Annotated in this window: 44 protein-coding genes and 1 pseudogene; 16 read left to right on the plus strand and 29 right to left on the minus strand. The window is 63.5% G+C overall.

What is annotated here, in order from left to right; all coding sequences use genetic code 11:
- Window positions 1-1225: DEAD/DEAH box helicase (locus tag ACCD03_RS20840; RefSeq protein WP_413412749.1), on the minus strand; the 1225-nt coding region annotated here is incomplete at its 3' end.
- Window positions 1226-1356: 131 nt separating this feature from the next.
- On the opposite strand from ACCD03_RS20840, the gene queA reads away from it, so the two are divergent.
- The 5 genes from queA (at window position 1357) to secF (ending at window position 7061) form a co-directional block, all read left to right on the plus strand.
- Window positions 1357-2418 carry a tRNA preQ1(34) S-adenosylmethionine ribosyltransferase-isomerase QueA gene (queA, locus tag ACCD03_RS20845; protein WP_413412750.1) on the plus strand — a complete coding sequence of 354 codons (1062 nt, stop codon included), beginning with the start codon at window positions 1357-1359 and terminating at the stop codon, window positions 2416-2418.
- A gap of 2 nt (window positions 2419-2420) precedes the next feature.
- Window positions 2421-3572 carry a tRNA guanosine(34) transglycosylase Tgt gene (gene tgt / locus ACCD03_RS20850; protein ID WP_024979061.1) on the plus strand — a complete coding sequence of 384 codons (1152 nt, stop codon included), beginning with the start codon at window positions 2421-2423 and terminating at the stop codon, window positions 3570-3572.
- A gap of 106 nt (window positions 3573-3678) precedes the next feature.
- A complete protein-coding gene (gene yajC, locus ACCD03_RS20855; protein ID WP_024979062.1) occupies window positions 3679-4011 on the plus strand; it encodes a preprotein translocase subunit YajC in 333 nt (110 codons plus the stop codon).
- Between the two features lie 111 nt (window positions 4012-4122).
- On the plus strand, window positions 4123-6012 hold the full coding sequence (gene secD / locus ACCD03_RS20860; RefSeq protein WP_413412751.1) for a protein translocase subunit SecD: 1890 nt from the start codon (window positions 4123-4125) through the stop codon (window positions 6010-6012).
- Between the two features lie 77 nt (window positions 6013-6089).
- Window positions 6090-7061 carry a protein translocase subunit SecF gene (gene secF, locus ACCD03_RS20865; RefSeq protein WP_045202609.1) on the plus strand — a complete coding sequence of 324 codons (972 nt, stop codon included), beginning with the start codon at window positions 6090-6092 and terminating at the stop codon, window positions 7059-7061.
- A gap of 96 nt (window positions 7062-7157) precedes the next feature.
- On the opposite strand, the gene ACCD03_RS20870 is transcribed toward secF, so the two are convergent.
- The 4 genes from ACCD03_RS20870 to purB all read right to left on the minus strand — a co-directional run bounded on the left by ACCD03_RS20870 (window position 7158) and on the right by purB (window position 10708).
- Window positions 7158-7754 (minus strand): YceI family protein, encoded by a 597-nt coding sequence (locus ACCD03_RS20870; RefSeq protein ID WP_253538994.1) that lies wholly within the window; start codon window positions 7752-7754, stop codon window positions 7158-7160.
- Window positions 7755-7818: 64 nt separating this feature from the next.
- Complete coding sequence (locus tag ACCD03_RS20875) at window positions 7819-8391, minus strand: YceI family protein (protein WP_413412771.1); 573 nt, start codon at window positions 8389-8391, stop codon at window positions 7819-7821.
- A 98-nt stretch (window positions 8392-8489) separates the two neighbouring features.
- Window positions 8490-9071, minus strand: a complete 582-nt coding sequence (locus ACCD03_RS20880) for a cytochrome b (RefSeq protein WP_316671527.1) — start codon at window positions 9069-9071, stop codon at window positions 8490-8492.
- Between the two features lie 263 nt (window positions 9072-9334).
- Window positions 9335-10708, minus strand: a complete 1374-nt coding sequence (gene purB, locus ACCD03_RS20885) for an adenylosuccinate lyase (RefSeq protein WP_413412752.1) — start codon at window positions 10706-10708, stop codon at window positions 9335-9337.
- A gap of 239 nt (window positions 10709-10947) precedes the next feature.
- Between purB and ACCD03_RS20890 the strand changes: the two genes are divergently transcribed.
- On the plus strand, window positions 10948-11556 hold the full coding sequence (locus tag ACCD03_RS20890) for a glutathione S-transferase (RefSeq protein ID WP_045202604.1): 609 nt from the start codon (window positions 10948-10950) through the stop codon (window positions 11554-11556).
- Between the two features lie 19 nt (window positions 11557-11575).
- On the opposite strand, the gene ACCD03_RS20895 is transcribed toward ACCD03_RS20890, so the two are convergent.
- The 3 genes from ACCD03_RS20895 to ACCD03_RS20905 all read right to left on the minus strand — a co-directional run bounded on the left by ACCD03_RS20895 (window position 11576) and on the right by ACCD03_RS20905 (window position 14869).
- Entirely contained in the window at window positions 11576-13174 is a 1599-nt protein-coding gene (locus tag ACCD03_RS20895) for an FMN-binding glutamate synthase family protein (protein WP_413412753.1), read from the minus strand.
- Between the two features lie 91 nt (window positions 13175-13265).
- Window positions 13266-14378: a tRNA 2-thiouridine(34) synthase MnmA gene (gene mnmA, locus ACCD03_RS20900; RefSeq protein WP_413412754.1), complete on the minus strand. Its 1113-nt coding sequence runs from the start codon at window positions 14376-14378 to the stop codon at window positions 13266-13268.
- Window positions 14375-14869 (minus strand): NUDIX hydrolase, encoded by a 495-nt coding sequence (locus ACCD03_RS20905; RefSeq protein WP_413412755.1) that lies wholly within the window; start codon window positions 14867-14869, stop codon window positions 14375-14377. The genes mnmA and ACCD03_RS20905 overlap by 4 nt, the downstream gene beginning before the upstream one ends.
- Before the next feature lie 287 nt (window positions 14870-15156).
- On the opposite strand from ACCD03_RS20905, the gene ACCD03_RS20910 reads away from it, so the two are divergent.
- From ACCD03_RS20910 to ACCD03_RS20950, 9 genes are all read left to right on the plus strand, one after another.
- A complete protein-coding gene (locus ACCD03_RS20910; RefSeq protein ID WP_413412756.1) occupies window positions 15157-16296 on the plus strand; it encodes a Re/Si-specific NAD(P)(+) transhydrogenase subunit alpha in 1140 nt (379 codons plus the stop codon).
- An 82-nt stretch (window positions 16297-16378) separates the two neighbouring features.
- Entirely contained in the window at window positions 16379-16741 is a 363-nt protein-coding gene (gene panD / locus ACCD03_RS20915; protein WP_009241493.1) for an aspartate 1-decarboxylase, read from the plus strand.
- 71 nt (window positions 16742-16812) lie between these two features.
- A complete protein-coding gene (locus tag ACCD03_RS20920) occupies window positions 16813-17142 on the plus strand; it encodes an NAD(P) transhydrogenase subunit alpha (RefSeq protein ID WP_045202598.1) in 330 nt (109 codons plus the stop codon).
- Window positions 17139-18599, plus strand: a complete 1461-nt coding sequence (locus ACCD03_RS20925; protein WP_413412757.1) for an NAD(P)(+) transhydrogenase (Re/Si-specific) subunit beta — start codon at window positions 17139-17141, stop codon at window positions 18597-18599. The genes ACCD03_RS20920 and ACCD03_RS20925 overlap by 4 nt, the downstream gene beginning before the upstream one ends.
- Before the next feature lie 150 nt (window positions 18600-18749).
- Window positions 18750-19787 carry a two-component system response regulator gene (locus ACCD03_RS20930; RefSeq protein ID WP_413412758.1) on the plus strand — a complete coding sequence of 346 codons (1038 nt, stop codon included), beginning with the start codon at window positions 18750-18752 and terminating at the stop codon, window positions 19785-19787.
- Between the two features lie 656 nt (window positions 19788-20443).
- On the plus strand, window positions 20444-21856 hold the full coding sequence (gene phcB, locus ACCD03_RS20935) for a class I SAM-dependent methyltransferase PhcB (protein ID WP_045202595.1): 1413 nt from the start codon (window positions 20444-20446) through the stop codon (window positions 21854-21856).
- Between the two features lie 20 nt (window positions 21857-21876).
- Complete coding sequence (gene phcS / locus ACCD03_RS20940; RefSeq protein WP_045202594.1) at window positions 21877-23205, plus strand: two-component system sensor histidine kinase PhcS; 1329 nt, start codon at window positions 21877-21879, stop codon at window positions 23203-23205.
- Window positions 23206-23212: 7 nt separating this feature from the next.
- Window positions 23213-24319, plus strand: coding sequence for a two-component system hybrid sensor histidine kinase/response regulator PhcR (gene phcR / locus ACCD03_RS20945; RefSeq protein WP_045202593.1), 1107 nt, complete (start codon window positions 23213-23215; stop codon window positions 24317-24319).
- 82 nt (window positions 24320-24401) lie between these two features.
- Complete coding sequence (locus ACCD03_RS20950) at window positions 24402-25409, plus strand: response regulator (RefSeq protein WP_045202592.1); 1008 nt, start codon at window positions 24402-24404, stop codon at window positions 25407-25409.
- A 32-nt stretch (window positions 25410-25441) separates the two neighbouring features.
- Here the strand turns inward: ACCD03_RS20950 and ACCD03_RS20955 are convergent, their stop codons facing one another.
- From ACCD03_RS20955 to ACCD03_RS20990, 8 genes are all read right to left on the minus strand, one after another.
- Window positions 25442-26851 (minus strand): THUMP domain-containing class I SAM-dependent RNA methyltransferase, encoded by a 1410-nt coding sequence (locus ACCD03_RS20955; protein ID WP_413412759.1) that lies wholly within the window; start codon window positions 26849-26851, stop codon window positions 25442-25444.
- Between the two features lie 129 nt (window positions 26852-26980).
- The gene (locus tag ACCD03_RS20960; protein WP_024979083.1) at window positions 26981-27403 is read right to left on the minus strand and encodes a CopD family protein; all 423 of its coding nucleotides are present in this window, start codon (window positions 27401-27403) and stop codon (window positions 26981-26983) included.
- 85 nt (window positions 27404-27488) lie between these two features.
- Complete coding sequence (locus tag ACCD03_RS20965; RefSeq protein WP_325650088.1) at window positions 27489-28769, minus strand: glutamate-5-semialdehyde dehydrogenase; 1281 nt, start codon at window positions 28767-28769, stop codon at window positions 27489-27491.
- 73 nt (window positions 28770-28842) lie between these two features.
- Window positions 28843-29919, minus strand: coding sequence for a DNA polymerase III subunit delta (holA, locus tag ACCD03_RS20970; RefSeq protein WP_325650090.1), 1077 nt, complete (start codon window positions 29917-29919; stop codon window positions 28843-28845).
- 14 nt (window positions 29920-29933) lie between these two features.
- Window positions 29934-30458 (minus strand): LPS assembly lipoprotein LptE, encoded by a 525-nt coding sequence (gene lptE, locus ACCD03_RS20975; RefSeq protein WP_037027129.1) that lies wholly within the window; start codon window positions 30456-30458, stop codon window positions 29934-29936.
- 30 nt (window positions 30459-30488) lie between these two features.
- On the minus strand, window positions 30489-33122 hold the full coding sequence (gene leuS / locus ACCD03_RS20980) for a leucine--tRNA ligase (RefSeq protein ID WP_413412760.1): 2634 nt from the start codon (window positions 33120-33122) through the stop codon (window positions 30489-30491).
- Between the two features lie 178 nt (window positions 33123-33300).
- On the minus strand, window positions 33301-34092 hold the full coding sequence (dapB, locus tag ACCD03_RS20985; RefSeq protein WP_413412761.1) for a 4-hydroxy-tetrahydrodipicolinate reductase: 792 nt from the start codon (window positions 34090-34092) through the stop codon (window positions 33301-33303).
- Window positions 34093-34215: 123 nt separating this feature from the next.
- The gene (locus tag ACCD03_RS20990; protein WP_413412762.1) at window positions 34216-34872 is read right to left on the minus strand and encodes an outer membrane protein assembly factor BamE; all 657 of its coding nucleotides are present in this window, start codon (window positions 34870-34872) and stop codon (window positions 34216-34218) included.
- 149 nt (window positions 34873-35021) lie between these two features.
- On the opposite strand from ACCD03_RS20990, the gene fur reads away from it, so the two are divergent.
- Entirely contained in the window at window positions 35022-35453 is a 432-nt protein-coding gene (gene fur, locus ACCD03_RS20995) for a ferric iron uptake transcriptional regulator (protein WP_045202583.1), read from the plus strand.
- 70 nt (window positions 35454-35523) lie between these two features.
- Here fur and ACCD03_RS21000 read toward each other — a convergent pair whose 3' ends face one another.
- The 13 genes and pseudogenes from ACCD03_RS21000 to ACCD03_RS21060 form a co-directional block, all read right to left on the minus strand.
- Window positions 35524-36567: a LysR family transcriptional regulator gene (locus tag ACCD03_RS21000; RefSeq protein WP_316671568.1), complete on the minus strand. Its 1044-nt coding sequence runs from the start codon at window positions 36565-36567 to the stop codon at window positions 35524-35526.
- 312 nt (window positions 36568-36879) lie between these two features.
- Window positions 36880-37878 (minus strand): type I glyceraldehyde-3-phosphate dehydrogenase, encoded by a 999-nt coding sequence (gap, locus tag ACCD03_RS21005; protein ID WP_045202581.1) that lies wholly within the window; start codon window positions 37876-37878, stop codon window positions 36880-36882.
- A gap of 86 nt (window positions 37879-37964) precedes the next feature.
- Window positions 37965-39980 carry a transketolase gene (gene tkt, locus ACCD03_RS21010; protein ID WP_413412763.1) on the minus strand — a complete coding sequence of 672 codons (2016 nt, stop codon included), beginning with the start codon at window positions 39978-39980 and terminating at the stop codon, window positions 37965-37967.
- A 115-nt stretch (window positions 39981-40095) separates the two neighbouring features.
- Window positions 40096-41244, minus strand: coding sequence for a galactonate dehydratase (dgoD, locus tag ACCD03_RS21015; RefSeq protein WP_413412764.1), 1149 nt, complete (start codon window positions 41242-41244; stop codon window positions 40096-40098).
- Between the two features lie 15 nt (window positions 41245-41259).
- Entirely contained in the window at window positions 41260-41886 is a 627-nt protein-coding gene (locus tag ACCD03_RS21020) for a 2-dehydro-3-deoxy-6-phosphogalactonate aldolase (protein ID WP_413412765.1), read from the minus strand.
- Window positions 41883-42680: an SDR family oxidoreductase gene (locus tag ACCD03_RS21025; RefSeq protein WP_325650103.1), complete on the minus strand. Its 798-nt coding sequence runs from the start codon at window positions 42678-42680 to the stop codon at window positions 41883-41885. Before ACCD03_RS21025 ends, ACCD03_RS21020 begins: the two co-directional genes overlap by 4 nt.
- Entirely contained in the window at window positions 42677-43561 is an 885-nt protein-coding gene (locus tag ACCD03_RS21030) for an aldose 1-epimerase (protein ID WP_413412766.1), read from the minus strand. Before ACCD03_RS21030 ends, ACCD03_RS21025 begins: the two co-directional genes overlap by 4 nt.
- A complete protein-coding gene (locus ACCD03_RS21035; protein WP_413412767.1) occupies window positions 43542-44456 on the minus strand; it encodes an SMP-30/gluconolactonase/LRE family protein in 915 nt (304 codons plus the stop codon). Before ACCD03_RS21035 ends, ACCD03_RS21030 begins: the two co-directional genes overlap by 20 nt.
- 10 nt (window positions 44457-44466) lie before the next feature.
- Entirely contained in the window at window positions 44467-45414 is a 948-nt protein-coding gene (gene araH / locus ACCD03_RS21040) for an L-arabinose ABC transporter permease AraH (RefSeq protein ID WP_413412772.1), read from the minus strand.
- Window positions 45415-45491: 77 nt separating this feature from the next.
- Window positions 45492-47027, minus strand: a complete 1536-nt coding sequence (araG, locus tag ACCD03_RS21045) for an L-arabinose ABC transporter ATP-binding protein AraG (protein ID WP_413412768.1) — start codon at window positions 47025-47027, stop codon at window positions 45492-45494.
- Between the two features lie 33 nt (window positions 47028-47060).
- Window positions 47061-48065 carry an arabinose ABC transporter substrate-binding protein gene (locus tag ACCD03_RS21050; RefSeq protein ID WP_413412769.1) on the minus strand — a complete coding sequence of 335 codons (1005 nt, stop codon included), beginning with the start codon at window positions 48063-48065 and terminating at the stop codon, window positions 47061-47063.
- A 76-nt stretch (window positions 48066-48141) separates the two neighbouring features.
- Window positions 48142-49155, minus strand: coding sequence for a 2-dehydro-3-deoxygalactonokinase (locus tag ACCD03_RS21055; RefSeq protein ID WP_413412770.1), 1014 nt, complete (start codon window positions 49153-49155; stop codon window positions 48142-48144).
- A gap of 175 nt (window positions 49156-49330) precedes the next feature.
- A pseudogene (locus ACCD03_RS21060) lies at window positions 49331-49443 on the minus strand (porin); the annotation flags it as partial.

The following is a 49443-nucleotide window of genomic DNA, read 5'->3' on the forward strand; positions in this document are numbered from 1 at the left end:
CCACGCCAAAGCGATGCTGCTCATCCACCACGGCCAGGCCAAGCCGCGCGAACGTGACCGCATCCTGGATCAGCGCGCGCGTGGCCGCCTCGTCCTTCTGCTTGCGCTTGAGGCTGCCCGCCAGCCAGACGATGTCCACGCCCAGCGGCTCCAGCCAGCCAGAAAGCTTGCGGTAATGCTGCTCGGCCAGCAGTTCGGTTGGCGCCATCAGTGCAGCCTGCCAACCCGCATCGATGGCCTGGCAGGCCGCCAGCGCGGCAATGACGGTCTTGCCGCTGCCCACGTCGCCCTGCAGCAATCGCTGCATCGGGTACGGGTGCGCAAGGTCGGCGCGGATCTCTTCCCATACGCGCGCCTGCGCGCCGGTCAGCTTGAACGGCAGCGCATTCATGAAGCGCGCGAGCAGCCCATCCTTGCCGCTGTCGCGCAGGATGGGCGCATTACGCATGCGGCGCGCGGCCTGCGCACGCTTGAGCGACAGCTGCTGCGACAGCAGTTCATCAAACTTGATGCGCAGCCATGCCGGGTGCGTGCGCTCGACGAGGCTATGCTCGTCGACATCGGGCGTCGGTTGATGCAGCAGGCGCACGGCGTCGGCCGGCGTCATCAGCTTGAGCGGCGCTAGCGGGCCAGTGATGAGGCTGTGCGGCAACGTTTCCGGCAGCGGCGTGCGTGTGAGCGCGTTCAGGATCGCCTTGCGCAGATAGGCCTGCGCCACACCGGCCGTGCTCGGATACACCGGTGTCAGGCGGTCGGGCAGCGGCTCATCCTCCGCCACGGCGCGCACGGTCGGGTGCACCATCTCGGCCCCGAAGAAGCCACCGCGCACTTCGCCGCGCACACGCAGGCGCACGCCTTCGGCCATCTGCTTGACTTGGCTGCCGTAGAAATTGAGAAAACGCAGAACCAGCTCGCCCGAGTCATCGGCGATATGCACGACGAGTTGCCGGCGCGGCCGGAATGCCACTTCATTGCGCGTCACCGTGCCTTCCACCTGCGCGGCCCAGCCGGTATTGGCGCGCGCCGTGGCTTCGGCAATGGTCAGGAGCGTGGTTTCGTCCTCGTAGCGCATCGGCAGATGCAGAACGAGATCGACATCGCGGTGCAGGCCAAGTTTGGCGAGTTTGTCGGCCGGGCGGGCGGTCTGGGCTGCTGCCTTGGCTGGCTTGTCTGCCGAGGCTGCACGTTTTGGCTTCGGCGCCGGCGCGGTATCCGCGTCAGGCATAGGAGCAGCATCAGTGGCGGAACGGGCGCGAGGCGGCACAGGGCGTTTACAATGGCGAACTTTGCGAGTCGCCCGATTGTACCGGCGCCCGCCACCATCACTTGGCGCAATCCACGTCTGCGCCACTTTTCATGCTGACGCTGTCCGATTTCGACTTCGATCTGCCGCCCGAGCTGATCGCACAAACCGCCCTGCCCGACCGCACCGCGAGCCGCCTGCTGGCCGTGTGCCGTGCGGAAGATGCCGTGCATTTTGAAGACCGCCAGTTTTCCGATCTGGTCGACTACCTGCGCCCCGGCGACCTGCTCGTCTTCAACGACACGCGGGTCATCAAGGCACGCTTTTTCGGCCACAAGGCCAGTGGCGGCAAGGTCGAGGTGCTCGTTGAGCGCTTGCTGGACGAGCACACCGTGTTGGCACAAATCCGCTCCAGTAAGTCGCCGGTCGAGGGCACCACGCTGCGCCTGGCCGACGCCTTTGACGTGACGGTCGGCCCCCGCGCCGAGCCGTTCTTTACGTTGCGTTTCCCACAGCCGGCGCTGGATCTGATCGAGCAGTACGGCCGCCTGCCGCTGCCGCCCTACATCGAGCACGACCCCGACAGCTTTGACGAGACGCGCTACCAGACCGTGTATGCACGCAACCCGGGCGCTGTCGCGGCGCCCACGGCGGGCCTGCATTTCGACGATGCGCTGTTCGCCAAGCTGGACGCCATGGGCATCCAGCGCGGCTTTCTCACGCTGCACGTGGGTGCGGGCACGTTCCAGCCAGTGCGCGTGGAAAACATCGCCGAGCACCGGATGCACAGCGAGTGGTACCAAATCACGCCGGAACTGGCCGAAGCCATCCGCGGCACGCGCGCGGCCGGCGGCCGGGTGATCGCTGTGGGCACCACGTCGATGCGCGCGCTGGAATCGGCCGCGCAGCCGGACGGCACGCTCAATGCCTGCAGCGGCGAGACCGACATCTTCATCACCCCCGGCTACCGCTTCCGCGCTGTCGACCTGCTGGTGACCAACTTCCACCTGCCTAAATCGACGTTGCTGATGCTGGTATCGGCATTTGCCGGCATGAGCGCCATCCGAGGCGCCTACCAGCACGCCATCGCCCAGCGCTACCGCTTCTTCAGTTACGGCGACGCCATGCTGCTGACGCGCGCTCCCTCCGAACCCGGCGAACCCCAATCGCTCTGACCATGCTCAAGTACGAACTGCTCACCACTGATGGCCTCGCCCGACGCGGCCGCATGACCCTGAACCACGGCGTGGTGGAAACGCCAATCTTCATGCCGGTGGGCACCTATGGCGCGGTCAAGGCAATGTCGCCGGCGGAGCTGAAGGACATCGGCGCGCAGATCATCCTGGGCAACACGTTCCACCTGTGGCTGCGCCCGGGGCTGGAGGTGATGGACGCGCACAAGGGCCTGCACGGCTTCAATGGCTGGGACAAGCCCATCCTGACCGATTCCGGCGGTTTTCAGGTGTTTTCGCTGGGCGATCTACGCAAGATCACTGAAGAAGGCGTGACGTTTGCATCGCCCATCAATGGCGACAAGCTGTTCCTGTCGCCGGAGATCTCGATGCAGATCCAGCGCCGGCTGAACTCGGACATCGTCATGCAGTTCGACGAATGCACGCCGTACAAGATTGGCGATCGCCCCGCAACCGAGGCTGAAGCCGCCGCTTCGATGCGTATGAGCCTGCGCTGGGCCCAACGCTCGCGCAACGAATTCGAGCGCGAGAAGAATCCGAACGCGCTGTTCGCCATCGTCCAGGGCGGCATGTTCGAGAACCTACGTGATGAATCGCTCGCCGGTTTGCAAGCGATTGACGCCGATGCAGGCGGCGAAGGTTTCGGCGGCTACGCCATCGGCGGCCTGTCGGTCGGGGAGCCCAAGGAAGACATGATGCGCGTGCTGCAGCACGTGGCGCCGCGTCTGCCTGCCAACAAGCCGCATTACCTGATGGGCGTCGGCACACCGGAAGATCTGGTGGCGGGCGTTGCCAGCGGCATCGACATGTTCGACTGCGTGATGCCGACCCGCAACGCGCGCAACGGCTGGCTCTTCACCCGCTTTGGCGACATCAAGATCAAGAACGCGGTGCACCGCAACGATCCGCGTCCGCTGGACGAGACCTGCGGCTGCTACACCTGCAGCAACTTCTCGCGCGCCTACCTGCACCACCTGCAGCGCGTCGGCGAAATCCTGGGGGCCCGCCTGAACACCATCCACAACCTGTATTACTACCTGGAATTGATGGCCGAGATGCGCACCGCCATCGAGTCGCACGGCTTTGCCGCATTCCAGGCGCGCTTTGCCGCAGACCGCGCGCGCGGGGCGCTGTAAAGGCGCCTCATCAGGGCGCTGGACGCGCCCATTTGCCGCAGCATCGCAATGGTAGAATGTCGGGTCCGATTTTTGACCGATTGACGAACCATTACGGAGTTCTGACGTGTTCCTGATTTCCGACGCTTACGCGCAAACTGCACCGGCTGTTGGTGGTGCCGCGGGTGGCCTGATGAGCTTCCTGCCCATCATCCTGATGTTCGTGGTGCTGTGGTTCATCATGATCCGCCCGCAAATGAAGCGCCAGAAAGAAACCAAGGCGATGCTCGAAGCCTTGGCCAAGGGCGACGAAGTCGTCACCGCCGGTGGCATTCTGGGCAAGGTTAGCAAGGTGGCTGAGCAGTATGTCACCGTGGAAATCGCTGCCAACACCGAAATCACCGTTCAGAAGAGCGCCGTGACGACCGTGCTGCCCAAGGGCACGCTCAAGGCACTGTAAATCGGCCCATCCCGGCGCCGCGCACGATTGCGCTGGCGCCGGAACCCCAGGCAGCGCCTATTCTAAGAATCCGCGCCCGCGCCCCTCGGCGTCGCCTCTCTGCATTCCAAGATGAATCGCTATCCGCTCTGGAAATACATTGTGATCCTGGTGGCGCTTGCCATTGGGTTCCTCTATACGCTGCCGAACTTCTTCGGTGAGGCACCTGCTGTGCAGGTGTCTTCGGGCAAGGCCACCGTCAAGGTCGACCTGAACGTGCAAAAGCAGGTCGAAAGCCTGCTGGCCGCGGCCAGCATTCAGCCTGACGGCGTGTTCTTCGACAACAACGGCACTTCCGCCAGCGTGCGCGTGCGCTTTGCCGACACCGACACGCAGCTCAAGGCCAAGGACGTCCTGGCCCGCGGCCTGAACACCGATCAAACCGATCCGACCTACATCGTTGCGCTGAACCTGCTGCCAGGCTCGCCGCGCTGGTTGAGTGGCGCGCCATTGTTTGCCAAGCCGATGTTCCTGGGCCTCGATTTGCGCGGTGGCGTGCACTTCCTGCTGCAGGTCGACATGAACGGCGCCGTGACGAAGAAGCTCGACTCGCTGGCTGGCGACATCCGCACGCAGTTGCGTGACAAGGGCATCCGCCACAGCGGCATCGACCGCAACAACAACACGATCACGATCAAGTTCAGCACCCCGGACGAGGCCGACCGCGCCCGTGCGCTGCTGGCCGATTCGACCCGCGAACTGGCCTACACCGTGGACAAGAGCGCCGACGGCGCCACGCTCACCGGTACCTTCACCGCCGCTGCGATGAAGGAAGTGCAGGACAACGCGGTCAAGCAGAACATCGTCACGCTGCATAACCGGGTGAATGAACTGGGCGTGGCTGAACCGGTGATCCAGCAGCAGGGTCCGGACCGCATCGTCGTGCAACTGCCGGGCGTGCAGGACACGGCCAAGGCCAAGGACATCATTGGCCGCACCGCCACACTGGAAGCGCGCCTGGCCGATCCAAGCGCGCCGCTCGTGCCGCGTGCCGGCGATCCGGTGCCGCTGGGCGACGAACTGTTCACGCAAGGCCGCAGTGCCCCGGTGCTGCTGCAAAAGCAGGTGATCTTCACCGGTGACCGCATCACCAGTGCTTCGGCCGGCTTTGACCAGAACCACAACTCGTCGGTCGACATCACGCTCGACGGCCAGGGCGGCCGCATGCTGCGCGATGTCTCGCGTGACAACATCGGCAAGCGCATGGGCATCGTGCTCTTTGAAAAGGGCAAGGGCGAAGTGCTGACGGTGGCGACCATCCAGTCAGAACTGGGCTCGCGCTTCCAGATCACTGGCATGGGCTCGACCGAGGCAGCCTCGGATCTGGCACTGCTGCTGCGCGCAGGCTCGCTGGCGGCACCGATGGAGATCATCGAAGAGCGCACCATCGGCCCGTCGCTGGGCGCCGACAACATCAAGAAGGGCTTCGATTCGGCGCTGTACGGCTTCCTCGCCATCTCGGTGTTCATGGTGCTGTACTACATGCTGTTCGGTGCGTTCTCGGTGGCAGCCCTGGGCGTCAACGTGTTCCTGCTGATCGCCCTGCTCTCCATGCTGCAGGCCACGCTCACGCTGCCGGGTATCGCGGCTATCGCACTGGCGCTCGGTATGGCCATTGACGCCAACGTGCTCATCAACGAACGCGTGCGTGAAGAGCTGCGCAGCGGCGCATCGGCTCAGATGGCCATCGCCGCCGGTTTTGACCGCGCCTGGGCAACCATCCTCGATTCGAACGTGACCACGCTCATCGCCGGTCTGGCCCTGATTGCCTTTGGTTCGGGCCCGGTACGCGGCTTCGCGATCGTGCACTGCCTGGGGATCGGCACGTCCATGTTCTCGGCGGTGTTCTTCAACCGTGGTCTCGTGAATCTCTGGTACGGCCGCAAGAAGAAGCTGCAGAGCGTCGCGATCGGGCAGGTGTGGAAGCCGGGCAATACGAACACGCAATCGCCCGCCAAGTAATCACGCCACCCACAACGAATCTCGCATAACCGGCACCGCCCCAGCACAACAGGGGCGGTTGCCACAAAGGGCAGACCATGGAGTTTTTCCGCATCCGCCGCGACATTCCGTTCATGAAGCACGCGTTGATTCTCAACGCGCTGTCGTTCCTGACGTTTATCGCCGCTGTCTTCTTCCTGTTCCACAAGGGGCTGCACCTGTCGGTGGAGTTCACTGGCGGTACGGTGATGGAAGTCGCTTACACCCAGGCCGCCGATCTGCCGAAGATCCGCGGTGACGTTGAGAAGCTCGGCTATGCCGACGCCCAGGTGCAGAACTTCGGCACCTCGCGCGACGTGATGATCCGCCTGCCGCTCAAGAACGGTCCGGACGGCAAGCCCATCGCCTCGGCCGTGCAAAGCCAGCAGGTGATGACGGCCCTGAACGCCGTCAACCCTGACGCCAAGCTGCAGCGCGTTGAGTTCGTCGGCCCGCAGGTCGGCAAGGAACTCGCCACCGACGGCCTGCTGGCGCTGCTGTTCGTGGTGATCGGCATCGTGATCTACCTGTCGATCCGCTTCGAATGGAAGTTTGCCGTGGCGGGTGTGATCGCCAACCTGCACGACGTCGTGATCATCCTGGGCTTCTTCGCCTTCTTCCAGTGGGAATTTTCGCTGTCGGTGCTGGCGGGGGTGCTGGCGGTGCTCGGCTATTCGGTCAACGAATCCGTGGTGATTTTCGACCGGATCCGCGAAGCGTTCCGCAAGTACCGCAAGATGAACACGCACGAGGTGATCGATCACGCGATTACCAGCACCATCTCGCGCACGATCATCACCCACGGTTCGACCGAAATGATGGTGGTGTCGATGCTGGTGTTCGGCGGCCCGACGCTGCACTACTTCGCTCTTGCCCTGACAATCGGTATTCTGTTCGGCATCTACTCTTCGGTGTTTGTGGCAGCCGCGCTGTGCATGTGGCTGGGCGTCAAGCGTGAAGACTTGGTCAAGTCTGAAAAGAAGGCCGGCGGCCCGAAAGAAGACGATCCTAACTTCGGCGCGCAGGTCTGAAGAGACCGCTCCACCTTGCCCGGAGGACTTATTCTTCGGGCAACAAAAAAGCCCCGCAACTGCGGGGCTTTTTTTTGGCTGTGGCGTTTGCCAGGCTTATTGCTGCGCCACGCTGGCGTCTTGCTTGATGCCTTCCACCTGGATCTTCAGCTTGGTTTCCATGTTGAAACCGTAAGCCTTGCCGTAGTCGACGCCGAAGTCGTCGCGCTTGAACTTCATCTCGGCATCGGCGCCGCAGACTTCACGCTTGAGCATCGGATGCTGCATGCACTTGAACGCGTCGATTTCCAGCTTGGCCGGCTTGGTCACGCCGTGCAGCGTCAACTGGCCGTCGGCTTCGGTCGGCACGTCGCCCTTGAACTTCGTGAAGTTGCCCTTGAACGTGGCGGTCGGGTACTTGGCCACGTCGAAAATCTCGGCGCTCTTGGCGTGCTCGTTCATCTTGGCGAGACCGAAGTCGATGCTGTCGGTTTGCACGGTCACGTCGATGCTGCCGGTCTTGGCGGCGCGATCCAGCGTCACGGTGCCGCTGGACTTCTCGAACTTGCCGCGCCACTTCGACAGACCGCCCATGTGGTCAGCTTCGAAGCTCGGGTAGGTGTGGCTCGGATCCAGTTGGTACGTGGCCGGTGCAGCAAAGGCGGCGGTGGCAGCAACAGCGGACAGGGCAGCAACGAGGGTACGCAATTTCATGAAAACTCCTGCGGAATAAAAGCGGCACACGAGGGCCGAAAAAACGTTGGGTTGGGGCTTCTGATTACTTCTTGGCGATGACAACGCGGAACTTGATCGTCACGTCGTCCGAGACGACCGACGTGTCCTTCCACTCACCGTCACCCACCTTGAATACGTTGCGCTTGACCGGCAGCGCGCCTTCGAAGATCTGATTGGCGCCTTCCTGCTTGAACGTCACGGGTGCCGTCACGTCCTGCGTGACGCCCTTGATGGTCAGCTTGCCGACCACATCCACCTTGCCACCCGCGCCGGGCTTGAAAGCGGACGACACGAACGTTGCCTTCGGATACTTGGCGGTGTCGAACCAGTCCTTCTTCTTCAGTTCGTCGTTGTATTCCTTGCTGCCGACGTCAACGCTCGTCACGTCGATGTCGACCTTCGCCGTCGAGGCAGCCACATTGGCCGGGTTGTAATTGACGGCGGCGTCGAACTTGCCGAACTTGATATCCATCGGCACACCGAGCTGCTTGCCGGTGGCGGTGACGCTGCTCTTGGCGGCATCCACCTGGGCGATGGCCGATACCGATACGGCAGCGATCGACAGCGCGCCGGTAGCAACCAGGGCAATGGCGCGGGGGCGCACAAAACGTTTCATCATCAGACTCCTTCAGTCAGGCCGGGCCATGCCCGCAGTCTTGGTCAGGATGGAAAGGCAGAGCGCCGGCACACATCGTGCACCGGCGTGTTTGGAAATCAGCGGAGGAAAGGCGCCATGCGGCGCAGCGTGCCGTCACGATCGACGACGTGGTGCTTGAGCGCAGCCAGGATGTGCAGCACGACGATGGCCGCCATGGTCCAGTTCAGCCATTCGTGCGCCATGCTGAAGATGTCTTTCAGCGCATCGCTCTTGTCGAACGGCATCGGCAGTTCCCACAGGCCGAGATAGACGACCTTGACGCCGGCCGCTACGCTCAGCAGATAACCCGTCAACGGCACAGCAAGAATCAGCAGATACAGCCCGACGTGCGCGGCTTCCGCGGCGGCGTGCTGCCACTTTGGCATGCCCGGCACGGGCCCCGGGGCGGGGTGCGTCAGGCGCCACAGCACACGGAGCACCGCAAAGATCAGCACCGTGATGCCGATCCATTTGTGATACGAAAACAGCTTCAGCTTGGTTGGCGTAAAGCCCGGGATATCGGTCATGTACAGACCGAGCCCAAAGGCCGCGAAGATCAGCAGCGCGACGATCCAGTGCATCGCAATCGCGGGTTTGGCATAGGCGCCGTGGTCAGCGGCGCCGCGCATGGCGAGATTCGAGTGGGCGGCTTGTGACATCGGTTCCCTCGGTATTTTGGAGCGCTCAGTAGGCGGCGCCTGTGGGTATGACCACGACGCCAAACGATTGTGCATTATTTGCGCGATCCGACCGGCCAAGGCAGCCTTAAGTTCATCGAGAAATTCAAATTTTTTGATTGACTAGGCACGTCAATGGGAGCGGCCGGGCAAAAGCTTCTTCGGAAGCTACCAAGCAAAACGGCCCGCCCCCGAATTCGAGAGCGGGCCGTTCTTCACACGGCACCACCAAATTTTTGAAACAATCAGGCTATACGGCGTGCCAGTTCTTCCGCCTTGCCAATGTAGCTGCCAGGGGTCATGTCGAGCAGCAGCTTGCGGGCGTCTTCGGGAATCGCAAGCGTACCGATGAATTCACGCAGCGCCTCGCGCGAGATGCCTTTGCCGCGCGTCAGTTCCTTCAACTGCTCGTACGGGTTGGCGATGCCGTAGCGGCGCATCACGGTCTGCACCGGCTCGGCCAGCACTTCCCAGCAGGCGTCCAGGTCTTCAGCCAAGCGTGCCGGGTTGGTTTCCAGCTTGCCCAGGCCGCGCAGGCAGGCGTCGTACGCGAGCAGGCTGTAGCCGAACGCCACGCCGATGTTGCGCAGCACGGTCGAATCCGTGAGGTCGCGCTGCCAGCGCGACACGGGCAGCTTTTCCGACAGATGACGCAGCACCGCGTTGGCCAGGCCAACGTTACCTTCAGAATTTTCGAAATCAATCGGGTTGACCTTGTGTGGCATGGTCGACGAGCCAATCTCGCCGGCCTTGGTCTTCTGCTTGAAGTAGCCCTGCGAGATGTAGCCCCAAACGTCGCGGTCCAGATCCAGGATGATCGTGTTGGCGCGCGCCACGGCGTCGAACAGCTCGGCCATGTAGTCGTGCGGTTCGATCTGGATGGTGTACGGGTTGAACGCCAGGCCCAGGCGGGTCTCGATCACGTTCTTCGAGAAGGCTTCCCAGTCCAGCGACGGATATGCCGACAGGTGCGCGTTGTAGTTGCCCACGGCACCGTTCATCTTGCCCAGCAGTTCAACGGCTTCGATGCGGCGGATGGCGCGGTCCAGGCGGGCGGCCACGTTGGCCATTTCCTTGCCCAGCGTGGTCGGGCTTGCCGGCTGGCCGTGCGTGCGCGACAGCATTGGCACGTCGGCGTTGGCGTGGGCAAGTTCCACCAGGCGAGCCTGCACGCGGCGCAGCGTCGGCACGATCACGGTGTCGCGCGCGCCCTTGAGCATCATGCCGTGCGATGTGTTGTTGATATCTTCCGACGTGCAGGCGAAGTGGATGAACTCGCTGGCAGCTTGCAGCTCGGCGTTGCCCTTCACGCGCTCCTTCATCCAGTATTCGACGGCCTTCACGTCGTGGTTGGTGACGGCTTCGATCTCTTTGATGCGGGCGGCGTCTGCCTCGGCAAAGTTCTCGACCAGGGCCAGCAGTGCACCCTCTGCAGCCGCCGAGAAACGCGGAATCTCGGCCAGGCCGGCCTGCGACAGGGCGATCAGCCAGTGCACCTCCACCTTCACACGGTTGCGCATGAAAGCGGCTTCCGACAGCCACTCGCGCAGCGGATCGGCCTTGGCAGCGTAGCGGCCATCGATGGGAGACAGAGCGGTCAGGGCAGAAAGCGACGACATGGCAGGCGGGGAAAAATGTGAAGGGAATCTCAATCCGGACAACCCGGACGGGGCGTTGCGCGTTGAACCAAGGTGCATACGCGCACCCAAGCGAGCCCGCGATTTTACCACCCGGCACCTGTCTTTCATGGCCAATCAGGCCTAAAGCAAGCCTCCGTTTGGTTGAGTTGGGTTCAGGCGCCGCGCAGCGCACTCGGGAAAGTGCGCAGCTATACTTCCGCCTCCAACATGACATGCCTATGAAACTGATCGGATCGCACGCCAGCCCGTACACCCGCAAGGTGCGCGTCGTCCTGGCTGAAAAGAAAATCGACTACCAGTTCGTGCTGGAAGACGTGTGGAGCGCAAGTACGCAAATCCACCAGTTCAACCCGCTGGGCAAGGTGCCCTGCCTGGTGATGGACGACGGCGGCGCCCTGTTCGACTCGCGCGTGATTGCGGAATATGCCGACACGCTGTCGCCGGTGGCGCGCCTCATTCCGCCTTCGAGCCGTGAACGCGTGGAAGTGCGCTGCTGGGAGGCGCTGGCCGACGGCCTGCTCGACGCCGCGCTCATGCTGCGCATCGAACATACGCAGCGCACGCCGGAACAGCGCAGCGAAACGTGGCTCGCGCGCCAGACCCACAAGATCGATCAGGCGCTGCAAGCCATGTCGCAAGGCCTGGCTGACAAGACTTGGTGCAACGGCAATCACCTGACGCTGGCCGACATCGCCGTCGGCTGCGCGCTTGCCTACCTGGATTTCCGCCAGCCGCAGATCGATTGGCGCGAACGTCACGCCAATCTCGCTTCGTTCTACACGCGCATCGAGAAGCGGCCGAGTTTCATGGAAACCCAGCCGCAGTAACAACTGAAACTCACGAGCGTTACACGGCCACCGGATCAAACCGTTCGGCCTGGGCCATCGGCCAGTAGCGCTCATAGAGTTGATAGCGGTACCGCCCGGCCAGCAGGTCGCCGGGTTCCAGGTACTTGAGCAGCGCGGAGAGCAACTGCACCTCGTTGCCCGACACGCGCCGCACGATGTGGTGCGCGCGAAAATCCGCCGGATGCTGCAAGCCAGCCGCCTGCGTCAGTTCCAGCAGCGCATGCAAGGTGTGCGCGTGATATTGATGCACGCGCTCCGCCTTGTCGGGCACGACGAGCGCCTTCTGCCGAGATGGGTCTTGTGTTGCTACGCCGGTCGGGCAGCGGTCGGTGTGGCACTTCTGCGCCTGGATGCAGCCCAGCGCAAACATGAAGCCGCGCGCAGCGTTGCACCAATCGGCACCCATTGCCAGCGTGCGCGCCACGTCAAATGCCGTGACGATCTTGCCCGACGCGCCGATCTTGATCTTGTCGCGCAGGTTGGCGCCCACCAGCGTGTTGTGCACCAGCAGCAGCCCTTCCTGCAGCGGCGTGCCGACGTGGTCCGTAAATTCAAGCGGAGCCGCGCCCGTGCCGCCCTCCGCGCCGTCGACAACGATGAAGTCCGGCAGGATGCCCGACTCCAGCATCGCCTTGACGATGCCGAAGAACTCCCACGGATGCCCGATGCACAGCTTGAAGCCGGTCGGCTTGCCGCCCGACAGCGTACGCAGGCGATCCACAAACTGCAGCAAACCCAGCGGCGAGTTGAACTCCGAATGCGCGGCCGGCGAGATGCAATCCTTGCCGATCTGGATGCCGCGCGTGGCGGCAATCTCGGGCGTCACCTTGGCCGCAGGCAAGACGCCACCGTGACCCGGCTTGGCACCCTGCGACAGCTTCACCTCGATCATCTTCACCTGCGGGCTGCGCGCCTGTTCGGCAAAGCGGTCCGGATCGAAGCGGCCGTTCGCGTCGCGACAGCCGAAGTAGCCTGACGCCACTTCCCAGATCAGGTCACCGCCTTCTTCGCGGTGGTACGGCGAAATCGATCCTTCGCCCGTGTCATGGATGAAGTTGCCGAGCTTCGCACCGCGGTTGAGCGCGCGAATGGCATTGCCCGACAGCGCTCCGAAGCTCATCGCCGAGATGTTGAACACCGACATCGAATACGGCTTGGCGCGGCCCTCGCCCACCATCACGCGAAAATCTGACGAGGCAATGCGCGTGGGCGCCAGCGAGTGGCCGATCCACTCGTGCCCCGCCACCTTCACATCGACTTCGGTGCCGAACGGGCGGCTATCGACTTCGCCCTTGGCGCGCTGATAAACGATGCTGCGCTGGGCGCGCGAGAACGGCTTTTCGTCGGTGTCGTCTTCAACGAAATACTGGCGGATTTCCGGACGAATGAACTCGAACAGGAAGCGGAAATGGCCCCAGAGCGGGTAGTTGCGCAACACCGAGTGGCGCGTCTGCGTGATGTCGTGCACGCCCAGAATGACGAACATGCCCGGAATGACCGCGCACACCCAATGCAGGCGCCCCGCTACCGCAAACCCGGCGGTGACGGCAAACAACAGCACAACGCCCGCGAAGGCCCAGTAGCGACGTGGCAGCATGACCAACCCTGTGTGGAGACAAATCAGGGCGCAAGCTTAAACGAGTGCTGCAACAGCCGCAGCCGGCACAACGCAGTGTTGCAAAAACCGATCAGGCGATCGCTTTTTCCACGACAGCCGGTTCAGCGGCCGAAATAATGCCGCCACCCAGGCAGATTTCACCGTCATACAGCACGGCCGATTGGCCTGGCGTAACGGCCCACTGCGCTTCGGGGAAGGTCAGCGTGAGCGCGCCATCGGCCGCGCGTGCGACCGTGCAAGGTGCATCCGCCTGGCGGTAACGCGTCTTGGCGCCAAGGTGGGTGCCTTCGGTGGGCGCGTGGCCGGCCACCCAGCTCAGATCATCGGCGTGCACGGTGTGCGCCAGCAGCCACGGGTGGTCGTGACCCTGCACCACATACAACGTGTTGGCCGCCATGTCCTTGCGCGCCACGTACCAGGCATCACCGTTGCCGTCGCGGCTGCCGCCGATGCCGATGCCCTTGCGCTGCCCCAGCGTGTAGAACGCCAAGCCGATGTGCTCGCCGATGGTCTTGCCGTCGGGCGTCTTGATCGGGCCAGGCTTGGTCGGCAGGTAGCGGTTGAGAAAATCGCGGAACGGCCGCTCGCCAATGAAGCAGATGCCGGTGGAATCCTTCTTCTTGGCGTTCGGCAGGCCAATTTCGGCGGCAATCTCACGCACCTTCGTCTTGGGCATCTCACCCAGCGGGAAGAGCGTGCGCGAGAGCTGTGCTTGGTTCAGCCGGTGCAGGAAGTAGCTTTGATCTTTCGTGTGATCGAACGCCTTGAGCAGCTCGAAGCGGCCATCGACCTCGCGCACGCGGGCGTAGTGCCCGGTCGCGATCGTGTCGGCGCCCAGGGCCATCGCGTGATCGAGGAAGGCCTTGAACTTGATCTCAGCGTTGCACAACACGTCGGGATTGGGCGTGCGACCGGCCGAATATTCGCGCAGGAAGTCCGCAAAGACGCGGTCCTTGTACTCGGCTGCAAAGTTGACGGCTTCCACGTCCACGCCAATCAGATCCGCCACCGATACCACGTCGATCCAGTCCTGCCGGGTCGAGCAGTATTCGCTATCGTCATCGTCTTCCCAGTTCTTCATGAACAGGCCGACGACGTCGTAACCCTGCTGTTTGAGCAGCCACGCGGTGACGGACGAATCCACCCCGCCGGACATCCCGACAACGATGCGCTTCTTGCTCATGACTGCGCTCCCAGCCCGTACACGCTGGCGTGCGTGTGGATAACGTCTAGCGGATAGCGCTTGCCGGCCAGGTAATCTTCGACGCAGGCGAGCAGCAACGGGCTGCGATGGCGCTCGCGGCTGGCGCGGATTTCATCCGGTGTCATCCACACGGTGCCGACGATGCCGTCGTCCAGGGCACGGCGCGGGTCTTGGGGGCCGAGCTCGCCGGTAAATGCCATCCGCACATAGGTGATCGGATCCCCTTGCGGCGGTTGGAACTGCGCCATGTAGCAGCCCAGGAAGGCGGTCGGCACAAAGCTGTACGCGGTTTCTTCCATCGCCTCACGCGCGACGGCGTCGACCAGGCTTTCGTCTGGGTCGAGATGGCCGGCGGGCTGGTTCAGGCGCAAGCCGACATCGGTGTGCTCCTCAACCAGCAGAAAGCGCCCATCTTGTTCAATGACGGCGGCAACGGTAACGCTGGGTTTCCAGCGGACAGCTTGGTTCATGGCAAAAAGGCAACAAAAACAAGGCGTTATTGTAGCTGGAGGCTGTGCTCCACGCTTGCCCAGCGCGTTGGAGCAGACGCATATCGCCGCGCGCCGCTGTTGTGAGCAATTGAGCACACGTTTGCGCAGGATCGGCCCGCATTCCTTGTTGGTTCGGATATTCGACATGCCATTCGACGAGCGTCCGTGCGCCAAAAAGTTCGGGTAAGCTGCACGTCGATCCTGATCCAGCGCGCCTTCGTTCACTTCGCGCGCATCCTAAACATAATCAGCGAGGAGAGAACACGATGCACATCGGCATCCCGCAGGAGACGCGGGCGGACGAGACGCGCGTTGCCGCGACCCCGGAAACGGTGAAAAAGTACGTGGCGCTTGGCCATCAGGTGACGGTGCAATCGGGTGCCGGCGTAGCCGCCGCCCAGCCCGACGACACTTACGTCGCTGCCGGCGCCAAGATCGGCACCGCGGCCGAGGCGCTTGGCGCGCAGATCGTGCTGAAGGTGCGCTCACCGGAAGCGGCGGAACTGGCGCAGATGCAGCCGGGCGCGGTACTTGTCGGCATGCTCAACCCCTTTGATGACGAAAATACGGCTCGCCTCGCCGCCGCCAACGTCACCGCGTTTGCGCTGGAAGCCGCGCCGCGCACCACGCGTGCGCAGAGCATGGACGTGCTCTCCTCGCAGGCCAACATCGCCGGCTACAAGGCCGTGATGGTGGCGGCCAACCATTACCAGCGCTTCATGCCGATGCTGATGACGGCCGCCGGCACCGTAAAAGCCGCGCGCGTCCTGATCCTTGGCGCCGGTGTGGCCGGTCTGCAGGCCATCGCCACGGCCAAGCGCCTCGGTGCTGTCATTGAGGCGTCCGACGTGCGGCCGGCGGTGAAAGAGCAGATCGAATCACTGGGTGCGAAGTTTCTCGACGTGCCGTTCCTGACGGACGAAGAGCGCGAGATCGCGCAGGGTGTGGGCGGCTATGCCCGCCCCATGCCGCCCGACTGGATGCGCCGCCAGGCTGAACTCGTACACACGCGCGCAAGCCAGGCCGACATCGTCATCACCACGGCGCTGATCCCGGGCCGCCGCGCGCCGACGCTGCTGTCCGAAGCCACCGTGCAGGCAATGAAGCCCGGCTCGGTCGTTGTCGACCTGGCAGCGGCGCAAGGCGGCAACTGCCCGCTGACCGAAGCCGACCGCGTCGTCGTCAAGCACGGCGTCACTCTGGTGGGCTACACCAACCTCGCGTCGATGGTGGCGGCTGACGCCTCTGCCCTCTACGCCCGCAATGTGCTCGATTTCCTCAAGCTGATCATCGACAAGGATGGCGGCCTGAACATCAACCGCGAAGACGACATCGTGGCCGCCTGCCTGCTCAGTCAGGCCGGCCAGGTGGTGCGCGCTCCCGCAGCCACGAGCGCCGCCAAATAAGAACGGAGACGGCGGCCCGGCGGGTATCACGACCCGGTCTGGCCGCCAGTGGCGATTTCATATTTGTTTCAAGGAAAGCTTCATGCAACGCAACATGCTTCGCGCCAAGCTGCACCGCGCGACGGTCACCCAGGCCGATCTTGACTACGAAGGCTCCTGCGGCATCGACGAGGACCTCCTCGACGCCGCCGACATGCGCGAATACGAAAAGATCGAGCTGTACAACGTCAACAACGGCGAGCGCTTTTCGACCTACATCATCAAGGGCAAGCGCGGTTCGGGCGAAATCTCGCTCAACGGCGCTGCTGCACGCCGCGCCCACGTGGGCGACCTGCTGATCATCTGCACCTACGCGCCGATGAACGAAGAGGAAGTCGCCAGCTACAAGCCCAAGGTCGTGCTGCTGGGCGAGGGCAACAAGATCAAGGCCATCAAGGAAACCTGACGCGCCGGGCGGCCCATGTCTGCATGACAGGGCCGCTTCGCACATCGACCAAGAAGCGAGGAGGAGCACTCATGGAGCTGGTCAATCACACGGTGATCAACATGATCATCTTCGTGCTGGCGATCTACGTCGGCTACCACGTGGTTTGGACGGTCACGCCGGCGCTGCATACGCCGTTGATGGCCGTGACGAATGCCATCTCGGCCATCATCATTGTCGGCGCCATGCTGGCAGCCGGCCTGACACAGACGGGCCTGGGCCGCACGATGGGCGTGGTGGCGGTGGCGCTGGCAGCGGTCAACGTGTTTGGCGGCTTCCTGGTCACCCAGCGCATGCTGGAGATGTTCAAGAAGAAAGAGCCGAAGGCCAAGGGCGGACAGTCTGAGGGAGCCAAGCAATGAGCATGAACCTCGTCACCCTGCTGTACCTGCTGGCGTCGGTGTGCTTTATCCAAGCGCTCAAGGGGCTTTCGCACCCGACCACGGCGCGGCGCGGCAATGCGTTCGGCATGACCGGCATGGCGATCGCCGCTGTCACGACCATCGCGCTTATCTACAAGCTCAAGGCCGAGATGTTTGCCGGCACCGAGAGCGGCACGTCCACCGGTTTCATCCTGATCTTCGCGGGCCTGGTGGTTGGCGGCGGGATCGGCGCCTATGTGGCACGCACGGTCGAAATGACCAAGATGCCCGAGCTGGTGGCCGCCATGCACTCGCTGATCGGTCTGGCGGCGGTGTGCATTGCCGTGGCCGCCGTGGCCGAGCCGTCGGCGTTCGGCATCACGATGGCTGGTGACAACGTGCTGCCCCTGGGCAACCGCGTGGAACTGTTCATCGGTACGTTTGTGGGCGCCATCACGTTCTCCGGATCGGTGATCGCGTTCGGCAAGCTGTCGGGCAAGTACAAGTTCCGCCTGTTCCAGGGGGCGCCGGTGCAGTTTGCCGGCCAGCACATGCTGAACCTGCTGCTGGCGGTGGCCATGCTCGGCTTCGGCATCCTGTTCTTCCTGAGCCAGAACTGGCTGCCGTTCATCATCATGACGGTCATCGCCTTTGTGCTGGGCGTGCTGATCATCATCCCCATCGGCGGCGCCGACATGCCGGTCGTGGTGTCGATGCTGAACTCGTATTCGGGCTGGGCGGCGGCGGGCATCGGCTTCTCGCTCAACAACCCGATGCTGATCATTGCCGGCTCGCTGGTCGGTTCGTCCGGTGCAATTCTGTCTTACATCATGTGCAAGGCGATGAACCGGTCGTTCTTCAACGTGATCCTGGGCGGCTTCGGTTCGGAGGCTTCCGCCGGGGCAGCGGCAGGTGGCGCGGGGCAGCAGCGCCCGGTCAAATCGGGCTCGCCGGACGATGCAGCCTTCCTTATGGGCAACGCCGAGACGGTCATCATCGTCCCCGGCTACGGCCTGGCGGTGGCGCGTGCGCAGCATGCCCTGAAGGAGCTGACCGAAAAGCTGTCGGACAAGGGGGTCACCGTCAAATACGCGATCCACCCGGTCGCAGGCCGCATGCCGGGCCACATGAACGTGCTGCTGGCCGAAGCCGAAGTGCCGTACGACCAAGTCTTCGAGATGGAAGACATCAACGGTGAGTTCGGTCAGGCCGACGTGGTGCTGGTGCTGGGCGCAAACGACGTGGTCAACCCGGCGGCCAAGAACGACCCGAAGTCTCCCATTGCTGGCATGCCGATCCTGGAGGCCTACAAGGCCAAGACCATCATCGTGAACAAACGCTCGATGAACGCCGGTTACGCCGGGCTCGATAACGAGCTGTTCTACATGGACAAGACCATGATGGTGTTTGGCGACGCCAAGAAGGTCGTCGAAGACATGGTCAAATCCGTCGAGTAAGGCAGGGCACTGACGGCCGTCAACGCGTCGTCAGGTCCGACGGGTTCCCCTTGCCCCCGGCGGCGGCAGGCAGTAACGTAGTGCAAACGGGCAGCGTCGGCCACACCGGCCGTGCGCTGCACCCTGCCCTCTTCCGATTCCTCCCGACGTATGCAACAGGACAGCGCCCTGCCGGTCTATTTCCACCCCACCCTGACGGTGGTGGTCGACGACAGCCAATCGTTCGTGGAAAGCCTCGGGTTCCAAATGGACCCCTCGCGCGCGCTGTTGGCCTTCAACGATCCGGAAGAGGCGCTGGCGTGGCTGCGCCAGTGGCATTCGCTTCGCATGCCGGGTTTCCTGCCGGTGCGCGTCACGCACGATGACCTGACGTTCTCCACCGAGCGCCGCACCATCCAGCTTGACGTCGACCGCGTCTACCGCCAGATCCACGAGGTCAATCGTTTCCTGCAGCCCTCAGTCATCGTGGTGGATTACTCCATGCCGCGCATGAACGGGCTGGAGTTCTGCGCCAAGCTCAAAGATCTGCCGTGCATGACGATCCTGCTCACGGGCATGGCCGACGAGAACATCGCCGTGCAGGGTTTCAACGATGGCCTGATCGACCGCTATATCAAGAAAGACCATCCGGCGATGGCCGAGCGGCTTAGCGCGGAAATCGAAGCATTGCAGGTGCGCTACTTCAGCAATCTGTCGAGCACACTGCGCGATCTGCTGTCGCGCCACTCGTTCAGTTTTCTGTCCGACCCCGCGATCACACGGCTCGTGCGCGAGCTGTCCACGCGCTACCGTTTCATCGAGTACTACTTGTATCCGCACCCCGCCGGCGTGCTGCTGCTCACGGCCGACGGGCGCGCCACGCTCATGGTCATCGAGACCAATGCGAGCATGCTCACGCACCTGGAAAACGCCGAGGCGTACAACGCGCCCGATGCGCTGCTCAAGGGCCTGCACGACAAGCAGATCGTCCCGTTCTTCTGGCCTGGCGATGGCATGTACACCCCGGCATGTGTGGAGTGGGAACAATATTGCCTGCCCGCAGAGGTGTGTCAGGGGCGAGAGCCGTACTACTACGCGCTGTTCGACATGCCGAGCCATCTGCTGCCGGCACAGGTCTACAGCTACACCCAATTCCTCACCAACTACAAGCAGGATCCGGACGCGCTCACCGGCCGCAAATCACGCTGAGATGGTGTTTCCGCTTTGCTCTGCCCTGCGGGTTTCCACATTGTGTGGGTCACATTCGGCAAGTACAATCGATTGCATCATTCGGCAGCCATGACGTCAGAGCGTGGCCCGGCTGAATCGCCCTGATGCATGCGTGGCATAGCTGCGGCATCATGGCGAACGAGGGTACCGGCATGCAACATTCAAAGCGGCGCCCCAAGTTCATTACTGTGCGGGATTCTCCTTGAGGGACGATTTGGGATGCAGCAGCGGGCCGCGCGTTCAAGCAGCGCGCGTTGCGGATGTCAGGGGAGTGCATCGTTCCAATCTGGTCATGGTTCACGGTTGCACGATTCCCGTTGCCACGCTGTTGATCGGCAGGCAGTAGAGGTGCCGCGGTAGCAATACTGACGGCGCCGGCTGCAGTCGATCATCTTCCCCGATCTTCTCGGAGCGGGTTTGGGCGAGAGACGCCCGGGCTGGCGCGTATTGCGCACGGCCAGCGGACGGCTTCAAACACGCTTTCACGACTGATGCGGCGGCATGCCCGGCAGTGTCGGCGGGGCGCGTCGTATTCGCGGTGCCCGGATTCGCGGTGCGACCCCGGGTGCACGGTTGTTGGAGTGAGCGTCCCGCTTGGCAGACGTTTTCCCTGAAGTCTCCGGCAAATTCGCACCGTGTACTCACCCAACCAAATCGATCCCGCGGTCAGCTTCCGTAACTCACAGGGTCAGCAGGTCCGCGGCACCATCATCACGCTTCAGCGGCGTGCCCTGGTGATGGAGATCTACAACCCGTACTCGATCGTGCAGGTAAGCGAGGTGCTGTCCGAACTCGCGATCAAGATGGGGACGCGGCAAGCCTATCTTGGCAAGGCCGTGGTGATCAGCCTGGTGAACACGGGCCTGACCGCCGTCGTCTCGCTCACGCTGATCGACGAATGGCGCGAGCTATCGGAAGTGGCCGACACGCCGGCCTCCGTGGGCGAAGAAGCGCGAACGTTCGTGCAGGAATGGCAGGAACGGTTCCGCATCCACCGCGACTATCAGATCGTCGTCAATGAGATGCGTGCATTCCTGGCCGAAGTGTCGCGCTGGGTGGAACAGGTGGATCTGTCGAAGACATTGCCGCGCGAAGACAACAAGCTGCGCATGGATGTCTTTCAGGAGCTGGCCGAGCCGATCATGCTCAAGCTCAAGGGCTACATGGATGGGCTCGAGTCGGAAGCAGGCAAGGTCGAGGCGGAGCTTGCACCGGCGCACCGCACGTTCGCGCAAGCCGCGCTGCATCCGCTGCTGTTGCGTGCGCCGTTCATCTATCGCACGTACACCAAGCCGCTGGGCTACGCGGGCGATTACGAGATGGTCAACCAGATCCTCTCAGACCCGCGAGAAGGTCCGAACACGTACTTCCAGATCGTCAACGCCGCCTTTCTGCGCACCGACGTAGCCGAGGCGCACCGCAACCGCATCGACATTCTTGTGCAGTATCTGAGCGATCTGGCCGCGCAAGCCAAGGCGGCGGGCCGAACGTTCAAGGTGCTCAACGTGGGCTGCGGGCCGGCGGTGGAAATTCAGCGCTTCATTCAGCAACATCCGGAACCAACGTTGCTGTCGTTCGAACTGGTGGACTTCAGCGAAGAAACGCTCGACTACACCCGCGAACAGATGCGCCGTGCGATGGATCGCGCGCGCAAGACCGTCACCGTCGATTTCGTGCATGAATCGGTGCATCAGCTGCTCAAACGCCGCATCACGGCCGACAGCCCGCAAGCCGGAGATTGCGATGCCGTGTATTGCGCCGGCCTGTTCGACTATCTCTCCAACAAAGTCTGCCAGCGCCTGCTCGCCTACTTTGCTTCGCGTACGCGCCGGGGCGGCGCCATCCTCGCGACCAACGTGCACGGCAACAACCCGATGCGCTTCGTGATGGAACACGTGCTGGAGTGGTACCTCGTCTATCGCGATGAACCACTGATGACCGAGCTGCTGCCCGAAGGCTCGCACGACGTGCGTGTCTATACCGACGTGACCGGCGTCAACGTATTCGCCCAGGCCAGCGTGGCCGGGCTTGCCACATCCGCTGCTTAATCCGCTTCCCAGGAACACGCATGGAGCCCATTACACATCGCGGATACCAGGCCGAGCTGAAGCAGTTCCGGCTCGTCTTCAGCCGTATGGCGGCCGTGACCGGCATCGTGCTGGTACTGGCAGGCGTCGGGCTGGACTACGGCATGTATGTGGACAAGCTCTGGCTGTTTGCCTCGCTGCGCGTCATCACCTCGCTCATCATGTTCGGCGCCCTGCTTGTGCTCTATACGCGCTGGGGCGAAGAGCATGTGCAGAGCCTGACGTTCTTCTGGTTGATCTGTCCGCAGATCATGATCTCGTGGATGATCTACGACACCGAGGGCGCCAGTTCTCCGTATTACTCGGGGCTGAACCTGGCGATCTACGCGGTGGGCATGGTGATGCCGATCGGCTTTCTGCAAGCCGTGCTGTTCGGCACCTGCACGTATATCTTCTGGGTGATTGCGTGCACGTTGCATCCGGGCGGCATCCAGTCGCGCGAAATCTTCATCGTGCATTCGCTGTTCATCCTGTTCTCGATTGCGACGAGCACGCTGTACACGTACTTCAATGAGCGCGGGCGCTTCCAGCTTTTCCGGCTCAAGGAAGAAGTTGCGCAGAAGAACGAGCAGCTCGCGCGGACCAATCAGGACCTCACCGACATCAAGGGCCAGCTTCTGCAGCAGGAAAAGATGGCCGCCATCGGCACGCTGTCGGCAGGCCTGCTGCATGAGATCAACAACCCGGTCAACTTCTGCCTGATGGCGATTGCCGTGGCGCAGGAAGACCCCACCGCCAAGGGCAGCCCGATGCTGCTCGAATGCCTGACCGATGCCAAGGAAGGCATGCAGCGTGTGCAGCACATCGTTTCGGACCTGAAAACCTTCGCCTACCGCAGCCCCGAGAAAGGCGAGGCAAATGCGCCGTTCCTGGCGGAAAAGGCCATTGACTCCGCCATCCGCCTGACCAGCCACGAGTTGCGCGGTGTGACCCTCGAACGCAAACTGCCGCCGGACACGCTCGTGCGCGGCGATGAGGCGGCCATCATCGGTGTGCTGATCAACCTGTTGTCGAACGCGGCGCTTGCCATGCAAAAGGTGCAGCGCGAGAACCCACGCATCGAGATTGCCGCCGAATGGATCGACAACCGCCTGCATGTGGTGGTGACTGATAACGGCCCTGGCATCTCAGAGAAAAACCTGTCGCGCGTGTTCGAGCCGTTCTTTACCACGCGCGATGTCGGCAAGGGCCTCGGCCTCGGCCTATCGATCAGCTACAGCGTCATCCAGCGTCATGGCGGCACCCTGGCCGTGACGAGCCAGGAAGGTGAATGGGCGCGCTTCACGTTCGATCTGCCGCGCTCGGAGTAGAAGCATCATGGACACCACGCCGGACACCGTCACCATCCTCTACGTCGACGACGAAGCGCAGGCCTGCAAATGGTTCGCGCGCACGATCGGCACTGGCTACGAGGTGCTGACGGCCAACAGCGTCGAAGAGGCCAAGACCGTGCTACGCGATTCGCACGAACGCATCAGCGTGGTCCTGACCGACTTCCGCATGCCGGGCGGCGACGGCACCGAGCTGCTGCGCTTCATCGATGCGGAATACGGCGACATCGCCACCATCCTCGTCACCGCGTATGCCGACAAGGACCTGCTGATCCAGGCCGTGAACACCGGGCGCGTGTTCAAGATCCTGGAGAAGCCCTATCAGCCCGAAGACGTGCGGCGCTCGCTGCAAGAGGCGCTGGCACTGCGCCAGGACCGCCTCTTGCGTACCCAGCGCCTCATGGCAATCGACGAAACGCTGGCCTTTCTTGCGCACGAGTTGAACACGCCGCTGGCGGCCATTTCCAACTTTGCACGCGGCATCCGCATGCGCGTGGACCAGAACGAACCCACGCCCGGCGCGCTGCCCGAAATCGGCCGCGCGGCCGATCGCGTGCAGGACAACGCGCGCTATTGCCTCTCGGTCATCGCCACGTTCCTGAACTCCGTGCGCAACACGTACGGCAAGCCCGGCACAGCAGCCACGCCCAACAGCGCGGGCGGGCTGATCCGCTCATTGTTCGACACATACCCGTTTACGAACGCGCAGCGCGAATGGGTGTCGTACCGCGTGGAAGACGATTTTCCGATCCAGACGCTGCCCAACTGCGTGATGCTGGTGCTCTCGTCGCTCACGAGCAACGCGTTGCAGGCGCTGCGGCACACCAATGCACCGAAGCTTGAAATCGTCGCCAGCCGTCTGCCTGACGCCGGCAACGCCCAGCACATGATCCGGATCGAGGACAACGGCCCCGGTATCGCGCCCGACGTTCTCGCGCGGCTGACCATCGACCCCGTGACGACGCGCGCCGAAGAAGGCGGCAACGGCATGGGCATGATTTTTTGTACGCGGATCATGCAATCGTTCGGGGGAGCGATTGCGATTGATTCCGCACCCAGCGCAGGCACGCGCGTGACTCTGACGTTCCCATGACAAGACCACAAGACTTACGAACCAGGCCGCACGTGATCCGCGCGTTTGCCGTATCGGCTGCAATTGCTATGAGGAGTGACGGATGACCAATCCCGGGGGCAACGAGCCCAAGATCCTGTACGTGGACGACGAGACATTGGCGCTGACTTACTTCGGCCGTGCCATCGGTTCACTGGCGCCGGTCGTCACCGCCACCTCGGTCGAAGAAGGCAAGCGCATGCTCGACCAGCACGCCGCCACGCTGGGTGTGCTCGTGTCAGACCAGCGCATGCCTGGTGAACTCGGCAACGAGTTGCTGCGCTACGCGCGCGAGCGCTACCCGCACCTCGTGCGCATCCTGACTACCGCCTACTCCGAAATCGAAGACACGGTTGAGGCAGTCAACCAGGGGCAGATTCACCGTTACATCAAGAAGCCGTGGGACATCACCGCGCTACGTGTGGAACTGAAGCAGGCATTGGAATTCTCCGATCTGCGTCGCGAGCGTGACGCGCTGCTGCGCGAGAAGATGACCGTGCGCCAGAGCCAGACGCTTACGCATCGCATCGGTGCGCTGCAAACGCTGTACCTCGCGGTCTCGGGGCTGTCGTCGTTCAGCGCCGTCAACGATTACCTGCGTGCCGCCGCCGCCGTGGGTCTGCAATCGCTGGCACAGCCCGACTGGGCGATGAAGGATTACACCGAGCTGATCGGCGAAGAAAGCCTGCGTACCGGCGAGTTCAGCCACGCAGTGCGGCAGGCATATGTGGACCTGTCATCGCGCTTTGACAGCAAGCCCGCGGCGCAGGCGTTGGAAGTGCTGGCCGAGGTGCTTGACGGCAAGGTCTCGCCGTCAGGCAGCGATGCGGCGGCGGTAGTGGATCTCACCGCGCTGACGGAATTCCTGGAGGCGGCGTCCACGCACAAGGTGTCGGAATCGCATGCCAAGTGGCTGGCGTTCCTGCTGTGGCTCGATGGCAAGGGTTGGTCGCTCACGGCCGAGCGCGATGGTGCGACGGTCAAGCTGCGCCTGCTCGACAACCAGACGCAGCTCACGCCGGATCAACTCGCGGCGTGGATGGAGCATTTCCAGGATCTGCAGGCCGCCTGAAGCAGGCCCGCAGTTGTCACAAACGCCGATGCTTATGCGTCGGCGTTGCCGTTTGAAGCATCGCCCTGTGCGGGCCGCTCGGGCCGATCGCGCATACCGCCCTTCACCATGTCGAAGCGGAACAGACGGCATTCGATGTTGCCGTTGTAGAGCGGTGTGCGCTGCGATTCCTTCAGTCGCATTCGACGCGGCATCGACAGATCGCCGGTGAAGACGAACGCCTTCCAGCCGGCGAAGTCGCGCTTGAGCGTGCCGGCAAAGGCTTGCGCAAATTCGTTGGCGGCGGCCTCTTCCTCGGGGTCGATCGGCAGCGGCGGTTCGGGCTGACGCAGCTCACGCATCGGACGGCGGCCATCGTCGCGCGGGGCGCCCATGGCGCGGCTGGCGCGCTCGAACACGGTGCCGTCTTCCTCACTCTCGCCTTCCGGCCGGCGACGGCGCGAACCATGTGCACCACGCACCACAATACGTTCGCCGTATGGGGGATTCATCAGCAACACACCGGCGGTCTCGAATGGCGGCTTGCCGAAGCGCGCATCGACTTGCTTGAGCACAGGCTCGCCGGGCAGACCGGCACGCTGCCAGTTGGCGGCGGCATAGGCAAGCATGTCGGTGGAAATGTCGGCACCAGCCACCAGCGGCGGCGCACGGCGCATGGAGGCAGCGGCCGCATCGGCGGCGGCTTCGCGCAGGCGCTTGAAGCATTTGGCGTCGTGGTCCTGCAACCACTCGCAGGCGAAGGCGCGCTGGCCGCCCGGCGCAATGCCAAGCGCGCGTTGCGCAGCTTCAACGAGGAATGTGCCGCTGCCGCACATCGGATCGTAGAACGGCATGCCGTGGGCACCCGTCCAGCCCGTCAGGCGCAGAATGCCGGCGGCAAGGTTTTCCTTCAGCGGGGCCTCGCCCTTTTCCTGGCGCCAGCCGCGCTTGAAGAGCGGCTCGCCGGTGGTGTCGAGGTAGATCGTGCAGTCGGTCTCGGTCAGGTACGCGTAGATGCGCACGTCCGGCGAGACGGTGTCAACGCTGGGCCGCGCGCCCATGCGCTGGCGGAAGCGGTCACACACCCCGTCCTTCACGCGCAGGCCGACAAACTTCAGGCTCTGCAACGGCGATTTGTGCGCGGTCACATCCACGCGAATCATCTCGTCGGGCGTGAAATAGTCTTCCCAGCGCTGCGCAGCGGCCAGCGCGTAGATGTCGTCTTCCGAGCGATAACCGCGCGAGCCGAGGCGCATCAGCACGCGGCTGGCGATGCGGCTGTGCAGGTTGACGGCATACGCCGCACCCTGCGTGCCGAAGAAGTGCACGCCACCCGGCACGGTGCGGCCCACCTCGAACGCGGCCAGCTCATCCACCTCCGGACGGATGGCGATTTCGGCCAGTTCATCGGCCAGCGCCTGTTCTAGCCCACGGGGGCATGGCGCGAAGTAAGCAGTTGCCATCGGAAGACAAAATAGTTAGAGATCACTGCAAAATGAAGCGAAGCGGTTCTGACGGTTCAACGCCGACGCAGACAGTACAAGTCGTACGGCAAGGAGGGGTTGGTCCGTCAGAATCCTTTTGCAGTGGCCTCAGAACGGCTTGACGACCACCAGGATCGTAATCGCCAGCAACAACAGCACCGGCAGTTCATTGAACCAGCGGTAGAACTTGTGGGAACGTTTGTTGGTGCCCGCCTCGAACTTGCGCAGCAGCACGCCACAACCGTGGTGATATCCGATCGTCACGAGCACCAGCGCGAGCTTCGCGTGCATCCAACCATTGGGCGGATACAGCCCGATGCGATATCCCAGGAACAGCCACAGCCCAAGCAGGATCGCGACAATCGCCAGCATGGTCGTGAAGCGGAACAGCTTGCGCGCCATGATCAGCAGGCGCGTGATGGCTGCACGCTCGGTTTCCATCGCAAGGTTGACGAAGATGCGCGGCAGATAGAACAGCCCGGCAAACCAAGACGCAATGAATACGATGTGAAAGGCTTTGACCCAGAGCATGCGAACAGTCCCGTGAATGGTGAAGCGCGAACGGTAAACACATCGCGCGCCGCTCTTGGCGGCGCTCAACGTGCAACAAGCGATATCAGGCGCGAATCTCGCCGTGCCCGAACACGACGTACTTCAGCGAAGTCAGCCCCTCCAGCCCGACTGGTCCACGCGCGTGCAGCTTGTCGTTGGAGATGCCGATTTCGGCGCCAAGGCCGTACTCGAAGCCATCGGCAAACCGCGTGGAGGCGTTGATCATCACGCTGGCCGAATCGACCTCGCGCAGGAAGCGCATGCCGGTCGAATAGTTCTCGGTGATGATGGAATCGGTATGCGCGGAGCCGTAGGTGTTGATGTGCTCGATGGCGGCATCCAGGCCGTCAACGGTGCGGATCGACAGGATCGGCGCCAGATATTCGGTGTGCCAGTCCGCCTCAACGGCATCCTTCAGATTGCCGAAGCCGGCGGCTTCCAGTGTGGCACGCGTGGCCGGGCACACGCGCAGTTCCACACCCTTGTCCTGATAGATCTTCGCCAGCGGCGGCAACGCCCGCGCAGCCACATCGCGCGACACGAGCAGCGTCTCCATCGTGTTGCACGGCGCATAGCGCTGCGTCTTGGCGTTGTCGCACACACGCACGGCCTTTTCGATGTCGGCATCGGCGTCGATGTAGACGTGACAGATGCCGTCCAGGTGCTTGATCATCGGCACCCGGGCTTCTTCGATCAGGCGCGCGATCAGGCTCTTGCCGCCGCGCGGCACGATCACATCGACATACTCCGTCATGGTGATGAGCTTGCCGACCGCCGCGCGATCCGTGGTGGCCACAACCTGTACGGCGTTGGCAGGCAAGCCCGCATCGGCCAACCCTTCCTCGATGAGCGCCGCTAGCGCGCCGTTTGATTCGATCGCCTCGGAGCCGCCGCGCAGAATGGTCGCGTTGCCTGACTTTATGCACAACGCCGCGGCATCCACCGTCACGTTCGGACGCGACTCATAGATGATGCCGATCACGCCAAGCGGCACGCGCATCTGGCCGACCTGGATGCCGGTCGGGCGGAACTTCATGTTGCTGATCTCGCCGATGGGATCGGGCAGCGCGGCGATTTGCTCCAGGCCTGCGGCCATGGTATCGATGGCGCGGTCGGTCAGCGTGAGGCGGTCGATGAAGGCAGCATCCTGGCCGTTGGCGCGGGCGCGCTCGACGTCGCGTGCGTTGATCTCTTTGAGTTTGGCGGCATCGCGACGGACGGCGGCCGCAATATACAACAGCGCGCGGTTCTTTTGCGCGGTGCCGGCACGTGCCATGCCGCGCGAGGCGGTGCGCGCCTGACGGCCGACCAGGGCCATGTATTCGTTCACGTCGAGCTGCTTCATGATGATCGCGACCGGCGAGCTGCCGGCAAATTCAGTGTGAGGACAATTCGGAGGCTTGCGCCGATGGCGTGGATCAGGCCGGCACCGGGAGGCTGCCCGGCCGCGCGATGCGCATCGCCAGTTGCAGCAGACCATCCCAAGGCTCCGCGGGCAGCGATGGTTCGCGCAACCCCTTGACCTGCCGATCCAGCTTGGCAGCCATGGAGAGCGCGCCTTCCAGCTCGCGCTGTGACAGCCGCTGCGCCGCCTGCGGCACCAGCCGCTCGCGCGGGCCCCAGACCCGAAGTTCCCGCAGCATGGACGCCACCGGCTTGCCCTGGGCCGCGCCCGAGGCGATTTTTGATAATACGCGAATTTCTTCCGTCAACGTCCAGAGGACCAGGACCGTGGCTTCGCCCTCGCCGCGCAGCCCTTCGAGCATGCGGACCAGCCGCGGCACATCGCCTGCCAGCATGGCTTCGGACAGCTTGAACACGTCGTAACGCGCCACGTTGAGCACCGCATCGTGCACATCGTCGAACGTCAGCACACCGGGCGGATGCAACAAACCGAGCTTCTGGATTTCCTGATGCGCGGCCAGCAGATTGCCTTCCACACGGTCGGCAATGAACTGCAGGGCGCGGCGGCCAGGCTCACCGGGCTCCACACGTTGCTGCTGGCGCGCCAAGCGCTCGCCAATCCAGCCGGGCAGCTTGGTGCGATCCACCGAATCGACCTTGATCGACACGCCCGCCCCTTCCAGCGCCGCAAACCACGCCGACTTGGCGGTCGCAAAATCCAGACGCGGCAGCGTGATCAGCGTGACGGTGTCGGTGGCCGGCCCGGACGGCGTGCCCGCAGCCAATGCGCGCAATGCTTCGCCGCCATCCTTGCCGGGCTTGCCGGACGGAATGCGCAGCTCGACGATCTTGCGATCCCCGAACAGCGACATCGATTGCTGCGCCTCGGTCACGCGCGACCACGAAAAACCGCGCTCGACACTCATCACCTCGCGCTCGGTAAAGCCCTGCGCGCGTGCGGCCTGGCGCAGTGCATCGACAGCTTCCAGTGCCAACAGATGCTCGTCACCGTGCACCACATACAGCGGCGCCAGGCCTTTGGCGCCGGCCTGCTTGAGGTGCCCTTCGAGCGCGTCGAGCCGCAGTTGCATGACCAGCCGGCCGGTTACGACGGCAGCTTCACGGCACCCAGACGCCGCACAAGCTGGTTGATCGTATCGCCCTGCATGTCGCGGTAGAGCGCCGCTTCTTCGTAATCCTTGGCGAGCACCTGCGTCTCGTTGTACGAAAGATCGCGGAACTGCGTGATTTCCGACGGCGGGATCAGCAGGTTGTCGTGCGCATCGCGCAGCTGGAAGCGGAAGCGATACGTAATGCGGTATTCGCGCACCACACCTTGCGGCGTGAGCGACGAGATGGTCTTCACGCGGTCTTCGGCCAGCACGTCGAGCAGCGCATCGGCGTCTTTCTTGTCCGACACGATGACGGTGTCGGAGCCGTTGTCGATTAGCCGGCGCAACTGCGCGCGCATCTGCGAGTTCTGCGGCAGATTGATGTACAGCCGCTTGAACGCGAAGTCGGTATTGCCCCGCATGTGAAAACCGCAGGCAGACAGCGCAGGCAGCGCGATCGCCAAGGCAAGGACAGAGCGACCAAAGCGGCGGCGGGACAAACCTCGGGACAACGACATAACCATGCGTTCCTTGAGTGGGATGGCCGATCAGGCCACCACGTTCACCAGACGGCCCGGCACCACGATGATCTTCTTGGGCGGCTTGCCTTCAGCAAACTTCTGGACCGCCTCATCCTTGGCGGCAATCGCTTCGATGGCGGCGCGGTCGGCATCGGCCGGCACGACGATGCTGCCGCGCACCTTGCCGTTGACCTGCAGCACGAGTTCGATCTCGCTCTGCACCAGCGCACCTTCGTCGACCTGCGGCCACGGGGCGTCGAGCAAGTCGCCATACGCGCCGGCGTAGCCCAGTTCCTTCCACAGCACGTGCGTGATGTGCGGCACCACCGGATACAGCACGCGCAGCAACAGCCCCAAGCCTTCGCGGCGCGCATCGGCACCCGCGTCCTTGGCGCCTTCCAACGCGTTGAGCATCTTCATCGTCGCCGAGACGACGGTGTTGTACTGCAGACGCTCGTAGTCGTAGTTGGCCTGCTTGAGCACGGTGTACAGCTCGCGGCGCAGCGCGCGATCGGCATCCGTTGCACCCGCCACGACGCCATTGCCGTGACCGGCGCGAATCGCGTCACCATGCGCCACGCCAAAGTTCCACAAGCGGCGCAGGAAGCGCGAGGCGCCTTCCACACCGGCGTCGTTCCACTCGAGCTGTTGCTCGGGCGGCGCGGCGAACATCGTGAACAGGCGCGCCGTGTCGGCACCGTATTGGTCGATCAGCGCTTGTGGGTCGATGCCGTTGTTCTTCGACTTCGACATCTTCTCCACACCGCCGATCACCACCGGCTGGCCGTCGGTCTTGAGCGTGGCACCCACGGGGCGGCCGCGTTCGTCGGTCTGCACGTCAACATCGGCCGGGTTGATCCACTGCTTCTTGCCCGAGACATCTTCGCGGTAGTACGTCTCGTTGAGCACCATGCCCTGCGTGAGCAGGTTGGTGAACGGCTCGTCGAACTTGACCAGGCCCAGGTCACGCATGACCTTGGTCCAGAAGCGCGCGTACAGCAGGTGCAGGATCGCGTGCTCGATGCCGCCGATGTACTGATCCATCGGCATCCAGTAATCGTTGCGGGCGTCGACCATGCTGGCGCCGTCCGGGCACGTATAGCGCATGTAGTACCAGCACGAGTCGATGAACGTATCCATCGTGTCGGTCTCGCGGCGCGCGGGCTTGCCGCACGACGGGCACGTGCACTCCAGAAAGCGGGGGTCCTTGGCGAGCGGGTTGCCTGTGCCATCCGGAACGAGGTCTTCGGGCAGGCGCACCGGCAGATCCTGCTCGGGCACCGGCACGACGCCGCAGCTCTCGCAATGGATCAGCGGGATCGGCGTGCCCCAGTAGCGCTGGCGCGAGATGCCCCAGTCGCGCAGGCGCCAGGTGGTCTTCTTTTCGCCAAGGCCCTTGGTGGCCAGGTCAGCGGATACGGCGTCGACGGCCTGCTGATAGTTCAGGCCATCGTACTTGCCGCTGTGGAAGAGCACGCCGTGTTCCTTGTCGCCGTACCACTCGGCCCAGGTGGTCGTGTCGTACGGCTGACCCTTCACGTCGATGACCTGCTTGATGGGCAGGCTGTACTTGTTGGCGAAGGCGAAGTCGCGCTCGTCGTGTGCGGGCACGCCCATCACGGCGCCATCGCCATAGGTCATCAGCACGTAGTTGCCGACCCACACCGGCACGGATTCGCCCGTGAGCGGGTGTGTGACGGTCAGGCCTGTCGGCATGCCCTTCTTTTCCATGGTTGCCATGTCGGCTTCCATGACGCTGCCGTGCTTGCACTCTTCGATGAACGCGGCGAGTGCCGGGTTGGTCTGCGCGGCGTGCGTAGCGATCGGGTGCTCGGCGGCCACGGCGCAGAAGGTCACGCCCATGATGGTGTCGGCGCGCGTGGTGAAGACATACAGCTTGCCGTCGTTGATCAGATTGCCGTCATCCCCGGAAATGTTGTGCGGGAACGCAAAACGCACACCCTCGCTCTTGCCAATCCAGTTCTGCTGCATGAGCTTGACGCGCTCCGGCCAGCCCAGCGGATCGAGGTCGGAGAGCAACTCCTGCGCATACTTCGTGATGCCCAGGTAGTACATCGGGATCTCACGCTTTTCCACCACCGCGCCCGAGCGCCAGCCGCGCCCGTCGATCACCTGCTCGTTGGCGAGCACGGTCTGGTCGACCGGGTCCCAATTGACGGTGCCGGTCTTGCGGTAGGCGATGCCTTTTTCGAGCATCTTCAGGAACAGCCACTGGTTCCAGCGGTAATAGTCCGGGCTGCAGGTCGCCACTTCTCGCGACCAGTCGATCGCCAGACCCATCGACTGCATCTGCTTCTTCATGTAAGCGATGTTGTCGTAGGTCCATGCAGCCGGTGCCACGCCGTTGTTGAGCGCCGCGTTTTCCGCCGGCATACCGAAGGCGTCCCAGCCCATCGGCATCAGCACGTTGTATCCCTTCATGCGCAGCTGACGCGTCATCACGTCGTTGATCGTGTAGTTGCGCACGTGGCCCATGTGCAGCTTGCCCGACGGATACGGCAGCATCGAGCAGGCGTAGAACTTGGGCTTGTCCGAGCCGTCAGCAGCGCGCGCGTGTTCGGTCACCCGGTAGGCGTCCAGGGCCTGCCAGTGTTGCTGCGCTTGCTGTTCGACTTCAGACGGGGAGTATTTGTCTTGCATGGTGATGGGTCGTCCGAGGTGCCCCGGGCGATTGCAGCCGCGCCACCTACGCGCGCAGCCGGATTGAATAACGGAAAAGGCCCGATTATACCGTCGCCACCCGCCCCATCCGGGCGATCGCGAGCGGAGAAAAAGGGCGCCGGACAGGCCTGCCGGCGCCCTTTCCTGCCCGCCTGATTTACAGACCGAGCACGTCGTTCATGTCGTACAAGCCTTTCTTGCCGGCCACGTACACCGCAGCGCGCACGGCGCCTTCGGCATACGACTGGCGCGTGTTGGAGCGATGCGTGATCTCGATGCGCTCGCCGTCACCGGCAAACAGCACGGTGTGGTCGCCTACGATGTCGCCGCCGCGCACGGTGGCAAAACCGATGGTGCCCAGTTCCCGCGGGCCGGTCTCGCCTTCTCGGGCATAGACCGCGCGATCGGCCAGCTTGGTGCCCTGCGCCTCGGCCACGATTTCGCCCATTTTGAGCGCGGTGCCCGACGGCGCGTCGATCTTGTGCTTGTGATGCGCCTCGATGATCTCCACGTCATAGCCCTGCGCCAGGATCTTGGCTGCGACTTCGATCAGTTTGAAGGTCGCGTTCACGCCCACGCTCATGTTTGGCGCCCAGACCACGCCGATCGACTCACCGTAGGTCTTGAAGCTGCCCTTCTGCTCGGCCGTGAAACCGGTCGTGCCGATCACCACGGCAGTTCCCAGCTCACGCGCCACATTCAGGTGATTGAGCGTTGCGTCAGGACGCGTGAAATCGATCAGCACGTCGGCCTGCGAGAGCCCCGCACGCACGTCGTCGGTCACAATCACGCCGGTGGTCTTGCCGAGCTTGACGCCGGCGTCCTGACCCACGGCATCGCTGCCGGCGCGGTCCAGCGCGGCGCCCAGCGTCACGCCCGGCGTGCGCAGTACGGTGTCGATCAGCATCTGGCCCATGCGGCCCGAGGCGCCTGCAATCGCAATTTTCATGTCGGTGGAAGCGAAAAGCTGCAAAAGAGAAAGCGGTCTGTAAAACGCACAAGCGGCGGAACCCGTCCGCCGCTCGCTCGAAGATGGTGTGCCGATGCTCTGGCTACGTGCGCCCCTGGGCGTTCAGGGCGACGTGGTGGCCGGCGGCGGAACGCTGGTGTCGGTACCGCCACCACCAGTGCGGCGCTCCGGCAAGGTCACGTCAACACTGTTTTTGGAGCCCGTGGTCGACTGCACGCGGTCAGTTGCTTCAGCCGACGGAATCGACGGCGCACGCGTTGCCGGTGCTGCACCCGCAGCGGCAGCGGCTTGCGCGGCATCCTTCTTCGGGCGTTTGATGCCATCGATCTCGGAGATCAGCTCCGATTCGGACGGCAGCTCATCAGCGCCCACCCACTTGGAGAGACGATCGCCGTCAAACCACACGGTCAGCTTGCGTTCCTGCACAACGGCCGTGTTGCCACGCTTGAACGAGAAGATATAGTCCCAGCGGTTGGCATGGAACATATCCGTCAACAGCGGCGTGCCGAGTACGAAGCGCACTTGGTCGCGCGTCATGCCTTCCTTGAGCTGCGCTGCTTGTTCGCGCGAGACGAAATTGCCTTGCACGATATCGATGCGATACGGCGTGATGGCATTGGCGATCTTGCGCGTGGTGCTGTCATAGGTGCCGCATCCGGCCAGCAATGCCGACGCAGCGAGCATGGCACCCACCAACAGGCCGCCGCGACGGGCGACGTGGGCAAAACGGACAGGACTGCGCGCAAAGGAAAAGGTCATGAGCGATCGGCCTTCAAACGGTTCCGGACATGCCGGTACGGGAGGAATCGGCGAGGGCCAGGCACATCGTGCAGGCCCGTCAATAGGACTTTTGCCGCCAAAACCCTTATGATTGGAATCCGAACATTGTACTCTAGGGAGCCTGGCGCATGCCGAGTCCTGCAGACCTCAAGAACATCGGTCTGAAAGCCACGGTGCCGCGGTTGAAGATCCTCGAGATCTTTCAGACCAGCGAAGAGCGCCACATGAGCGCCGAAGACGTGTACCGCATCCTGCTCGCCGAGCACATGGACATTGGCTTGGCCACGGTCTATCGCGTGCTGACGCAGTTCGAGCAGGCGGGGCTGCTGTCACGTAACAACTTCGAATCCGGCAAGGCGATCTACGAACTCAACGAAGGCAAACACCACGATCACCTGGTGTGCCTCGATTGCGGCCGCGTGGAAGAATTTTTCGATGCCGAGATCGAGCAGCGCCAGCAGAGCATCGCCCGTGCGCGCGGTTTTGCGCTGCAGGAGCACGCGCTGTCGCTCTATGGCAATTGCTCGAAGGAGGCCTGCCCGCACCGGCCAAAGCGCTGAAGCGTTATCCAAAAGAAAACGGCCGCATCGTCTGCGGCCGTTTTTCATTGGAGCGGCGAGATGGCGGATGTCAGACGGACAACCGCGTCTCGCCCTCCTTTTCTGCGTCGCCCTGGCTGCCTTTCTCGGCCTTGCCGTGCTCATTGGCCTGCACGGGCGGATGGGCCGGAGCGCCCGACGCCTGCCCGGTGTATTCGGCCACAACCTGCTTGAAGAGCTGACGCGCCCACACCAACATTGGATGCGTGTTGCGGCTGCGGTGCCACAGCATGTTCAGGCCCAGCACGGTTTCAAGCTCAGCCGGCAACGGAAACGCGTTCAGGTCGTACGTCTTGCAGACCATATCCTTCATCAGCGAGTTGACCGTGAAGATCATGTCGGTCTGGGCAGCCACTTCGCCCTGTGTGCGCCAGCTATGCACGGTCATGGTCGAGTTGCGCTTGAGGCCGCGCTGCTGCAAGGCGTAGTCCAGCGGAATGAGCGACGGCGCGACGCGACTGCCTGGGCTGCCTTGCGCGATGAAGATATGCTCGCAATCGAGATATTGCTCGAGCGTGCAGCGTTCCCCGAGGATCGGGTGGTCCTTGCGTGCGCAGACCCACATGTTGAACGAGGTCACGACCTCTTCCATGATCTCGGGATGGCGCGTGGGGAACGGTGAGAACGCCAGATCCAGCTCGTTGGCGCGCATGGCGGCCACATCGGCTTCCCACGAGGACGACTCGGTCAGGCGCACCTGCAATGCCGGCGCCAGTCGCTTGATGCGCAACAGGAAGCGATCGAACAGCGCATCGCCCAGCGTGCCTGCAAAGCTGACGTTGAACGTGCCGGTCGCCTCGGCCGGGTCAAACGTGGCGATGTCGCCTTCGTTGATGGCGGCCCACAAGTCGAGCATCTCACGCACCTTGGGGCCCAGCTCCAGCGCCTTGGGCGTGGGTGTCAGGCCATGCGGAACACGGATGAAGAGGGGATCGTCGAAAATTTCGCGTAGACGGCCCAGCGAATGCGAGACAGCCGGTGCGGTCATGTGCATCTTTTCAGCCACGTAGGTGGCGTTGCGCTTGCTGAGCAGCTCAACAAAAATCACCAGCAGCTTGGTATCGACGTTGACCATGGGACGCCTTGGCTCGAACACGTTGGAAAACTGGAAAGGCAACCATTGCCGAGGCAATGGGTCGGATGCGGCACAAAAGCCCGCCACATCACAATGTAGTAATTGTTCAGTGTACGGACTGCAACCCGATTTTCAAAGCGAATTCCTGTGGCGCGAATTCGAAACTTGCCCATCCGCAAACGTTTCTTTTCAGTTCTTAACAAACCGGGATCGAGCGTGTGCCGAGTGACGCGTGGCTGTGACGGCTGCTCCGCTTTGCTCACCTATGAAAAACGCGCCCGAAGGCGCGTTCGTCTGTCCCGTTGATCGGGATTACTTGCCTACCACGCGCGCCATTTCCAGGCACTTGTTCGAGTAGCCCCACTCGTTGTCGTACCAGCTCACGACCTTGATGAAGGTGCCATCGAGTGCAATGCCGGCTTCGGCGTCGAAGATCGAGGTGCGTGCATCGCCGCGGAAATCCGTAGCGACGACCTTGTCTTCGGTGTAGCCCAGCACGCCCTTCAGCGCGCCTTCGCTTTGTTCCTTCATTTCGGCGCAGATTTCAGCGTACGTGGCAGCGCTTTCCAGCTCGACGGTCAGATCGACAACCGACACGTCCGAGGTCGGCACGCGGAACGACATGCCGGTCAGCTTCTTGTTCAGTTGCGGGATCACCACGCCCACGGCCTTGGCGGCACCGGTGGACGACGGGATGATGTTTTCCAGGATGCCGCGGCCGCCGCGCCAGTCCTTGTTGGACGGGCCGTCAACGGTCTTCTGCGTGGCGGTGGCAGCGTGCACGGTGGTCATCAGGCCGCGCTTGATGCCCCACTTGTCGTTCAGTACCTTGGCAACCGGTGCCAGGCAGTTGGTCGTGCACGAAGCGTTGGAGATGATCGCCTCGCCCTTGTACGTTTCGTGGTTCACGCCGTACACGAACATCGGGGTGTCGTCCTTGGACGGGGCCGACATGATCACCTTCTTGGCGCCCGCGTCGATGTGCTTCTGCGCGCCTTCCTTGGTCAGGAAGATGCCGGTCGATTCGATCACCACGTCGGCGCCGACTTCGCCCCACTTCAGCTCAGACGGATCCTTCACGGCGGTCAGGCGGATCTTCTTGCCGTTGACGACGAGCGTGTTGCCGTCGACCGACACTTCACCGTCGAAGCGGCCGTGCACCGAGTCGTACTTGAGCATGTACGCCAGGTAGTCGGGCTCGAGCAGGTCGTTGATGGCAACGACTTCGATGTCCTTGAAGTTGGCGGCGGCGGCGCGGAACACCATGCGTCCGATGCGGCCAAAGCCGTTGATGCCGATCTTGATGGTCATGGTCAGTCTCCTGATAGCAGAAAAGAAATCGACGGTGCGATAAAAACCAGCGCGGCACCTCGTGGGTGCCGCGTACGCAAATTCAGTTAAGCAATGACGCTCTTGGCGGTGTTCACCACGTTCTCGACCGTGAAGCCGAAGTGCTTGAACAGCACGCCCGCCGGGGCCGATTCACCGAACGTGTCGATACCGACCACGGCTTGTACTTGGTACTTCCACCAGAAATCGGTCACGCCCGCTTCCACGGCGATGCGCGGCACGCCGGCCGGCAGCACGCTCGCCTTGTAGGCGGAATCCTGCTTGTCGAACACGGTCGTGGCAGGCACCGACACCACGCGCGCATGGATACCCTCGGCGGCAAGCTGATCTGCTGCACCCACCGCCAGGCCAACTTCCGAGCCGGTGGCGATGATCACCACGTCCGGCTTACCGTTGGCGGCATCGCGCAGCACGTAGCCGCCGCGAGCGATGGCTTCGCGCGTGGCCGGGTTGCGCGCCTGGAACGGCAGGTTCTGGCGGCTGAAGATCAGGCAGCTTGGGCCGTTCTGGCGCTGGATGGCAGCGGCCCAGGCGACGGCGGTTTCGGTGGTGTCGGCGGTGCGCCAGACATCCATGTTCGGGATGAGGCGCAGGCTGGCAACGTGCTCGATGGATTGGTGCGTCGGGCCGTCTTCGCCCAGGCCGATGGAATCGTGGGTGAACACGAAGATCGAGCGGATTTTCATCAGCGCTGCCATGCGCAGCGCGTTGCGGCTGTAGTCGGAGAACGTCAGGAACGTACCGCCGTACGGAATGTAGCCGCCGTGCAGCGCGATGCCGTTCATGATGGCGCTCATGCCGAACTCGCGCACACCGTAATTGATGTGGTTGCCCCAGGCATCCACACGCACGGCCTTGCTGCCGCTCCAGTTGGTCAGGTTCGAGCCTGTCAGGTCGGCCGAACCGCCAAGCAGCTCGCCCAGCACCGGGCCATAGGCTTCGAGCGTGTTCTGGCTGGCCTTGCGGGTGGCGATGGTTTCAGCCTTGAGTTCGCACTTCTCGATGAACTCGGCGACCGCCTTGTCGAAGGCTTCCGGCAGTTCGCCACGCATGCGGCGCTCGAACTGCTCGGCTTCGGCCGGGTGGCGCTCGGAATACGCATCGAACAGCGCGTTCCAGGCCTTTTCCAATGCATGGCCCTGACCCTTGGCATCCCACGCGTCGTACACGGCTTGCGGCACCTCAAACGGGGCGTGCGGCCAGGCCAGCGCTTCGCGCGCGGCAGCGATTTCAACGCCGCCCAGCGGGGCGCCGTGCACATCGTGACCGCCTTCCTTGTTGGGCGCGCCCTTGCCGATGAGCGTGCGGCAGCAGATCAGGGTCGGCTTGTCCGACTTCTTGGCTTCGGCAATGGCGGCGTCAACGGCGTCAACGCTGTGGCCATCCACGGCGCGGATCACGTTCCAGCCGTACGCTTCGAAGCGCTTCGGGGTGTCGTCGTTGAACCAGTGGACAACGTCGCCGTCGATCGAGATGCCGTTGTCATCCCACAGCGCGATCAGCTTGTTCAGCTTGAGCGTGCCGGCCAGCGAGCATGCCTCGTGGCTGATGCCTTCCATCAGGCAGCCGTCGCCCAGGAAGACATAGGTGTGGTGGTTGACGATGTCGAAGCCCGGGCGGTTGAATTCCTGGCCCAAAAGGCGCTCGGCCAGGGCCATGCCGACAGCGTTGGTGATGCCTTGGCCCAGCGGGCCGGTGGTGGTTTCCACGCCCGGGGTGATGCCGTATTCCGGGTGGCCAGCGGTCTTGCTGTGCAGCTGGCGGAAGTTCTTCAGCTCCGACATCGGCAGGTCGTAGCCGGTCAGGTGGAGCAGCGCGTAGACCAGCATCGAGCCGTGGCCGTTGGACAGCACAAAGCGGTCGCGATCAGGCCAGCGCGGGTTCAGCGGGTTGTGGCGCAGGTGGCGGCTCCACAGTGCCACGGCGATATCCGCCATGCCCATCGGCGCGCCGGGGTGGCCCGAATTGGCTTGCTGGACGGCGTCCATGGCAAGCACGCGAATGGCGCTGGCCATCAACTGGGTAGGCTGGGTGGTGTTCGAGTGGAGGGCGGGGGCGGTCATGCGAACCTGCGGCAGGAGATAGGCGGGAAAACCGCGATTTTACCAGACAGGAATGACCCGGCTGGGGTGATCGCGGTCAGTAAAACGCGCTACGACGTCCCCTCCCCCGCCCGGCTTACCACTCCGCGACGGAACCGTCGGAGTGGCGCCACACTGGGTTGCGCCAGTCGGGGGCTTCCTTGCTGCGTTCGATGACCAACGCCTCGTCAATATCCACGCCCAGGCCAGGCAGGCGCGGCGGGCGGATATAGCCGCCTTCCAGCGCAAAATCGGCCTTGTTCCGCACGTAATCGAGCAGTTCGGCGCCTTTGTTGTAATGGATGCCCATGCTCTGTTCCTGCAACGTGGCGTTCCAGCTCACGAAATCGACGTGCAGGCAGGCCGCCAGGGCGATGGGGCCCAGCGGGCAATGCGGCGCCAAGGCCACATCGTAAGCCTCGGCCATTGCGGCGATCTTCACGCACTCCGTAATGCCGCCGGCGTGAGACAGGTCCGGCTGCAGAATCGATACCCCGCCCGCTTCCAGCACGCGCTTGAAGTCGAAGCGCGAGAACATGCGCTCGCCGGCGGCAATGGGCAGATGGGTGTGGGCGGCCAGCCGGGCATAGGTTTCGGCCTGCTCGGCCAGCACCGGTTCTTCGATGAAGAGCGGCCGATACGGCTCCAGCTCCTTGATCAGCACCTTGGCCATCGGCGCAGAAACGCGGCCGTGGAAATCGAGCCCGAATTCGACGGTGTTGCCAAAGGCCGAGCGAATCTCTGCAACCTTCGCCACCGCGGCATCCACAGCGCGGGACGTGTCGATGATGCCCATCTCTTCGCAGCCGTTGAGCTTGAAGTGATCAAAGCCGCCGGCCTGCAGCGCCTTCATGCCTGCAATCACGTCGGCCGGACGATCGCCGCCAACCCAGCTGTAGGTGCGCATCTTGTCGCGCACGAGACCACCGAGCAGTTCGTATACCGGCACGCCCAGCACCTTGCCCTTGATGTCCCACAACGCCTGGTCAATGCCGGCAATGGCGCTCATCAGGATCGGGCCGCCGCGGTAGAAACCGGCGCGGTACATGGTCTGCCAGAGGTCGTTGATGCGGCTTGGGTCCTGGCCGATGAGGTAGTCGGACAGCTCGTGCACCGCCGCTTCCACCGTGCGCGCACGGCCTTCAATGACGGGCTCGCCCCAGCCGGTGACGCCCTCGTCGGTCTCGACTTTCAGGAACATCCAGCGCGGAGGCAGGCGGTACGTGGTCAGGCGGGTGATTTTCATGGATCGATGGTGCGTTCAGGTGCGGACGGATTGGGCGGTGCGGTAAGCGGCGACGAAGGCGCGCGCGCGTTCGGCGGTGCGCTCGACGGGCTGGCCTGGGCGATACAGGTCGCTGCCGAGGCCAGCGCCGATGCAGCCGGCGGCAAGGTAATCGGCGAGGTTCTCCGGCGTGATGCTGCCAACGGCAAACACCGGCACCTCCGGCGGCAGCACGGCCTTGAGCGCGCGCACGTAGCCAGGCCCGAGCGCGCCGGCCGGGAAAATCTTCAGTGCCTGCGCGCCCGCATCGAGCGCGGCAAACGCTTCGGTGGCAGTCATGCAGCCAATGCAGGTGACGAGTCCGGCGTGCGCGGCGGCGCGGATCACCGGCGCATGCGTGTTGGGCGTGACGACCAGCTTGCCGCCTGCCGCGACCATCAGGTCAACGTCTTCGGGGCGCAGCACGGTGCCCGCACCAATCAGCGCGCGGTCGCCAAAGGCACGTGCGGCGAGTTGCACGCTCTGCGCCCAGTCGGGCGAGTTCAGCGGAATCTCGATGGCATCGAAGCCGGCATCGACGAGCGCCTGCGTGTGCGCCAGCACCTCGTCGGGCCGGATGCCGCGCAGGATGGCGATCAGCGGAAGGTGGGTTGTCCAGGTCATTCGTGATAAAGCTGCGAGCGCCCGCCATCGATCAGGATGTCGGTCGCGTTGATGAAACGCGCCTCGTCGGAAGCGAGGAACAGCGCGGTGTAGGCTACCTCTTCGGGCTCGCCGATGCGCTTGCACGGCAGCAGCTCGGCCTGGCGGCGGCGTTCGGCTTCGGGGTCAGGTGCGGCGGCAAAGCCGGCTTCGGCAATTGGCGTGAGGATCAGCCCTGGCGAAATCGAATTCACACGGATACCACGCGCCGCATATTCAATGCCCAGCGCCCGCGTGAGCCCGATCAGCCCATGCTTGGCCACCGGATACGGAAACGCGCCCGGAATGATCTTGTGCCCATGCACCGAGGCAATGTTGACGATGCTGCCCGCCCCGCGCGCCAACATGTGCGGCAACACGGCGCGCGCGCAGTGCCACGCGCCTTCCAGATCGACGGACAGGCAGCGCGCCCAATCGTCCTCGCTCAACTTGAGCGGATCGGCAAACACGTTGATACCGGCGTTGTTGACCAGCACGTCAATCCCGCCAAAGCGCTCGACACCTGCGGCGACCATCGCGTCGATCTGCGCACGGTCGCGCACGTCGGCTTGTACGAGGAGGATGTTGTCGTCGTTGCCAATGGAAGCGGCGAAGGCCTCGGCGCGCTCATCACGCACCAGCGTGTTGACGATCACGCGGGCGCCGTGCTGCGCGAAGAGCTTGGCAATCGCACCGCCAATGCCTTGCGTGGCGCCCGTCACCAGGGCGACCTTGCCTGCGAGACGCGGCGGAAAAGACGTCGGAGAAGCGGTCATGCGTCAAAACCATTCACGGTGAATTGATAGCTGCGCTGCAGGCTCTGGCCGGTGCCGAGAATGGTCAGGCCGTGGTCTTGTGGCAAGCCAGGCAGGTTGTGTGCGTTGATCGCGTGGTCAACCGGCTCAAAGCAGAAGAAGTCGTACGCGACCGGTGTGTACAGCACATAGCGCGACGTGTCGGCGGTGATTTGCACGGACATGCGGCGGCTGGGCCAGACGATCTCCGCACGGCCATCCCAGCCTTCAAAGCTGTGATTGATGGCGGCGCTGGCCTCCAGCTTCCGGAGCTTGCGAAAGTCTGCATCCGCAGATAGCCCCCGCAGGTCCGTCGGCAGATAGTCCGGCGCGGATTGCCACATGGCCGTTGCGCCAGCGCGCAACCGAACATCGGGCGTGCGCGGAAAGAACGGATGCACGCCAAGCCCGAATGGCAGCGGCGCACCTTCGTTGCGTACCGTCAGCACGATCTGCAACGCGTTCCCCATCAACGTGTAGCGCTGCACCGCCTGATAGCGGAACGGGCGCCCCTGCTCGACCACCGCAGCGAGTTCAACGGACGTATCCGTTTGCGACACGGCATGCCACGGCATCAACCAGCCGTGACCATGCAGCGGATACGGTTCGTCGTCACGCGTTCGCGGCACTTCGATGGTCTGTCCCTGAAACGCGAAACGCCCGCCACCGATACGGTTGGACCAGGGCACCAGCGAATAGCAAGCCAGCGTTCTCGGATCGCGCAGTGCAGCGTCTGCTTCGCCCGGCCGAAAGATGGCTGTGACATCGCCGTCTCGCAGCAGATCGAAACGCAGCAACCCGCCACCCGCCTCGGGCAGCACCTCGGCGCGTAGCACGCCGTTGTCAAGCCGCAACGTAGGCATGGCCGAACCGGCCCTCCGGCAGTCCTCGTGCGTTGGGTACGGCAAGCTGTAGCGTCGCGCCGGCGTTCACGTCTTCTGCCAGGCGGTGCGCCGACAAACCGTCGCGCGCCGTCGTCAGATACAGCGTATCGAACGCCTCGCCGCCAAATGCCGGGCACGTGGGCTGCGATGCCGGTACGGACATGCGCGCCAGCACGCGCCCATCCGGTGCGTACCGCGTCAGCCGGTTGCCGCCCCACTCTGCGTTCCAGAGGCAGCCGTCTGCGTCGACGGTCGAGCCGTCGGGCGAGCCTTTGTGCGCACCCCCGGCATCCTGGTCGCGCAGATCGGCGAAGACGCGAATATTGGCGACTGCGCCCGTCTGCCCGTCGTAATCGCATGCGTGGATGCGACGGCTGTGCGTATCGCACCAATACATGGTGTCGCCGTCAGGGCTGAAGGCGATGCTGTTGGCGATGGCGATGTGGGGCAGAGCCAGACGCTGCAGCGCGCCCATCGGCGTAAAGCGATAAAAACTGCCGGTGGGTTCGGGGCCGCCTTCGTGCATGGTGCCGAAGACGTAGTTGCCGGAACGATCGGCGCGGCCATCGTTGACGCGCGTGGTCGGGTTGTCGGGCTCCACCTCGGCCAGCAGCGTAAGCGTGCCGGTGCGCGTGTCGAAGCGGGCGATGTTCTTGGCAAGGCCCAGGATCAGCACACCGGGCTCGTCCGTCAGCGCAAAAGAGCCCACGCGTTGCGGCAACGGCCATTGGCGCTCCTGCCCCGTCGCCGGATCGTGCTGCCACAGCAGCGATTCCTGGATGTCGGTCCACCAGAGCAGGCGCTGGGCGTCGTCCCAGACGATGCCTTCGCCCAGCGTGCACCGCAGATCGGAAAGCGTGGTTGCGGTTGTCATGTGCGCAGCCTCACTCACGGCCGCCGCGGTTCTTCAACTGGTCGACCAGCACCGCTGCCAGCAGAATCGCGCCGCGCACGAGGTACTGGTAAAACGCGTCGATATTCAGCAGGTTCATCGCGTTCTGCACGGTGCCCATGATCAACACGCCGACCAGCACCCCGCTGATGGTGGCGCGGCCGCCCAGCAGCGACACGCCGCCCAGCACACAGGCCGAGATCACGTTCAGCTCAAAGCCTTGCGCCGCATTCGGCTGGCCGCTGGTGATGCGCGCCGCCAGAATCACGCCCGCCAGCGCAGCAACCACGCCCTGGATCAGGAAGATGACGATGCGCGTCATGTTGACGTTCACGCCCGCCAGCCGCGCCGCTTCCGGGTTGCCGCCAATCGCCAGCGTATTGCGGCCGTAGATCGTCTTGTTGAGCAGCACGCCAAACACCACGAAGCACAGCCCCGCAACCCACACCGGCGTCGGCACGCCAAAGACGATGGTGTTGCCCAGGTCGAAGAAGTCCATGTCGGACACGCCCACCGCCTGCCCATGCGAGGCAATGAAGGCGAGGCCGCGCACGATTTCCATCGTGGCCAGCGTGGTGATGAGCGCGTTGATCCTCAGCTTGGCGATCACGAAACCGTTGACGCCACCGATGATCGCGCCCGCCACCAGGCTGCCGCCGATGCCAAGTGCAATGCTGCCGGTCGCGTTGATGATCATCGCGCACAGCACGCCGGCAAACGCCACCGTGGAGCCGATCGACAGATCGAAATCACGCGACGCCAGACAGAACATCATCGTGCAGGCGACCATGCCGATCTGCGAGACGGAGAGCGCAAGGCCCACCATGTTTTGCCACGAGAAGAAGTACTCGACCGAAAACGACAGCGCGGCAAACAGAATGGCGAAGATCAGCGGCAGGCTGAAATCGTCCAGCAGGCGGAGTAGGCGCGTCTTGTTCATGGCAGAGCGTGCCGATGCGGCGAGCGCATCGGAATGTTGCAGGGGTTGAGACTGGGACATCTTGGACTCCGGGGTTCTCAGGCGGCCAACGGCGGCATGGGTGCAGACGGCAGCGGCGCAGATTCAGGGCGTAGCGCGAGCTTGAGCACGGCCTGCTCATTGGCCTGCTCGCGTGGCAGTTCGCCGGCGATGCGGCCTTCGCTCATCACGAGCACGCGGTCGGCCACACCGAGGATTTCCGGCAATTCGCTGGAAATCATCAGCACGGCCACGCCACGTTCGGCCAGCTCGTACAGCACCTGGTAGATCTCGTTCTTGGCACCAACGTCGATGCCGCGCGTGGGCTCATCGATGATCAGCACACGCATGTCGTCTTCGGCCAGCCAGCGCGCCAGGATGACCTTCTGCTGGTTGCCGCCCGACAGCAGGCGGATCGGCTGCTCGCGGTTTGGCGTCTTGATGCGCAAGCGCGTGATGTAGTGGTCAGCCGTCTTCGTCTCCTGCTTGTCATTGACGAACAGGCCGAAGCGGCGCTGGTTGCGCCGGCAACTGATGTTGATGTTTTCCGACACCGAGCGGCAGCCGATGATGCCCTCTTCCTTGCGGTCTTCCGGGCAAAGCACGATGCCTTGGCGGATGGCATCGGCCACATCGCGGATGCGGATCGGCGCGCCGTCGAGTGTGAGGATCCCGGTCGTCTTGCGATCGGCTCCGTAGATCAACCGCGCCAGTTCCGACCGCCCCGCGCCCACCAGCCCGAACAGGCCGACGATCTCGCCGCGGCGCACGGACAGGCTTGCCGGCTCGGCCAGCTTCGGGCCCATCAGGCCATCCACCTGCAAGCGCACATCGCCCAGCGTCCGCGCGCGGTAATCGAAGATGTCGTCGATCTGGCGACCGACCATCTGCGCGACCAGCTCGTCGCGCGTGACGCTGGCCATCGACGGGAAATCCGCCACCTTGCGGCCATCGCGGAAGATCGTGCAGCCGTCGCACAGCTCGAAAATCTCATCCAGCCGGTGCGAGATGTAGATCAGCGCACGGCCCTGCGCGCGCAGGTCTTTCACGAGGCGGAACAGGATGTCGGTCTCGCGGATCGATAGCGAACTCGTCGGCTCGTCCAGCGCAATCACACGCGCATCGCGCAGGATCGCCTTGCAGATCTCGACCATCTGACGCTGCCCGATCGACAGGTGTTTCAGCTTGGCGCGCGGGTCCAGATCGACGCCGATGCGGCCGAGCTGTTCACGCGTCCAGGCCATCGCCTCGCGCTGGCGGATGAACCCGCCGCTGGCCGGCAGGTGGCCGAGCAGCAGGTTGTCCATCACCGTCAGTTCGGGCACCGTCTGCAGCTCCTGGTGGATGACGGCAATGCCGGCATCCAGTGCCGCCCGCGTGGTCGGGAACGCCGTCGGTTTTCCCTCGACGACGATCTGCCCACCATCGGGCTGATAGTCGCCGCCCAGGATCTTCAACAGCGTCGACTTGCCCGCGCCGTTCTCGCCCAGCAAGCCGTGCACGCGGCCGCATTCGATGCCGAACGACACATCGGACAGCGCCCGCACACCCGGAAACACCTTGCTGATGCCACGAAACTCAAGAAACGCCGACATGGCAAGTCTCCTTCAACAACGTTGTCCGCAAGATCACAAACCCATTTCCTGGCGGACTTGCTTCTCGTTGTCGCGGGTCATCAGGCGGCCGCTGGTCAGGATGAGCGGGTCCGGCGCCTTGTTGTTCTTGATCCACTCGTACATGTTGAGCGAGGTTTCATAGCCATGGCGCTTCGGGCTGATCAACACGGTGCCGAAGAAACCGGTCTTCTCGGGCTTGGCAAACTCGTTGAGCGCCGACTGGCTGCCGCCGATGCCCACACCGATGATGTCTGCCGGCTTCAGGCCGTGGCCTTCCGCTGCACGCACGGCCCCCAGCACGGCTTCGTCATTCAGGCCGAAGGCAATCCAGTGCTTGAACTTGGGGTTCTTGGTCAGGGTGATGTTGGCGGCGTTGAACGCGGCTTCGGTATCCGTCTTGGCCTGTGGGCTGGTCAGCACGTTGGCAGCCGGGAAGCCCGCCTTGGTGAGCGCGGCGACTGCACCGTCGGTGCGCTCCTTGGCCGTCGGCAATTGGTCATATGCAATGCGGATGGCGCCAACTTCCGACAGATTCCAGCCGCGCTTTTTCATCTCCTGCGCGATGGCGTCGCCCACTTGTTCGCCGATCTTCGTGGCCGAGATGCCCATGTGCGGCACCGACGCGATCGGCTTGCCGCTGCCATCGACCAAGCGGTCATCCACCGTCATCAGCTTGAGGTTGTTCTGCTTGGCCTTGGCCACGACCGCCGGTCCGAGCTTCACGTCAGGCACGCAGATCACGAAGCCCTGCGCATGCTGCGCGCCCAGGTTGTCGATGGCAGTCAGCACTTCGCCGCCGCTGGGCACGCCGATCTTCACCAGCTTGAAGCCCTTTTCCTTGGCGGCCTGGTCTGCGAACTTCCATTCGTCCTGGAACCACGGCTCTTCGGGCTGCTTGACCAGGAAGCCGATCTTCACGTCATCGGCTGCATGGGCAAACACCGAAAGGCCGCCGGCCATGGCGAACAGCGTGGCGGCCGCAATGGCCTTGAATGTCCAGCGTCGTTGTTGTTGCATGTTGTCTCCTTGCGATGCCGTCTTTGCGGCATCTGTTCTGCGTTGGATGAAAGATGGGATGGCGTGGGCGCCGGGCTTACGCCACCTTCAAGGTTTTGACCAGACCGCGCTCGCGTGCGATGGCGATCGCGCCGCTGCCGGCCAGGTGTTCCTGCTGTTCACTGCTCGTAACGGTGACCTTGCCTGAGAAGAAATCGTCGTCCGACACCAGCACGGCCAGCGCTTCGCGCAGCAGCGGCTTGCCCGTGATGACGAACTGTGTACCCGGGTTCATGCGAATCGCGCTGCTGTTCTTGAGCGTGAGCAGATCCGCGCCCAGCACCGCGCCCAGCAGAAAGTTGGCCCGCGCATTGCGCTCGTAGATCGTGAACTGACCCAGCGTGCGCACCATGAAGCAGGCGCGCCCCAATCCGATGCTGCTGGCGCTGCGCGCGCCGGACAGCAGCATTTCCGGATCGACCTCGGTAGCAAAGTCGGAGTCGAGCGCGTCGGCCAGGATGGTGTTGTGCGTGATCACGTGCAGCAGCTCGCCGGCCAGCGTCGTCACACAACCGGTGATGCGCTGGTCCGCGTCGAGATGCACGAACTTCGAGTGCGAACCCGGCAGCACGATCACCGCCGGCTCTGTGATGCCGAGGCGAGAGACCAAACCCATGGTCTCGACTTCTTCGCCGCGCATCATGTCCATCGACTCGATGTTGTGCAGGCCCAGGTTGTCCACCGGATTGCGTACGCCCGGCACAAACCAGATTGGCTGGGCGCACACTTCGGGGATGGTCGCCTGCACCATCCCCGCAGCGAGGTCGCGCAGGCCAGCCGGCGCCACCAGGTGCGGTACCTCGTGCAGGCCGACGTTGGAGGTGATCATGCCGGACGCCAGCACCAAGTCGACCTGGTTCATACCGAAACCAGCCTTCTGCAGCGCAGCTTCAATGGTGTCCTGCACGCCGCGCTGCAGCGTCGTCCGGTTGCCGGTGATGGCGGTGTCGCGCACGCCAACCTGGCGCGCAGCCTGGCAGAGCGCAACGTCATCGCGCCAGACCGTGACGCGTGTGTTGGTGGTACCGGTATCGATGGTGAGGATGTTCATGCGTGGCATTGCGTGGTGTGACGTGGGACGGGCCCGGGGTTAAAACCCTTTCATGATCCGCGGCGAGCGGCCCGAGGTTGACTTGGAAAGCGCCGCCACCCATGAAGACATCGTTGGGAAGCGGCAACGTCGCACAGTCGAGTTCGGGGCGCGCAACAGGATCATGAGCGGTTTTTTAGAACGAGTGAACGATACCGGTGTACGCACCCAGCTGGTTCTTACCCACCGCCGGGTTGTTGTTGGTTGCTTCCACCGAGAAGTTGGCGGTAGCGCTGTTCTGCACCGTGC

Source organism: Ralstonia sp. Ralssp135 (genome assembly GCF_047304345.1).
Lineage (GTDB): Bacteria > Pseudomonadota > Gammaproteobacteria > Burkholderiales > Burkholderiaceae > Ralstonia > Ralstonia chuxiongensis.

Bases quoted from the DNA above. Each gene is read 5' to 3' on its own strand.
- queA (WP_413412750.1), top strand. From the start codon at position 1,357: ATGCTGACGCTGTCCGATTTCGACTTCGATCTGCCGCCCGAGCTGATC.
- tgt (WP_024979061.1), top strand. From the start codon at position 2,421: ATGCTCAAGTACGAACTGCTCACCACTGATGGCCTCGCCCGACGCGGC.
- secD (WP_413412751.1), top strand. From the start codon at position 4,123: ATGAATCGCTATCCGCTCTGGAAATACATTGTGATCCTGGTGGCGCTT.
- secF (WP_045202609.1), top strand. From the start codon at position 6,090: ATGGAGTTTTTCCGCATCCGCCGCGACATTCCGTTCATGAAGCACGCG.
- ACCD03_RS20870 (WP_253538994.1), bottom strand. From the start codon at position 7,754: ATGAAATTGCGTACCCTCGTTGCTGCCCTGTCCGCTGTTGCTGCCACC.
- ACCD03_RS20875 (WP_413412771.1), bottom strand. From the start codon at position 8,391: ATGAAACGTTTTGTGCGCCCCCGCGCCATTGCCCTGGTTGCTACCGGC.
- ACCD03_RS20880 (WP_316671527.1), bottom strand. From the start codon at position 9,071: ATGTCACAAGCCGCCCACTCGAATCTCGCCATGCGCGGCGCCGCTGAC.
- purB (WP_413412752.1), bottom strand. From the start codon at position 10,708: ATGTCGTCGCTTTCTGCCCTGACCGCTCTGTCTCCCATCGATGGCCGC.
- ACCD03_RS20890 (WP_045202604.1), top strand. From the start codon at position 10,948: ATGAAACTGATCGGATCGCACGCCAGCCCGTACACCCGCAAGGTGCGC.
- ACCD03_RS20895 (WP_413412753.1), bottom strand. From the start codon at position 13,174: ATGCTGCCACGTCGCTACTGGGCCTTCGCGGGCGTTGTGCTGTTGTTT.
- mnmA (WP_413412754.1), bottom strand. From the start codon at position 14,378: ATGAGCAAGAAGCGCATCGTTGTCGGGATGTCCGGCGGGGTGGATTCG.
- ACCD03_RS20905 (WP_413412755.1), bottom strand. From the start codon at position 14,869: ATGAACCAAGCTGTCCGCTGGAAACCCAGCGTTACCGTTGCCGCCGTC.
- ACCD03_RS20910 (WP_413412756.1), top strand. From the start codon at position 15,157: ATGCACATCGGCATCCCGCAGGAGACGCGGGCGGACGAGACGCGCGTT.
- panD (WP_009241493.1), top strand. From the start codon at position 16,379: ATGCAACGCAACATGCTTCGCGCCAAGCTGCACCGCGCGACGGTCACC.
- ACCD03_RS20920 (WP_045202598.1), top strand. From the start codon at position 16,813: ATGGAGCTGGTCAATCACACGGTGATCAACATGATCATCTTCGTGCTG.
- ACCD03_RS20925 (WP_413412757.1), top strand. From the start codon at position 17,139: ATGAGCATGAACCTCGTCACCCTGCTGTACCTGCTGGCGTCGGTGTGC.
- ACCD03_RS20930 (WP_413412758.1), top strand. From the start codon at position 18,750: ATGCAACAGGACAGCGCCCTGCCGGTCTATTTCCACCCCACCCTGACG.
- phcS (WP_045202594.1), top strand. From the start codon at position 21,877: ATGGAGCCCATTACACATCGCGGATACCAGGCCGAGCTGAAGCAGTTC.
- phcR (WP_045202593.1), top strand. From the start codon at position 23,213: ATGGACACCACGCCGGACACCGTCACCATCCTCTACGTCGACGACGAA.
- ACCD03_RS20950 (WP_045202592.1), top strand. From the start codon at position 24,402: ATGACCAATCCCGGGGGCAACGAGCCCAAGATCCTGTACGTGGACGAC.
- ACCD03_RS20955 (WP_413412759.1), bottom strand. From the start codon at position 26,851: ATGGCAACTGCTTACTTCGCGCCATGCCCCCGTGGGCTAGAACAGGCG.
- ACCD03_RS20960 (WP_024979083.1), bottom strand. From the start codon at position 27,403: ATGCTCTGGGTCAAAGCCTTTCACATCGTATTCATTGCGTCTTGGTTT.
- ACCD03_RS20965 (WP_325650088.1), bottom strand. From the start codon at position 28,769: ATGAAGCAGCTCGACGTGAACGAATACATGGCCCTGGTCGGCCGTCAG.
- holA (WP_325650090.1), bottom strand. From the start codon at position 29,919: ATGCAACTGCGGCTCGACGCGCTCGAAGGGCACCTCAAGCAGGCCGGC.
- lptE (WP_037027129.1), bottom strand. From the start codon at position 30,458: ATGTCGTTGTCCCGAGGTTTGTCCCGCCGCCGCTTTGGTCGCTCTGTC.
- leuS (WP_413412760.1), bottom strand. From the start codon at position 33,122: ATGCAAGACAAATACTCCCCGTCTGAAGTCGAACAGCAAGCGCAGCAA.
- dapB (WP_413412761.1), bottom strand. From the start codon at position 34,092: ATGAAAATTGCGATTGCAGGCGCCTCGGGCCGCATGGGCCAGATGCTG.
- ACCD03_RS20990 (WP_413412762.1), bottom strand. From the start codon at position 34,872: ATGACCTTTTCCTTTGCGCGCAGTCCTGTCCGTTTTGCCCACGTCGCC.
- fur (WP_045202583.1), top strand. From the start codon at position 35,022: ATGCCGAGTCCTGCAGACCTCAAGAACATCGGTCTGAAAGCCACGGTG.
- ACCD03_RS21000 (WP_316671568.1), bottom strand. From the start codon at position 36,567: ATGGTCAACGTCGATACCAAGCTGCTGGTGATTTTTGTTGAGCTGCTC.
- gap (WP_045202581.1), bottom strand. From the start codon at position 37,878: ATGACCATCAAGATCGGCATCAACGGCTTTGGCCGCATCGGACGCATG.
- tkt (WP_413412763.1), bottom strand. From the start codon at position 39,980: ATGACCGCCCCCGCCCTCCACTCGAACACCACCCAGCCTACCCAGTTG.
- dgoD (WP_413412764.1), bottom strand. From the start codon at position 41,244: ATGAAAATCACCCGCCTGACCACGTACCGCCTGCCTCCGCGCTGGATG.
- ACCD03_RS21020 (WP_413412765.1), bottom strand. From the start codon at position 41,886: ATGACCTGGACAACCCACCTTCCGCTGATCGCCATCCTGCGCGGCATC.
- ACCD03_RS21025 (WP_325650103.1), bottom strand. From the start codon at position 42,680: ATGACCGCTTCTCCGACGTCTTTTCCGCCGCGTCTCGCAGGCAAGGTC.
- ACCD03_RS21030 (WP_413412766.1), bottom strand. From the start codon at position 43,561: ATGCCTACGTTGCGGCTTGACAACGGCGTGCTACGCGCCGAGGTGCTG.
- ACCD03_RS21035 (WP_413412767.1), bottom strand. From the start codon at position 44,456: ATGACAACCGCAACCACGCTTTCCGATCTGCGGTGCACGCTGGGCGAA.
- araH (WP_413412772.1), bottom strand. From the start codon at position 45,414: ATGAACAAGACGCGCCTACTCCGCCTGCTGGACGATTTCAGCCTGCCG.
- araG (WP_413412768.1), bottom strand. From the start codon at position 47,027: ATGTCGGCGTTTCTTGAGTTTCGTGGCATCAGCAAGGTGTTTCCGGGT.
- ACCD03_RS21050 (WP_413412769.1), bottom strand. From the start codon at position 48,065: ATGCAACAACAACGACGCTGGACATTCAAGGCCATTGCGGCCGCCACG.
- ACCD03_RS21055 (WP_413412770.1), bottom strand. From the start codon at position 49,155: ATGAACATCCTCACCATCGATACCGGTACCACCAACACACGCGTCACG.